Genomic DNA, 57,671 nt, shown 5'->3' on the forward strand with positions numbered 1-57,671 from the left:
GCCGCGCACCGGCGCCGGGGCACCGGTCGGCACCGGAGCGCCTGTGTGCCTCGTGGCGGGCGCCCGCTCGAGCGAGGCTGATCCTGGTTCGGATGAGCCCCGCTCGTCGTCACGCACGCCCTCAGAGCCGCCTGAGGGCCCTTCGTCCGCCGCCCGTCCGGGCCGGCGGCGCTTCCAAGGTGAGGTCGAGCCAGTCACGGCCGACCCTGCCTCAGTCGCAGTCGCGGCAGATCGGCTGACCGTTCTTCTCGCGGGCCAGCTGGCTGCGGTGGTGCACCAGGAAGCAGCTCATGCAGGTGAACTCGTCCTGCTGCTTGGGCAGCACCCGGACGGCCAGCTCCTCGTTCGAGAGGTCTGCGCCGGGCAGCTCAAGGCCTTCCGCGGCCTCGAACTCGTCCACGTCAACGGCCGACGTCGACTTGTCGTTCCGGCGAGCCTTCAGTTCTTCAAGGCTGTCCGAGTCGACGTCGTCGTCGGTCTTGCGTGGGGTGTCGTAATCCGTTGCCATGTCGCTCTCCCCCTCTGGGTGTCTGCGGTGTCTCCAGCGCACGTAACGCGTGAGAGGCCGGACTTGTGCCCGACCCGAGGCGGAGATTTTGCCTCACATCAAGGTCTGTTACTCAATCGACACCCAACCGGACTCCTCAAGAGTGATCGGCTTGGATGGCGATGCGGACCGTACACGGTCTCAAGGCCGCACTTCAAAGGCGTCTCACCGTGTACTTCCCGTGATCTGGACCCCCGAAAACCCGGATTTTCCCGGCTTTCCGACAGCCTGCATGATCACGGAGCGTAGATGGCCTGAAAATCGCGCTTGTGATCGATCACACATGGACCTCCCGGATGGGCGACCCGAAAATTCCGCGCAAAGCGAACATCGCCGCTTGTCGGCGACATGGTCTCAGATGGGAAGGGTGACGCGCATCACGAGCCCACCTCCCTCGCGAGGCTCCGCGACGATGTGCCCGCCGTGGGCACGGGTCACGGACCGGACAATGGACAGGCCGAGGCCCACTCCCTTGTCACTGCCGGTGCGCTCGGTGCGCAGCCGCCGGAAGGGTTCGAAAAGATTGTCGATCTCGTACGCGGGAACGACCGGCCCGGTGTTCGACACCACCAGGACCGCCTGCCCGTGCTGGGCCTCCGTGGTGACCTCGACCCAGCCCTCCTCCGGCACGTTGTACCGCACAGCGTTCTGGACGAGGTTCAGGGCGATCCGCTCCAGCAGCACACCGTTGCCCTGGACGACCACGGGAACGCGCTTCCCCCGGATCAGGACGCCCTTCGCCTCCGCCTCGGCGTGCACCTGGTCGACGGCCTGCGAGGCGACCTCGGCGAGGTCCACGGGCTTGCGCTCCACTATCTGGTTGTCACTGCGGGCGAGCAGCAGCAGCCCCTCGACGAGCTGCTCGCTGCGCTCGTTGGTGGCCAGCAGCGTCTTGCCGAGCTGCTGCAGCTCCATCGGCGCTCCCGGGTCGGACAGGTGCACCTCCAGGAGCGTGCGGTTGATCGCCAGGGGCGTTCGCAGTTCGTGCGAGGCGTTGCCGACGAACCGCTGCTGAGCCGTGAAGGCCCGCTGCAGCCGCTCCAGCATCTCGTCGAAGGTGTCCGCCAGCTCCTTCAACTCGTCGTCCGGACCGTCCAGTTCGATACGGCGGGACAGGTCCGAGCCGGCCACCGCGCGCGCGGTGCGGGTGATCCGGCCGAGCGGCGAGAGCACCCGGCCCGCCATCGCGTAGCCGAAGGCGAACGCGATCACGGCGAGGCCGAGGAGCGCGAGAAGCGAGCGGCTGAGCAGGTTGTCCAGGGCGTCCCGGCGCTGCTGGTCGGTGCACGCGCTGATCGCGTCGTTGAACGTGGAAAGCGGGATGTCGTTCGTCTTGACGCCGGGGCAGTTGTCGCTGGTGACCCTGATCGCCTGACCGCTCACGATCTTGAAGAGCGGTTCGTTGCCCGTGTTCAGGGCCTGCGCGGCGAGCAGATAGATGATCGACAGCAGCAGGATGCCCGCGATGAGGAACATGCCGCCGTAGAGCAGCGTGAGCCTTATGCGGATCGTCGGACGCAGCCAGGGAAACGGGGGCTCCTGCCGCCGGGGGTCCCACGTGGGTTTCGGAGGCGCCGTCGGCGGCGCGGGAGTCGTGGCCACGGCGTCAGATCCGGTAGCCGGAGCCGGGCACGGTGACAATGACCGGGGGCTCGCCGAGCTTGCGGCGCAACGTCATCACCGTCACGCGCACCACGTTCGTGAACGGGTCCGTGTTCTCGTCCCAGGCCTTCTCCAGGAGCTGCTCGGCGGAGACCACGGCACCCTCGCTGCGCAGCAGTACCTCCAGCACCGCGAACTCCTTGGGGGCGAGCTGGACCTCCTTGCCGTCACGGAAGACCTCACGGCGGTTGGGGTCGAGCTTGATCCCGGCGCGTTCCAGGACCGGCGGCAGCGGCAGACTCGTACGACGTCCGAGGGCTCGGACACGCGCGGTGAGCTCGCTGAACGCGAACGGCTTGGGGAGGTAGTCGTCGGCGCCGATCTCCAGGCCCTCGACACGGTCGCTGACGTCGCCGGAGGCCGTGAGCATCAGGACTCGGGTGGGCATGCCGAGCTCGACGATCTTGCGACAGACGTCATCGCCGTGGACGAGCGGGAGGTCGCGGTCGAGGACCACCACGTCGTAGTCGTTGACGCCGATGCGCTCCAGAGCGGCCGCACCGTCGTACACGACGTCGACGGCCATGGCCTCCCGGCGCAGTCCGGTGGCCACAGCATCGGCGAGCAGCTGCTCGTCCTCGACGACGAGTACGCGCACGTCGCTTGTCCTTCCTCTGTCCACTCGCGTAGCGCCTTCTCGGCGCACACGGGCAGGGTCTTTCGTGGGTGAGGGCTCCATCCTGCCCTTTTCGGCCGTAAACCGGCTGTAAGACGGGTGACGGGCCCGGGAATGCCAGATTTTCTCGCCGGGTTGAGGTTTCCGTGGAAGGGAGCGGGGGGAGGACGGCTTTACACCCCGCGATCACGCTCTGCATGCGGCACGCCACATGTTGCTTGTGGTGGGCCACGGTCCGCTTCCGCAGAGCGGGCGTGGGTGTCCGGCACCGTCGCCGCCCAGCAGGGCAGCGCTGGGCACCCCTTATGGAGACGTGATCGCCCCTTCCGAACGGCACACCCCCGTGCCATCGACCCACGACCCAGGACGAGGGGGCGCAGCATGGACGCTTTCACCGCAGGACTTCTGCAGCGCATAAGGGCGACCGAGTCCGACCTGACGCGGGCTCGCGAAACCGGCGACGACTTCCTCGCGGAGGTCGAGCAGGCCGAGCTCGACGACCTGCACCGCCTTGCCGCCGAGCACGGTGTGGAGGTCGGCACCGCGTCACGCGTCTGAAGCAGTTCGCACGACAGCGGGGCCCCGGCATCGATCCAGTGCCGGGGCTCCCCTTTTTTTGCTCTTTCGCCTGCGGGGCGCCTCAAGCCGGTGTGGAGAGCCCGATCGTGCTCAGCCCTCCTTCGTCGGGCCTCCGCGCGTTCGGGCTCTCGACACCGGCGCGCCCCTTCGGCTCTCTCGCGGCCGACGCGTGGGGGCAGTGCGTCTTGGAGGGCCCTGGCTGTTGGCTGGTCGGGAGGCGTTCCGCCGGCTCTGCCTGGAATGGTGGGGCCCGGCTAGGGGTGTTTTGAAAGTCCTGTGCGGTGCCCGCGGTGTTCGGTGCGTGCCCTCGGCGTGCCGGGCGCACCCCCTAGTCGTGCCAGGCGCCGAATTCCTCCAGGAGTCGCTGGAGGGGCTCGAAGACGCCTGGGGTGGCTGCCACCGCCAGATCGCCTGTGGGGCCCTCTCCGGGGCGCCCACCGGTCAGGGCGCCCGCCTCCCGGGCGATCAGGTCGCCTGCCGCGAGGTCCCAGGGGTTGAGCCCCCGCTCGTAGTAGCCGTCGAGACGGCCTGCCGCCACGTCGCACAGGTCGACCGCCGCCGAGCCGCCGCGCCGGATGTCGCGCAGCAGCGGGATCAGCCGCTGGGCGACGTCGGCCTGGTGGACGCGGACGTCGTGGACGTAGTTGAAGCCGGTCGAGACCAGCGCCTGGTCCAGGGGCGGTGCCGGGCGGCAGGCCAGCCGACGCTCCCCCTCCCAGGCCCCGGTGGCCCAGGCGCCGCCGCCCCGCACGGCGTGGAACGTCTCGCCGCGCATCGGCACCGCGACGACGCCGACGACCCTCTCGCCGTCCTGCTCGGCCGCGATGGAGACCGACCAGGTCGGCAGCCCGTACAGGTAGTTGACCGTGCCGTCGAGCGGATCGATGACCCAGCGGATGCCGCTGGTGCCCTCCGACACGGCGCCCTCCTCACCGAGGAAGCCGTCGTCGGGCCGGTGCTCGGAGACCAGGTCGGTGATCAGCTTCTCGGCGGCGATGTCCATCTCGGTCACGACGTCGATCGGGCTGGACTTGGTCGCGGCGACGGCGAGATCGGCCGGCCGCCCGTCCCGCAGCAGCGCACCGGCCCGGCGGGCGGCCTCATGGGCAAGCTGGAGCAGTTCGGCGTACAGGGGCTCGGTCACGGTTCTCCTCGGTCGTGCGGTGGGGAGGCGGCCTGTCCGGGGGCAGGCGGAGGGGCGGGTGCCGCACTGCGCGCGGTGGGCCCGCGCGCGTTACGCGTACGGACTGTCCGCTCCCGCTGCGGCCGGCTTCGGGGCGCGGGACGGGCAGCAGCCCACCGGGCAGAGATCGTGGCTCGGCCCCAGGGCGCCGAGCGCACAGGGGGACACCCGCTGCCCGCGCTCGCTCGCGGCGCGCTCCAGGACGAGGTCGCGGACGGCGGCCGCGAACCGCGGGTCGGCGCCCACGGTGGCCGAGCGGCGCACCGGCAGACCCAGCTCCGCCGCCTTGGCCTTCGCCTCCGTGTCGAGGTCGTACAGGACCTCCATGTGGTCCGAGACGAACCCGATGGGCGCCATCACGACGGCCGGCACCCCGGCGCCGTGCAGCTCCTCCAGGTGGTCGCAGATGTCGGGCTCCAGCCAGGGGATGTGCGGAGCACCGGAGCGCGACTGGTAGACGAGCCGCCAGGGGTGGTCGATGCCGGTCTCCTCGCGGACGGCGTCGGCGATCAGCCGGGCGACGTCCAGGTGCTGCTCGACATACGCACCGCCTTCGCCGTGGTCCTCGACCGGCCCGGAGGTGTCGGCCGCCGCGTCGGGGATGGAGTGCGTCGTGAAGGCGAGGTGCGCGCCCTCCCGTACGTCCTCGGGGAGTTCGGCGAGGGACTTCAGGACACCCTCGGCCATGGGGCGCACGAAACCGGGGTGGTTGAAGTAGTGCCGCAGTTTGGCGACCTCCGGCAGCTCCAGTCCCTCCGCCTCCAGGGCGGCCAGTGACTCCGCGAGGTTCTCGCGGTACTGGCGGCATCCCGAGTACGAGGCGTACGCGCTGGTGGCGAGGACGAGGATGCGGCGGCGGCCGTCGGCGACCATCTCGCGCAGGGTGTCCGTCAGGTACGGCGCCCAGTTGCGGTTGCCCCAGTAGACGGGCAGGTCCAGGCCGTGGTCCGCGAAGTCCTTGCGGAGGGCGTCGAGCAGGGCGCGGTTCTGGTCGTTGATGGGGCTGACCCCGCCGAACAGGAAGTAGTGCTGCCCCACTTCCTTGAGCCGTTCCTTGGGGATGCCGCGCCCGCGCGTCACGTTCTCCAGGAACGGAACCACGTCGTCCGGGCCTTCGGGGCCGCCGAACGAGAGCAGGAGCAGGGCGTCGTAGGGGGTGGCATCGAGCGCATCTGGCATGCCTCCGATCCTGCCATCCGTGACCGACAGGCGGACAACGGCCACGTGACCAGAGGACACGAGGAGTGCATTAGGGTCACCTAACCCGTAAGCTGTATCAGCCGCCTTGACGCCTTACCGGAGCCCGTCCGCCCTGGCGACCGCGCGGGCGGACCGAGCCGACCGGAGACCCCGTGCCCAGCCCCTACCGCGCCCTGTTCGCCGCCCCCGGCTCCAAGGGCTTCTCCGCCGCGGGCTTCCTCGGCCGGATGCCGCTGTCGATGATGGGCATCGGCGTGGTCACGATGATCTCCCAGCTCACCGGGCGCTACGGCCTCGCGGGCGCGCTGTCCGCCACCATCGCGCTGGCCGCGGCGGCGCTCGGCCCGCAGATCTCGCGCCTGGTGGACCGGCACGGGCAGCGGCGGGTGCTGCGCCCCGCCACGCTCTTCGCGCTCGCCGCGGCGGCCGGGCTGCTGCTCGCCGCGCACTTCGAGTGGCCGGACTGGGTGCTGTTCGTGTGCGCCGCCGGCATCGGTTCCGTGCCGAGCCTGGGCGCGATGATCAGGGCTCGCTGGGCCGCCCTCTACCGCGACACCCCGCAACTGCACACCGCGTACTCCTTCGAGTCCGTGGTGGACGAGGTCTGCTTCATCTTCGGGCCGATCATCTCCATCGGTCTGTCCACGGCGTGGTTCCCCGAGGCGGGACCGCTGCTCGCCGCCTGCTTCCTCGCGGCCGGCGTCTTCTGGCTGACGGCCCAGCGCGCCACCGAACCCGAGCCGCATCCGCGCACGCACGACTCGGCCGGCTCGGCGCTGCGCTCGCCCGGACTTCAGGTCCTGGTGGCCACGTTCGTGGCGACCGGCACCATCTTCGGAGCGGTCGACGTGGTCACCGTGGCCTTCGCGGAGGAGCAGGGTCACAAGGGCGCCGCGAGCGTCGTCCTCGCGCTCTACGCCGCGGGCTCCTGCGCGGCGGGCGCCGTGTTCGGGCTGCTGCACCCCCAGGGGGCCGCCGAACGCCGGTGGCTGCTGGGCATATGCACAACGGCCGTGAGTATGATCCCCCTCCTACTGGTCGGAAACTTGCCGTTCCTGGCTGTGGCGCTGTTCGTGGCGGGCCTGTCCATCGCACCGACGATGATCACGACGATGTCCCTCATCGAGCAGCACGTACCCCGCGCGAAACTGACCGAGGGCATGACCTGGGTGAGCACCGGGCTCGCGGTCGGCGTAGCGCTCGGTTCCTCCGTGGCGGGCTGGGTGATCGACTCGGCCGGCGCGAAGGCCGGGTACACGGTTCCGGCGGTGTCCGGAGCCGTCGCGGTCGCGGTCGGTTTCCTGGGGTATCGCCGGCTGAACAGGCCGGTTCCGCAGCGGGGAGGGACCCATGAGCAGCACAGCGAGCGGGAAGAGCGGAACGTGGCGTAACTGGGCGGGGAACGTCACCTCCCGTCCGGTACGGGAGGTCACTCCCGCGTCCGTCGAGGAGCTCTCCGCGGCTGTACGGAAGGCGGCCGACGACGGCCTGAGAGTGAAGGCCGTGGGCACCGGGCACTCCTTCACGGCCGCCGCCGCGACCGACGGGGTGTTGATCCGCCCTCAACTGTTGACCGGCATCCGCGGGATCGACCGCGAGGCCGGCACGGTCACGGTCGAAGCGGGCACCCCGCTCAAGCGTCTCAACGTGGCGCTCGCGCGTGAGGGTCTGTCGCTCACGAACATGGGCGACATCATGGAGCAGACGGTGTCGGGCGCGACCAGCACCGGCACGCACGGCACCGGCCGTGACTCGGCCTCGATCGCCGCCCAGATCAAGGGCCTTGAGCTGGTCACCGCGGACGGCTCGGTCCTGCACTGCTCCGAGAAGGAGAACCCGGAGGTGTTCGCGGCGGCCCGGCTCGGCATCGGCGCGCTGGGCATCGTCACCGCGATCACCTTCTCCGTGGAGCCCCTTTTTCTGCTCACGGCCCGCGAGGAGCCGATGACCTTCGAGAAGGTCACCGCCGACTTCGACGAACTCTTCGCGGAGAACGAGCACTTCGAGTTCTACTGGTTCCCGCACACCGGCAACTGCAACACCAAGCGCAACAACCGCAGTGCGGGCCCCGAGAAGCCCGTGGGAGCGGTCAGCGGCTGGATCGAGGACGAGTTCCTCTCCAACGGCGTCTTCCAGGTGGCCAATCTGCTCGGCCGGGCGGCGCCCGCGACCATCCCGACGATCGCGAGGATCTCCAGTCGCGCGCTCTCCGCCCGCACCTACACCGACATTCCCTACAAGGTCTTCACCTCTCCGCGCCGGGTGCGCTTCATGGAGATGGAGTACGCCGTTCCGCGCGAGGCCCTGGTGGAGACGCTCCGCGAGCTGAAGACCATGGTCGATCGCTCCGCGCTGCGGGTGAGCTTCCCCGTCGAGGTGCGCACCGCCCCCGCGGACGACATCACGCTCTCCACGGCATCCGGCCGCGAGAGCGCCTACATCGCCGTCCACATGTTCCGCGGCACGCCGTACCAGGCGTACTTCACCGCCGCCGAGCGGATCCTCACCGCGCACGAAGGCCGGCCGCACTGGGGCAAGGTGCACACGCGCGACGCGGAGTACTTCTCGAAGGTCTATCCGCGTTTCGGGGAGTTCACCGCCCTGCGGGACCGGCTTGATCCGGATCGGCGCTTTGCGAACGACTACTTGCGTCGGGTGCTGGGGTCGTAGCCGTCGCACTGGGCGTCGGTGTCGGCGTCGTGGCACCGGAGTCGTCCTGGGCGGAGCCGGTGCCGCTGCCGCCGGAGGGCCCGGCGAGTCGGAGGAGCCCGCCGAAGGCGTGCCGCCCGGCTCGGACTTGGGGCCGGACCCGGACCCGGTTCCGGAGCCGCTGCCCTTCAGGGCGTCCCCGACGGTGGTGCTGGTGCTGTCGCCGCCGAAGCTCTGCCCCGACACCAGTTCGTACGGGGTGATTCCGGCCATGGTCACGCCGAAGACGAGTGCCGCGGCGACCACCGGCCGCTGCCGGCTCCTGACCCGGGCGCGATGGACGGCCCTTCGGTGAACTGCCCCTCGGCGGGCGCCTGTCGGGAGCGCGGCTTGGGCATCCCGGACCTTGCCTGCCTTTCCCGTGCTTGATCGACCAACCGCACGAGAGAGGGACGTACAGGCGAAACGATTAGTTCCGTTTCTGGCCATTACGTGAAGTGCGCCACGTTTCACAGTCACGAATACGACGCTTCGGACGGCCAACTACCACCCCCCACTAGAAGTTGGGCGGCGTGCCGATCCACGCACATGGCCCGAATGGAGTACTGTTGCGAGCCCTGGGTCCGGACTCCCGCCAGGGTGTCCGGGGCCTTGCAGGACCGCCGGGAGGGGGCTCGTTGCACAGGGTGATGGAGTTCGTCACTTAGCGTTGCGAATAGGTAACCGTGCCATAACGGCGAGTTCGGGCCCCTGCCCGACACGCCGGGCAACTCGGCAAGGTTGTGGCAGGCTGCACCCGGGCAGGCCACACTCGACTAGCGGAAGCAGCGACGCACGTGACGTCGGCAGGCACCACCCGGGAGGTCCCCATGCCCGAACTGCGTGTCGTGGCCGTCTCTAACGACGGCACACGGCTGGTGCTGAAGGCTGCGGACAGCACGGAGTACACGCTTCCGATTGACGAACGTCTCCGCGCCGCGGTACGCGGCGACCGTCCCCGCCTCGGCCAGATCGAGATCGAGGTGGAGAGCCATCTCCGCCCCCGCGACATCCAGGCACGTATACGTGCGGGTGCGTCCGCGGAGGAAGTCGCCCAGCTCGCCGGGATCCCCGTCGATCGCGTACGCCGCTTCGAGGGCCCCGTGCTGGCCGAGCGTGCCTTCATGGCCGAGCGGGCCCGCAAGACCCCGGTCCGCCGCCCCGGTGAGAACGCCGGACCCCAGCTCGGCGAGGCGGTGCAGGAGCGGCTGCTGCTGCGCGGCGCCGACAAGGAGACCGTCCAGTGGGACTCGTGGCGTCGTGACGACGGCACATGGGAAGTGCTGCTGGTCTACCGGGTCGCGAGCGAACCGCACTCGGCGAGCTGGACGTACGACCCGCCCCGGCGGCTCGTCCAGGCCGTCGACGAGGAGGCGCGCTCGCTGATCGGCGAGTCCGACGACCTCGCGGCAACGGCCGAGCCGAGCTTCCCGTTCGTACCGCGGATCGCGCGGCTGCCCCGGGACCGCCCGCTCGACCGTGCCCTGGACCGGCAGATGGAGCGGCCGAGCCCGCCGCCCCCGGAGCCGGTCGAGGAGAGCACGAACGACCGGGACTCGCTCACCAGTCTCCTGGAGGCGGTGCCCAGCTTCCGGGGCGACATGGTGGTGCCCGAGCGGCCCTCCACCACGGAGCGCCCCGCCGCGGAGGAGCCTCCCGCCGAGCCCGAGACGGAGGAGCCGCCCGCTCCCGCCGCCTCGGCCGGGGCCGGTTCCGCCTACGCGGACGTCCTCATGCCCCGTTCGGTCGGCGCCCATCGCGACCGTCTCGTCGGCGCGACCGACCGCCAGGCCGAGGCCGACGGGGTCCGCCCGGGCCGCCGCGCGGCCGTCCCCAGCTGGGACGAGATCGTGTTCGGCACGCGGCGCAAGAAGCAGGAGTAGCAGGGGTAGCAGGAACGTGTACGGCGGCGGGGCCCCACCGGTTCGGTGAGGGCCCCGTCCGCGTTCCGGGAGTCGAGGGCTACTGCGGGTCGGGGCCCACGGCGACCGGGCGGCTGCTGTCGCGTGACCACTCCGACCAGGAGCCGACGTACAGGGCGGCCGGGATGCCGGCGACGGCGAGGGCCAGGACCTCATGGGCGCCGGAGACACCCGAGCCGCAGTAGACGCCGACCTCTGAGGCGTCCGACGCGCCAAGGGACTTGAAGCGGTCGGCGAGTTCGGCGGCGGGCAGGAAGCGGCCGTCCGCGGCGACGTTCTCCGTGGTCGGCGCGGAGACCGCACCAGGGATGTGCCCGCCCACGGGATCGATCGGTTCGACGTCTCCCCGGTAGCGCTCACCGGCCCGGGCGTCCATCAGCAGCCCGGTGCGGGCGAGCGCCGCCGCTCCGTCCGCGTCGAGCAGCGGAAGGGCGCCGGGAGTGGGCGCGAAGGTTCCGGGGGTGGGCGCCGGGAGCTCCGCCGACAGCGGTCCGGTCCACGCCGCGAGGCCGCCGTCAAGCACGCGCACCTCCGGATGACCCGTCCAGCGCAACAGCCACCAGGTACGTGCGGCGGCCCATCCCTGGCCGCCGTCGTACACGACCACCGAACGGTCAGCCGAAACTCCAGCGGCCCGCATGGCCGCTCCGAAATGCTGGAGATCCGGCAGCGGATGCCTGCCGGACGCGCCGGCCGGGCCCGCCAGATCGGCATCCAGATCGACGAAAACCGCACCCGGGATGTGTCCGGCCGCGTACTCCGCCCGGCCGTCGAAGGGAGGGACGCCCGCCGCCTTGGCCGTGCTCAGCTGCCAGCGGACGTCCAGAAGCGTCGGCGGGGTGGGGCCTGCGAGTTCGCTCGCAAGTTCGAGTGCGGAGAGGATGGCGTTCATGCCCCCCATCCTTGCGCACGGGGTGGCCGCGTCGCCCAGGTCCCGCTACTCTGCCCGCCGGACAGGTCCGATCACGAGGCGTACGGGATCGGGCACATGCTGTACAGCTGATGGTCACGACACGGCAATGGCGCGGAAGCGGATGAGGAACGGCAAAGCGGGCATCCTCCGGCGGTGGGCCGCGCCACGCGACGCTGCCGGGACGCGCGCGTCCGGCGGTGGTGCGAGCATCGGCACGGGGCGTGCACGCGCGCGACAGCGGTATGCGTGTTCATAGGCGGAAGGTGAACGGCCACCGCAAGGGGCCGAGAAGAGAGTGACGATGACCGAGGCACGGGGGTCGGCCGGCCTGAACGGCACAACGCACGCTCGGCACACGCCCGGCACACCCTGCTGGGTGAGTCTGATGGTGCACGGGATGGCCGCGACCCAGGAGTTCTACCGAGAACTGTTCGGCTGGGAGTTCCAACCGGGCCCCCAGCAGCTCGGCCCGTACGTGCGGGCGCTGCTCGACGGTCAGGAGGTGGCGGGCATCGGACAGATGCCGCCGGACCGGCATCTGCAGGTCGCCTGGACGCCCTACCTCGCCTCGGACGACGTGGACCACACCGCCGAGACGGTACGCGCCTGCGGCGGCACCGTGGGCGTCGGCCCCCTGGACGCCGCTGACGCCGGGCGCCTGGTGATCGCCTCCGACCCCTACGGAGCCGTCTTCGGCATCTGGCAGGCGGCCGCTCACCTCGGCACCGGCATCACCGGCGTGCCCGGCACCCCCGCCTGGAACGAACTGTTGACCCGCGACTCCGCGAGCGTCGCCAAGTTCTACCAGGCGGTCTTCGGATACGAGGAGAAGGCTGTCGTCTCCGCCGACTTCGACTACGTGACCCTCCTTGTCGAGGGCCGCCCGGTCGGCGGCATCCACGGCCTCGGCCGCGGCCTGCCCCGCGACCGCGGCGCCCACTGGATGACGTACTTCGAGGTCGCCGACGTCGACGAGGCCGTCACCCACGTCACCGACCTGGGCGGCCACCTCCTCAGAGCCCCCCACGACACCCCCCACGGCCGCGTGGCCACGGTGGCGGACCCGGAGGGAGCAACGTTCTCGGTGACCCACAGCACGGAGTGAAACCCGGCGTGCCCGGGAATCACACCTCCACGGAGACATGCGCCGGCGTCAGGCCGAGCCGATCGGCAGCACGTCCGGGGACAGGGCGCCGGCGCGGGCCGTGGCTGCGGTGGCGCGGCGGATGTGGTGGCGGCGGCAGAGCACTTCGTAGCCGATGTCCTCGGGCTGGTTGACGTCGCCGACGACCACCTGGGCGCCCTCGACGACCATCTCGCCGCCTATCGTGCGGGCGTTGTGCGTGGCGCGGGCGCCACACCAGCACAGGGCCTCGACCTGGAGGACCTCGACGCGGTCGGCGAGTTCGACGAGGCGCTGGGAGCCGGGGAAGAGCTTGGAGCGGAAGTCGGTGGTGATGCCGAAGGCGAAGACGTCCATGCTCAGGTCGTCCACCACGCGGGCCAGCTGCTCGATCTGCTCGGGCGCCAGGAACTGGGCCTCGTCCGCGATCACATAGTCCGCGCGGCCGCCCTGCGAGAGGTGCTCGACCACGTACGCGTACAGATCCTGGTCGTCCTCGACCTCCACCGCGTCCGTGACCAGGCCGAGCCGCGAGGAGAGCTTGCCCTCGCCCGCGCGGTCGTCCCGCGTGAAGATCATCCCCTGGAGGCCGCGCGCCGAGCGGTTGTGCTCGATCTGGAGGGCCAGCGTCGACTTCCCGCAGTCCATCGTTCCGGAGAAGAACACCAGCTCGGGCATGGGGAGTTGAGGACCTTTCGCAACAGACGTCAGGGAGTGTCGGGAGGGGGTCGGGAACAAGGCGGTCGGAACGAGGTGGGTCAGGAACGCACTTCGAGCAGGGGGACCAGCTGCTCCACCGGTGTCATCGAACCGTGGTTGCCGACCATCACCGACTCCTTCGGCTCCCGCTCGGAGGCGATGATCAGGACGTCGTCCCGGGCGGCCGCGACCACGTCGCCGATACGCCCGTACACCCGCTCGTCGACCTGCGGACCGAACCAGCCCGCCGCGATCGCCTCGTCCCGCGACGCCACCCAGAACTGCTCGCCGAGCACCTCGCGCCAGCAGGTCAGGACGTCCGCCTCGGCGCCCGGCACCGCGTAGACATGGCGCGCGCGGCCCTCGCCGCCGAGGAGGGCGACCCCGGCGCGCAGCTCCCAGTCCTCGTCGAAGTCGATGCGGTGCTGCTCGCCGAACGGGATGTCGATCATGCCGTGGTCGGCGGTGACATACAGGGCCGTGCGCTGCGGAAGCTGCTCCGCGAGGCGCTGGACCAGCCGGTCCACGTACATCAGCTGGCCGCGCCAGGGGTCGGAGTCGACGCCGAAGCGGTGGCCCTTGCCGTCCACCTCGGCGTAGTACGTGTAAACCAAGGAGCGGTCGCCCGCGGCCAGTTGCTCGGCGGCGAGGTCCATGCGCTCCTCGCCGCTCAGGCGCCCGTGGAACGTGCCGCCGCTCAGCGCGACCTGGGTGAGCGGGGTGTTCTGGAAGGTCGGGGAGGAGACCTGCGCGGTGTGCACACCGGCCGCGTCGGCCTGCTGGAAGACCGTGGGGTACGGCTGCCAGACGCGCGGCGACGTCCACGGATTCCAGCGGAGCTGGTTCATCAGCTCCGAGGTCGCCGGATTGCGCACGGTGTAGCCGGGCAGGCCATGGGCGCCGGGCGGCAGGCCCGTGCCGATGGAAGCGAGCGAGGTCGCGGTGGTCGCCGGGTAGCCCGCGGTGATCGGGCGGCCGGTGCCGCCGCGGGAGGTCCCGAGGAGCGAGGTCATGAACGGAGCCTCTTCGGGATGCGCCCTGAGCTGCTCCCAGCCGAGACCGTCGATCAGGAACACGCAGTTCCGGTCGGCCTCGGTCAGTTCCGGAATGGCGGCGGTCATCCCGGGGACCGCCATCCCCGCGGCGAGCGTGGGCAGCAGATCGGCGAGCGATCCGGCGCCGTACTCGGGTACGGGGGCGGAGTCGACGGCGAGCGGTTCCGGGTGGTCCCAGGCGGGCAGGACCATCAGCGCGCGACGTCCGCGGTCGCCTCGGAGAGGGACTGTGCGAACGCGAGAGCCTGGCGCACCGTCTCCGGGCCGTCCCCGGCCTCACTGACGCGCAGACTCAGGTCGTCCGCCGTGGAACTGCCCGTGTATCCGTGGTCCGCCTCGCAGTTGGGGTCGCCGCAGGCGGCGGGCTCCAGGTCGATGCGGGAGACCGCGCCCCAGCCGATGGTCAGGACGACCTCGCGGGGCAGCGTGCCCGGCGCGTACGACTCGGGGTTGGCGACGACCCTGCTGACCACGACCGACGAGATCCGGCCGATCTTCACCGACTCCGTCGACGTCGTGGCGTACGGCGTCGGTGAGGTGGTGTCCGCGTTCTGCTCATCGGTGTGGCTCACGATGAAACGGTTGCCCGTGAGCACCAGCACGGTCACGTGCCGGCGCACCTCGTTCGCGTCGAACGTCGTCTCCTGGTGGACCAGGTACGACCGGATGGGCTCGCCGCCGACCGCGGCCTCCACCGCCTCGGCCACGAGGGCCGGGTAGTAGCCGCTGCGCTCGATCGCCGCTCGCAGCCCCTGGGTCGTCGTACTGGTCTTGGCCATGACGTCCATCCTACGGGGGCGTACTGACTGCGAGGCACCGCTCGCGCTCTTGGGCGTGGACGGATCAGAAGGATCAGTAGGCCGGGAGCGTCCGCGGGCCGAGGTCGTCGCGGACGGGGGCGCGCGCCAGCCTGACGGTCGCGCCGAGGACGCTCAGGCCGTGCGGGGCGACGACGACGGGCTCCAGGGAGACGGCGACCACCTCGGGATGGTCGTCGACCAGCCGCGACACCCTCAGCATCAGCTCTTCGAGCGCGGCCGTGTCGACCGGCGCCGAGCCCCGCCAGCCGAAGAGGAGGGGCGCCGTCCGGATCGAACGGACGAGCGAGCTCGCGTCCCGGTCGGTGACCGGAACCAAGCGGTGCGCCGTGTCACCGAGCAGTTCGGAGGCGGCCCCGGCGAGTCCGAAGGAGAGCACCGCTCCGGCCGCCGGGTCGATCACCGCGCGCACGACCGTGTCGACACCGCGCGGCGCCATCGCCTGCACGACCGGGCGCAGCTCCTCGGGCTTGCCGAAGAGGTCGGTCAATTCGGCGTACGCGCGCCGCAGTTGCTCCTCGTCCGCCAGATCCAGACGTACGCCGCCCAGGTCGGCGCGGTGGCGCAGGTGCGGGGCGGTGGTCTTGAGGGCCACCGGGTAGCCGAGGGTGTGCGCGGCCGCGACGGCGTCGTCGGGGGTGGGTGCGGGCAGGGCACGGCGTACGTCGATGCCGTACCGCGCGAGCAGTTCGCCGGCGTCCTGCGGGCCGAGCGTCAGCCCCTGGCCGCGGGCGAGCAGCATGTCGATCTGCTCGGCGGTGCCCTTCTCGTCGATGTCCTCGAACTCGGGCACCTTGCCGGGCTCGGCGGCCTCGCGCCGCCACTGGGCGTACTTCACCGCTTCGGCGAGCGCGCGGACGGCACGCTCGGCGGCGGGGTAGGCGGGGATGAGGCGGGCTTCCTGCGGTGCGGCTTCCTCGGTGCGCAGGCGTTGCTCAAGGCGGAACGGGCGGGCACCGCTTGCGACGCCGGGTGCCGTTGCATCGGCCTGGGGTGCGGTGCTGGCGGCGGCGGAGAGTGCCTCCGCGAGTCCGCCGAGTTCCACGTGCACCACGAGCACGGGCTTCGCGGGGGCCGCGGCAGCGGCGGAACGGAGCGCTTCCGCGAGGGCCTCGTCGGCGACGGACGTCTCCCCCAGGGCGGGGATCGCGGTGACGACGACCGCGTCGCACGCGCCATCGGCCAGCGCCCGCGACACCGCCGTGTGGAAGTCCTCTGCCGAGGCCGCCGTCGTCAGGTCCAGCGGCGGCAGCGGCCGCAGCCCCTGGGCGAGGCACGCGTCGTAGGTGAGCAGGCCCAGTGACTCGGAGTTCCCCAGGATCGCCACGCGGGGCCCGGCGGGGAGCGGCTGGCGGGCCAGCAGCAGACCGGCGTCGACGAGTTCGGTGATGGTGTCCACCCGGATGACCCCGGCCTGCCGCAGCAGTGCCGAGACCGTCGCGTGCGGCAGGCGCGTGGCCCGTACGGCATGTCCCTGAGGGGCCGCTCCCCCGTGCCGTGCCCCCTGGACCACGACCAGCGGTTTCGCCGCCGCCGTCCGCCGGGCGAGGCGGGTGAACTTGCGCGGGTTGCCGATGGATTCGAGGTACATCAGTGCGACGTCGGTGTTCGGGTCGTCGTACCAGTACTGGACGACGTCGTTGCCCGACACGTCCGCCCGGTTCCCCGAGGAGACGAACGTCGACACACCGGTCACCCCGGTGACGCCGCCGCCGCGCCGGTGCAGCCGGGAGAGCAGTGCGATGCCGATCGCGCCGGACTGTGCGAAGAGGCCGATCCGTCCGGGGCGCGGCATCTCGGGCGCGAGGGAGGCGTTGAGCCGCACATCGGGGGAGGTGTTGATGACGCCGAAGGCGTTGGGGCCGATGATGCGCATGCCGTACGTACGGGCCTGGCGCACGAGTTCGCGCTGGCGTGCGAGCCCGGCGGGGCCGCTCTCGGCGTATCCGGCGGAGACGACCACGAGCCCCTGGACGCCGTGCTCACCGCACTCCGCGACGATCTCCGGCACGAACGGGGCGGGAACGGCGACGACGGCGAGGTCGACGGGCTCGGGGATGTCCCTGACGGTGCGGTACGCGGGGACGCCGTCGAGTTCCTTGTCCTGCAGGGCCTTGTTCACGGCGTACAGGCGGCCGGTGAAGCCGGCGTCCTTGAGGTTGCCGAGGACGCTGCGCCCCACCCCACCGGGCGTACGGCCCGCACCGATGACGGCGACCGAGCCGGGCGCGAGCAGCCGCTGCACGGACCGCGCCTCGGCACGCTGCTCCCGCGCGCGCTGCACGGCGAGCGACCGGTCGGTGGGCTCCAGGTCGAACTCCAGGCGGACGACGCCGTCCTCGAAGCTGCGCTTCTGCGTGTACCCGGCGTCCGTGAACACCTTGATCATCTTGTTGTTGGCGGGCAGCACCTCGGCGGCGAAGCGCCGGATCCCGCGTTCGCGCGCGACGGCCGCCACGTGTTCGAGCAGAGCCGAGGCGACACCGCGGCCCTGGTGCGCGTCCTGCACGAGGAAGGCGACCTCGGCCTCGTCGGCGGGCGAGGAGGCGGGCATGCCATCGGCGTCAATACGGTCGTAGCGTACGGTGGCGATGAACTCGCCGCCCACCGTGGCCGCGAGACCCACCCGGTCCACAAAGTCGTGGTGTGTGAAGCGGTGGACGTCCTTGGCGGACAGTCGTGGGTACGGCGCGAAGAAGCGGTAGTACTTCGACTCGTCGGACACCTGCTCGTAGAAGCTGACCAGGCGCTCGGCGTCGTCGACGGTGATGGGCCTGATGCGTGCGGTGCCGCCGTCGCGCAGCACCACGTCGGCCTCCCAGTGGGCGGGATACTCGTGCCGGTCCGACGAGGTCTGCATGGGCCCCAGAGTACGGCTCGCGTCCGACAACAGCGCGGGGCAGGCTATGGGGCAGCATGAGCGGCCGAAGGACGCAAGCCGGTCGGCGTCGGAATCCAGGGGCCGCTCCGGGCACGCTTCACCGTATGGGACAATGGTCTAGACAACCCTGAGACACCTGAAGGGCAGCATCACATGGCTGAGCGCCGCGTCAACGTCGGCTGGGCCGAGGGCCTCCATGCCCGCCCCGCCTCCATCTTCGTCCGGGCGACCACCGCTTCCGGGGTCCCCGTGACGATCGCCAAGGCCGACGGCAACCCCGTCAACGCGGCCTCCATGCTCGCGGTCCTCGGCCTGGGCGCCCAGGGCGGCGAGGAGATCGTCCTCGCGTCGGACGCCGAGGGCGCGGACGCCGCCCTCGACCGTCTGGCGAAGCTGGTCGCCGAGGGGCTCGAGGAGCTTCCCGAGACCGTCTGAGCGAATCGGACACCGTACGACGCGGCCGCGTCACCCCTTCCGGGTGGCGCGGCTTCGTCGTTTTTCAGGCACGGTGATACGCACGCACGACGGAATATCCGGCACCATCCCGCGCGCACATACCGCAGCACGGAAATAGCGCGCACGGAATTCCGGGCGCACTGGAATAAGGGCAGCGGAAATAGTGCACCGCCGAATATCCCTCTTTGTATACGGCGCTCCTGTTAATGACGCAGACCCGTCATGTTTACGGGAGGTTGCGAAGTCCTCACACGGTCCGGGCGATCTCCCGCACCGGGAAAGCGGAGCCGGTGCACGGCCGTGGCGCGTTCCGTGTGCAGCGCCGTGATCGTCCGGGCGCGCTCGCTGTCACCGCGCGCCACGGCGTCCACGATGGCGCCGTGCTCGGCCCAGGAGTCCGCGGGGGAGGCCTGCGCCTCGACCGCGTACATCCAGGCGATCTTGTGCCGCAGCTGGGCCAGCGTGGAGGTCAGCGCGGGGCTTCCGGAGGCCTGCGCGAGCGTCTCGTGGAACCAGCCGCCCAGGGAGCGCAGATCCTCGCTGTGCCCCCTCCTTGCCCGCTCCTGGCCCAGCCTGACCAGGCCTCGCAGCACCTTGAGGTGGGCCTCGGTGCGCCGCTGCGCGGCCCGGGCGGCACCGAGCGGCTCAAGGAGCATGCGCATCTCCAGCAGGTCGGAGGCCTCCTGCTCGGTGGGCTCCGCGACGCACGCGCCCGCGTGTCGGCGGGTGACGACGAACCCCTCGGCCTCCAGGGTGCGCAGGGCCTCGCGGACGGGAACGCGCGAGACTCCGTAGCGACGCGCGAGGAGTTCCTCGGTGAGCCGGCCGCCTCGCTCGTAGACACCCGCGACGATGTCGTCACGGATCGCCGTGCATACCGAGTGCGCCGGAATACGCATGACCGGACCTCCGCTTTAATCCCCGCGAAACGCCATCGATTGACGCTTGTTCAGTGACTCTATTGCAGACGGCGGGAATTTCCGACGGGAGCCCGGAATCCATGGATATTTTTTGGACAGACGGCCGTTCGAAGCGACGAAGCCCCGGCTCGGTGAGCCGGGGCTTCGGAAGCGGTGCGAAGTGCGGAGAAGCGGTGAAGCGGGTCGTCAGACGTTCACTCCGTGCGAGCGGAGGTAGGCGACGGGGTCGATGTCCGAGCCGTACTCCGGGGTCGTGCGGGCCTCGAAGTGGAGGTGCGGTCCGGTGGTGTTGCCGGTGGCACCCGAGAGGCCTATCTGCGCACCCGGGGTGACCGTCTGGCCCACGGAGACGCCGATGGACGACAGGTGGCCGTACTGGGTGTACGTGCCGTCGTTCATCTTGATGACCACGTTGTTGCCGTAGGCGCCGCCCCAGCCGGCCTCGACGACGGTGCCGGAGCCGACGGCGTGGACGGACGTGCCGGACGCGGCGTGGAAGTCGACGCCCGTGTGGCTGCCGGAGGACCACAGGCTGCCGCCGGTCTTGTAGCCGGTCGAGATGTACGAGCCGCCGATCGGCAGGACGAAGGTGTTCAGGCGCTTGCGCTCGGCGGCCCGGGCGGCGCGGGCCTTGGCCACGCGCTCCTCCTCGGCCTTCTCGGCGGCACGCTTCTTCGCGGCCTCCTGGGCCTTCTTCAGCGCGGCCGCCTCGTCGGCGGCGTGCTGCTGGGCCGCGGCCTGTGCGTCGATCTGGTCGGCGAGCGAGTCGCCGATGGTGATGGCCTTTGTCAGTCCGGTGTCCTCGACGGAGGTCTCCGCGGCGAAGGCAGGGGCGGCCAGGGTGCCGATGACACCGGTGGTGGTGAGTGCGGCGACGCCCACGGCATGCGTGGTCGTGCGCTTCACACGGCTCGGGCGACGGTGCTTCCCGGTGGCGCGGGTGAACGCCATGAAGTGGCTGGTCCTTTCCTTCCTTCTCGCCTACCGGGTTAGCTGACGGGTTCGGAGCAGGAAGGTCTCCTACGGACCCCCTTCGGGAAGGGCGTCCGATTCACCCCAGGGACTACGTATGGGTCCCCGGCTCCCCTGGCTCGCGCCGTACGGGGACTCGGCGATGACTGTCCGGTGCCGCGGACGCGGCGCACTGCCTGACGAACAGCCGGACCGACGCTAAAGGGGGCGTCTTTCAATCGACAAACGGATCACGCCTTTTGTAGCGCATGCCACAGGGCAGACAGGCAACCTCCCCATCAACTCCCCATCAATACGGACAATGGGGGCTCAGGCGACGCTTTCGCCGCCCGAGCCCCCAAAGGGTCACGCCGTTATGCCCGGTTCCCTCCCGCTTCCGACACTGCGGGATGCGGCCTCTACTCCGCGGGTACGACGCTCACTTCGCCGATGCCGAGGGCCTTGACGGGCTCCTTGATCTGCGCGGCGTCGCCGACCAGGACGGTCACCAGGCGGTCCACCGGGAAGGCGTTCACGGCGGCCGCGGTGGCCTCCACGGTGCCCGTCGCGGCGAGCTGCTGGTACAGCGTGGCCTGGAAGTCGTCCGGCAGGAACTGCTCGACCTGGTCGGCGAGCGTGCCCGCGACCGCCGCCGCGGTCTCGAACTTGAGGGGCGCGACGCCCACCAGGTTCTGTACGGCGACGTCCCGCTCGGCATCCGTCAGGCCTTCGGCCGCGAGGGTGCGCAGCACCTTCCAGAGGTCGTCGAGCGCGGGACCGGTGTTGGGCGTGTCGACGGAGCCACTGATGGCCAGCATCGCGGCGCCCGTGCCGTCGGCTGCGGAGCGCAGCACCTGACCGAACGCCCGTACACCGTAGGTGTATCCCTTTTCCTCCCGCAGGACGCGGTCCAGTCGGGAGGTGAGGGTGCCGCCGAGGCAGTACGTGCCGAGCACCTGGGCGGGCCAGACGCGATCGTGCCTGTCGGCGCCGATGCGGCCGATCAGCAGCTGCGTCTGGACGGCACCCGGGCGGTCCACGATGATCACGCGGCCGGTGTCGTCGGCGGTCACCGGCGGTACGGGACGCGGCTCGGCGGACGAGCCGGTCCAGGAGCCGAGGGTTTCCGCGAGCAGCGCGTCGAGGTCCGTGCCCGTGAGGTCGCCGACGACCACGGCGGTGGCCGTGGCGGGGCGTACGTGCCTCTCGTAGAAGGCGCGTACGGCCGCCGAGTCGATGCTCTGGACGGTCTCCTCGGTGCCCTGGCGCGGGCGCGACATGCGTGCGGTCGCCGGGAACAGCTCCTTGGAGAGTTCCCTGGCGGCGCGGCGGGCCGGGTTGGCGGTCTCGTGCGGGATCTCGTCGAGCCGGTTGCGCACCAGCCGCTCGATCTCGCTGTCGGCGAACGCCGGTGCCCTGAGGGCGTCGGCGACCAGCCCGAGGGCCTTCGGGAGGCGCGAGACGGGGACTTCGAGCGACAGACGTACGCCGGGGTGGTCCGCGTGCGCGTCGAGCGTGGCGCCGCAGCGCTCCAGCTCGGCGGCGAACTCCTCGGCGGAGTATTTGTCGGTGCCCTCGGAGAAGGCGCGCGCCATGATCGTGGCGACGCCGTCGAGGCCTTCGGGTTCGGCGTCCAGCGGCGCGTCGAGGATCACCTCGACGGCGACGACCTGCTGACCGGGGCGGTGGCAGCGCAGCACGGTCAGACCGTTGCCGAGCGTGCCGCGCTCGGGGGCGGGGAAGGCCCAGGGCTTGGGCTCGCCGGCCTGTGGCTGGGGGTGGAAGTCCATCGTGGCGAGCTCGGTCACTTCGCCGCCTCCTCGTCGGTGTCTTCAGCGGCGTCGGTGTCCTCGGCGACGAGCGGCTCGTAGACGAGCACCGCGCGGTTGTCCGGGCGCAGGCGCGCCTTGGCGGCCTCCTGGACCTCCTCGGCGGTGACGTCGAGAACGCGCTGTACGGCGGTCAGGGCGAGCTGCGGGTCGCCGAACAGGACGGCGTACCGGCACAGTTCGTCGGCGCGGCCCGCGACCGTACCGAGCCGGTCCAGCCACTCGCGCTCCAACTGGGCCTGAGCCCGCTCCATTTCCTCGGCCGTGGGGCCCTCCTCGGCGAACCGGGCGAGCTCCTCGTCGACGGCGGCCTCGATGACCGGGACCTCCACGTCGCCGGACGTCTTCACGTCGAGCCATCCCAGGGAGGGCGCTCCGGCCAGGCGCAGCAGCCCGAAACCGGCGGCGACGGCGGTGCGGTCACGGCGTACGAGCCGGTTGTACAGGCGGGAGGACTCGCCGCCGCCGAGCACGGTCAGCGCCAGGTCGGCCGCGTCGCACGCGCGCGTGCCGTCCTCCGGGAGCCGGTAGGCGGCCATCAGGGCGCGCGCCGGGACCTCTTCCACGACGACCTCGCGCAGCTGCTCGCCGATGGTGTCCGGCAGGGCTCCGGTGCGCGGGGCGGGCTTGCCGTCGTGCCCGGGGATCGAGCCGAAGTACCTCTCGACCCAGGCGAGCGTCTGCTCGGGGTCGATGTCGCCGACGACCGACAGCACGGCGTTGTTGGGCGCGTAGTAGGTGCGGAAGAAGGCGCGGGCGTCCTCCAGGGTGGCCGCGTCCAGGTCCGCCATCGACCCGATCGGGGTGTGGTGGTAGGGGTGGCCCTCCGGGTAGGCGAGCCCGGTCAGCTTCTCGAACGCCGTCCCGTAGGGGACGTTGTCGTAGCGCTGACGGCGCTCGTTCTTGACGACGTCCCGCTGGTTCTCCATGGACTCGTCGTCGAGCGCGGCGAGCAGCGAACCCATGCGGTCGGACTCCAGCCAGAGCGCGAGCTCCAGCTGGTGGGTGGGCATGGTCTCGAAGTAGTTCGTGCGCTCGAAGCTCGTCGTGCCGTTCAGCGAACCGCCCGCGCCCTGGACGAGTTCGAAGTGACCGTTGCCGTGCACCTGCTTCGAGCCCTGGAACATCAGGTGCTCGAAGAGGTGGGCCAGGCCGGTCAGGCCCTTGACCTCGTGACGGGAGCCGACGTCGTACCAGAGGCACACCGCAGCGACCGGGGTCAGGTGGTCCTCGGAGAGCACCACGCGCAGGCCATTGGCCAGACGGTGCTCGGTCGCTGTCAGGCCGCCGGAGCCTGCCTCAGCTGTGGCCGTGTGACCCATGGGCATGTACGTCCCTTCGATCGCGGAAAACTGCAGAATCCCTGCCGGTCCTGCCACTGTATGCAAGCGTGCGGACCCCTGGCGAAGTTCCCGCCCCGCGTACGCCCACAGCGAGACTCGCGTCCGGACGGAGCGGGTTCCCGTTCGCTCACGGCTTGGCTCGGAGCGAGCCGAAACGTGCTCCGCGGGGCCCGAACGGACGGGTCGCGGTCGGCGTTGTCAGTGGCGCGGTCCACAATGGTCCGCGTCAGATCCCGTTCATGCCCCGGCAGAGACTGTGAAGGAGCCGCAGCAGCGATGGCCCGCCGCAGCACGAAGACCCCGCCGCCCGACGACTCGTACGAGGAGAAGATCCTCGACATCGACGTCGTGGACGAGATGCAGGGCTCCTTCCTCGAATACGCGTACTCGGTCATCTACTCGCGAGCCCTGCCGGACGCCCGCGACGGGCTCAAGCCCGTCCACCGCCGCATCGTCTACCAGATGAACGAGATGGGCCTGCGCCCCGACCGCGGCTATGTGAAGTGCGCCCGCGTCGTCGGCGAGGTCATGGGTAAGCTCCACCCGCACGGCGACGCGTCGATCTACGACGCGCTGGTGCGCCTGGCCCAGCCCTTCTCGATGCGCCTGCCACTGGTCGACGGCCACGGCAACTTCGGCTCGCTCGGCAACGACGACCCGCCGGCCGCCATGCGGTACACCGAGGCCCGGATGGCCGACGCGACGTCCCTGATGACCGAGTCCATCGACGAGGACACGGTCGACTTCTCGCCCAACTACGACGGCCAGGAACAGGAGCCGGTGGCGCTGCCGGCCGCGTTCCCGAACCTCCTGGTGAACGGCTCGTCGGGCATCGCCGTCGGCATGGCCACGAACATGCCGCCGCACAACCTCGGCGAGGTCATCGCCGCCGCCCGGCACCTGATCCGCTACCCGAACGCGGACCTGGAAACGCTGATGCGGCACGTCCCGGGCCCCGACCTGCCCACGGGCGGCCGGATCGTCGGCCTCTCCGGAATCCGCGACGCGTACGAGACGGGCCGCGGCACCTTCAAGATCCGCGCCACCGTGTCGGTGGACAACGTGACGGCGCGCCGCAAGGGCCTGATCGTCACCGAACTGCCCTTCTCCGTCGGCCCGGAGAAGGTGATCGCCAAGATCAAGGACCTGGTCGGGGCGAAGAAGCTGCAGGGCATCGCCGACGTCAAGGACCTCACGGACCGCGAGCACGGCCTGCGCCTGGTCATCGAGATCAAGAACGGCTTCGTGCCGGAAGCAGTCCTGGAACAGCTCTACAAGCTGACGCCGATGGAGGAGTCCTTCGGCATCAACAACGTGGCGCTGGTCGACGGCCAGCCGCTCACGCTGGGCCTCAGGGAGCTCCTGGAGGTCTATCTCGACCACCGCTTCGAGGTCGTACGGCGGCGGTCGGAGTTCCGGCGCGGCAAGAAGCGCGACCGGCTGCACCTGGTCGAGGGCCTCCTGGTCGCCCTGCTGGACATCGACGAGGTCATCCGCCTCATCCGCTCCAGCGACAACTCGGCGCAGGCGAAGGAACGTCTGATCGAGCACTTCTCGCTGAGCGAGATCCAGACGCAGTACATCCTGGACACGCCGCTGCGCCGCCTGACCAGGTTCGACCGCATCGAGCTGGAGTCCGAGCGCGACCGGCTCAACGGCGAGATCGACGAGCTGACCGGCATCCTCGATTCCGACTCCGAGCTGCGCAAGCTGGTCTCCAACGAACTGGCCGCGGTCGCCAAGAAGTTCGGCACGGACCGACGCACGGTGCTCCTGGAGTCCGCGGGCACACCCGTGACGTCCGTTCCGCTTCAGGTGGCGGACGACCCGTGCCGGGTGCTCCTGTCGTCGACGGCGCTGCTGGCGCGTACAGCCAACGGCGACCCCTTCGGGGAGGACGAGGACGCCAAGCGCACCAAGCACGACCTGATCGTCTCCGCGGTGCCCGCGACGGCCCGCGGCGAGATCGGCGCCGTCACCTCCACGGGCCGGCTGCTGCGCCTCAACGTCATCGACCTGCCGCAGCTGCCGGAGACGGCCTCGGCGCCCAACCTCTCCGGGGGCGCGCCGATTTCGGAGTTCCTGTCCTCCTTGGAGGCGGACGAGACGGTGGTCTGTCTGACGACCCTCGACGAGTCCTCGCCGGGTCTGGCACTGGGCACCGAGCAGGGCGTCGTCAAGCGCGTGGTCCCCGACTACCCCTCGAACAGGGAGGAGTTGGAGGTCATCACCCTCAAGGACGGCGACAGAATCGTCGGCGCGGTCGAGCTGCGCACCGGCGAGGAGGATCTCGTCTTCATCACCGATGACGCCCAGCTGCTGCGCTACCAGGCCTCTCAGGTGCGCCCGCAGGGCCGCCCGGCCGGTGGCATGGCGGGCATCAAGCTCACCGACGGCGCCAAGGTGATCTCCTTCACGGCGGTCGACCCCGCGGTGGAGGCGGTGGTGTTCACGGTGGCGGGCTCGCGCGGCACGCTGGACGACTCGGTCCAGACGACGGCCAAGCTCACCCCGTTCGACCAGTACCCCCGCAAGGGCCGTGCCACCGGCGGTGTGCGCTGCCAGCGGTTCCTGAAGGGCGAGGACTGTCTGTCGCTAGGCTGGGCCGGTCCCGTGCCGGCGCGGGCCGCGCAGCGCAACGGCACACCGGCCGAGCTGCCCGAGATGGACCCGCGTCGCGACGGCTCGGGCGTGTCCCTGGCGAAGACGGTGGCGGTGGTGGCCGGGCCGCTGTAGCCCCGGCCGCCCGTCAGGCTTCCGGCTCGGGCTCCGCCGCGTGCTCCTGCACATAGCGCAGGACGCCCCACATGCTGTGCTCGTCGGCGTGTGGGGCGTCGTCCTTGCACGCCTCCAGCTCCTTGCCGAGAGCGGTGGTGTCGATGCCGGACCCGATGAGGACGAGCTGCGTGAGCCGCTCCTCGTCGGCGCCCCAGGGCTCCGGGTAGAAGCGCAGGAACCGCCCGACGGCATGCACGGCGTACCGGTTGCCGCGGTCGTGGGCGCCGAAGTCGACGTACCCCTTGATCCGGTAGAGCCCCTCCGGCCTGCTGTCGAGGAAGTCCATCAACCGCCGCGGGGCGAGGGGGGCTTCGGAGGTGAAGGAGAGGGATTCGTAGGCGGAGTGCAGGTGACCATGGTGGGCGCGGTGGCCCCGGTCATCGCTCGCCTCGTGCCGGTGCAGGTCGTCGAAGGACAACTGCCCGACGCGCTCCTCGCTCGGCCTGCAGTCGAACAGGAGCTCGGGGTCGATGCGGCCGTAGGCGGCGGGCACGACAGCGGCGCGGTCGACGAGATCGCGGACCACGCGAAGCACGCGCTCACCGTCGGCCGCCCGGTCGGCCTTGTTGACGACGACGAGGTCGGCCAGGCCCAGGTGCCGGTCGATCTCCGGATGCTTCTCACGCGTGGCGTCGAACTCGGCCGCGTCGACGACCTCGACGAGACCTCCGTACACGATCCGCGGGTTCTCACTGGCCAGCACCATGCACACCAGCTCCTGCGGCTCCGCCAGCCCGCTGGCCTCGATGACGATGACGTCCATGCCGGCGGAGGGGTGGGCCAGCCGCTCCAGATAGACGTCGAGCTCACTCGCGTCGACGGCGCAGCACAGGCATCCGTTGCCGAGCGAGACGGTGGAGTCCCCCAGCGCGCCCGCCACCGCCATGGCGTCGATCTCGATGGCCCCGAAGTCGTTGACGACGGCCCCGATCCTGCTGCCTCCGCTGCGGTGCAGCAGATGGTTGAGCAGGGTGGTCTTGCCGGAGCCCAGGAATCCGGCAAGGACGACGACCGGGATCTGCTGCGGACCGGACCGACCGGGCGCACCGGGCTGACTACTCAACGAGCGACCTCTTTCCCACCGACGCGTACACCGGCTCGTGACCGGCTCGTGCACGAGGGCGGCGCAGGGACCGGCGCTCGTACGAGGAATGAATGCCGACCCAGGATACGAGCGGAAACGAACGCAGCTAAGTGAACGATTGTTAGCGGCGCTCGCGGGGCACACGTACGGCATGGCGCCGGGAAACGCGACCCGCACTTCCCTCCGTGCGCCTCCTCTCCGCCTCCCTGCCGATCAGAGCCGCTCGGCAAGACTGGGAGGCGGCAAGCGCGCCGCCCACCGCTCGCCGGTCCGCTCCCTGTCGCCCCGCACCCGACGACCGGCGGACGGTCGCCTGATTCGGGGGTTGACATGGTCACACAGAACTTTGGAGTACGGGGGTGGGGTTCCGCGGCCACCGCGGGCCTCGCCTTCGCCGCGGGGGCGCTTGCGGCGCTGGCCGCCCAGCAACTCCGCTACGAGGAACGACGTCTGCGCGCCGAGCGGAGCGACAGCCGACAGGCGATGCTCACCGAGCAGCAACGCATGCAGTTCTACCTTCTGAGCAAGGCCATGGACGACCCCGACCTGGCCTCCGTCTACAGCACCGTTCAGGTCGAGTCCCCCACCCAGCGGCGGCAGTACCTGTTCGCGCACGCGATGTACACCAACGCGCTGCTCGCCTACCGCGTCGGGGTCGTCAACTGGGAGGAGCTGCACGGGCATCTCCGCGTCATCTGCCGCAACGACCTCTTTCGCGACTACTGGCACGCCCATCATGAGCATCGCGCCAGCCTGGAGGACGCCTCCCAAGAAGCTCGCGTCGGCCGAATGGTGGACGGACTCATCCACGACCTGGACGAGGCCGACACCGACGAATGGTGGGTGGTCGGTGAACCACCCACCGAGGAGGAGTAGTTGAGCCGACCGGGCCGTAGTTCCGGGCGGCCGACGACGGCGAGCCGTCCCAACCGTCGGCCTTTGCCCATTGCAACACCATGCGTAACAGCGAGCCTGTCACGATCGGTAACAGACTGCCGATAACCTGTCCCCTGCCCTCTCGGGCTCCACCTTTCTGACCCCGCCCTCGGTCTTTCGGACACGAGGACGCCGGGGTCTTCCACGTCTAGACACGAGGACAGGGAACTTGAAGATCGTGCGTCGCATCGGTGCGTCCCCACGTGAAAGAGGCAGTCTGTCCGGCGACACCTGCCCGGACATCTTCGAGCTCAGCGACGGCAACTTCGCCGTGATCGGCAGCGACGCAACAGCTGCGCTCGACAGCGAGCTTCCTGCCGATGCGGCGCGCGCAGACTATGAACGCATCGTCATCATCAGCCGCGAGACTCTCATCCGGGCCAAGGTCGATATCCCTGACGTCTGAGTGACACGTCGACCTCTGATCCGCCAGAACCGTAGACAAGCCGAGGGGCGATAGACCTCAGCGCCACGCGGCACAGCCTCCGGACCTCCACCAACCACAGGAGCCGGAGCCGACTCGACAGGTCGACCAGGCCGACACCGAGTGCACTTCCGGGTCCGACACCAGACCGGTGCCGGACCTCACGCATGTCAGGCCACCCGCGGCACCGCCACCGGCGGAACCGGTCCCACATACCGTGCCGCCGGGCGGATGATCTTCGAGTCCTCCGCCTGTTCCAGGATGTTGGCGCTCCAGCCGACGACGCGGGCGGCGGCGAAGGTGGGGGTGAACATCTCGCGGGGGAGGCCGCACAGCTCCATGACCACACCGGCGTAGAACTCCACGTTCGTGTGAAGCTCACGGCCGGGCTTGAGCTCGGCCAGGATGGCCTCGACCCGGCGCTCGACCTCGACGGCGAAGTCCACCAGGGGCCCGCCGAACTGCTGGGCGATACCGCGGAGCATGTGGGAGCGAGGGTCCTCGGTGCGGTAGACGGGGTGCCCGAAGCCCATGATGCGGTCACCGGCGAGGACGCGTTCGCGGATCCACGGGTCGATGCGGTCGGGGGTGCCGATCGCATCGAGCGTGTCCAGGGCCCGGCTCGGCGCGCCGCCATGGAGCGGGCCCGAGAGGGCCCCCACCGCTCCCACGAGACAGGCCGCCACATCCGCCCCCGTGGACGCGATCACCCGCGCCGTGAAGGTTGACGCATTGAATCCGTGGTCAATGGTTGAGATGAGGTACTGCTCGACAGCCCTCGCCCGATCAATGTCCGGCTCCGAACCCGTCAGCATGTAGAGGTAGTTCGCCGCGTACGAGAGGTCGTCACGCGGCTCGACCGGATCAAGACCCCGCCCGAGTCGGTACAGCGCGGTGAGCAGTGTAGGTACGGCCGCGGCCGCCGCGAGGGTGTCCGCGCGCCGCCGCTCGGCGTCGAGGTCGTACACCGGCCGGAACCCCAGGCATCCGCCGAGCAGCGACAACGCCGTGCGCAGACCGGCCAGTGGACCCGATTTCCCACTCGCCGCCGCGATCGCGGGCAGCGCGGCGGCCACCTCGTCGGGCAGCCGGCGCAGCGCCACGGTTTCCGCGACGAAGGCCGCACGCCCGGCCGCGTCCGGCAGTTCGCCGTGGATCATCAGGTGCCAGACGTCCTCGAACCCGCGGGTCTGCGCGAGTTCCACGGCCGAGTACTGGCGGTAGTGGTAGAAGCCCTCCAGTCCCCTGACGTCACCCAGTCGGGTGTCGGTGACGACGACGCCCGCGAGTCCTCGCGGCACGTCGACCGGAGTGAAAGGCGCTGCGGCTGCCCGGTTGATCGGCATGTTTCCTCCCTGGACTTGATTCGACTGTCCATGCTTGACTAAGTTTCTGTCAATATTGATTGAATCAATATATTGCTGGACCGACCGGACCGGCTGTGCAAACGGAATACGGTGACACCCATGAGGGATCAAGATCCGGCAGCAGCCCCGGGGCCCGAGGGCCGACGCCTGAGCACCAAGGAGACCGCCGACCTCCTCGGCGTGAAGCCCGAAACGGTGTACGCGTACGTGAGCCGCGGCCAGCTCGGCAGCCGACGCATGCCGGGCGGCCGCGGAAGCACCTTCGACGCCAAGGAGGTCGAGGCGCTCTCCCGCCGCAACCGGAGAGAGAGCAGCGGCACTTCGACCGGCGGCGGTGACCTTTCGGTCCGCACGCGCATCACCCTGATCGACAAGGACCGGTACTACTTCCGTGGCGTCGACGCGGCCGAGCTGGCGGCCCGTCACTCCTACGAAGAGGTCGCCGAGTGGCTGTGGACCGGTCGGCTGCGCCCCGGCGTCGCCTTCACCGCCCCGGAGGCCTCCGTCGCCGTCGCCCGCCGCGCGGTCGACTCGCTGCCCGAGCACAGCGGCCCGACGGACCGGCTGCGCGTCGCGGCCATCGCCGCCGCGGCCGCCGACCCGCTGCGCTTCGACCTCTCCGAGGACGCGGTCCTCGGCACCGCGCGCACGCTCATCCCCACCCTCGTCGCCGCGCTCCCCCCGCTGCGGCACGTAACGCACGACGAGGGTCCGCTGGCCAACCGCCTGTGGAGGCGGCTCAGCGGCCGGCCGGCCGACGAGGCGTCCCTGCGCGTACTGGACACGGCTCTCGCGCTGCTCGTCGACCACGACCTGGCCGCCTCGACCCTCGCGGTCCGGGTCGCGGCCTCGGCCCGGGCGCACCCCTACGCCGCCGTGTCGGCGGGCCTCGGCGTGCTCGAAGGCCCCCTGCACGGAGCGGCCAGCGGCCTCGCGCACCGGATGCTCCTCGACGTCCTGGACCAGGGCACGGCGGCCCCCGTCGTCGCGGACGAGCTGCGCGCCGGGCGCCGTATCCCCGGACTCGGCCACCGCCTCTACCCGGGCGAGGACCCCCGCGCGCGTGCCCTGTTCACCCTCCTGGAGGACATCCCGCACGCGGCGCCCGCCCTGGCCGCGGCCCGCGACATCGTGGCCACCACCGCCCGCCACACACCCCTGCATGCCAACGTCGACCTGGCCCTGGCCGTCCTCACGGCCTCCTCGGGCATGTCCGCCGCAGCGGGAGAGACGGTCTTCGCCATCGCCCGAACGGCGGGCTGGATCGCCCATACGCTGGAGGAATACGGGGAGCGCCCGCTGCGCATGCGCCCGAGTGGGCACTACGTGGGGGCGCGACCACCACAACCAATGCCCCGGTAAGCAATCCACGCCCCGGTCGCGCATCGAGTGCGCCCCTGTGCGCCCCCTCTGCGCGGCTGGAAGTCACCCCGACCCGAGTCAGGTTAGGCTCACCTGTGTGAGTACGTGCTCGACCGCGTCCCGGCATCTCGACGAGCCTCTTGCGGGGACGGCGGCCACCGCGAGGACATGGCTGCTGCTGGAGCAGCCCGGGCCCTGGGGTGCCAAGGCGCTCACTTCGAGCCACCTGGACCCCTCGGTCGGCCGCGCCCTCGAAGCGGCCGCCGAGGGCACCGGCGTACGGGTCGCGCTCATCCGCCGCCCCGGCCGGCATGCCGACTGCGGGACGCCCGAGGAGCGCCGGGTGTACCTGGCCCACACAAATCCCGGAAACGTGTGGCTGCACAGCGCCATGACCTGCGACCCGGAGCAACTGCGCGCTCTCGACTTCGCCGCGCTCGGCCAGGGCGATCCGCGCACCTTCGACACGGCGCTCGGGGGCGGGGCCCACACCGGCGACCCGCTCGCCCTCGTGTGCACCAACGGAAAACGCGACCGCTGCTGCGCGCTGCTCGGCCGGCCTCTCGCCGCCGAACTGGCCGCCTCCGGTGTGGAAGGCGTCTGGGAGGTCACCCATCTCGGCGGCCACCGCTTCTCGCCGACCGTGCTCGTCCTGCCGTACGGATACGCGTACGGCAGGGCGGAGGCCCACGCCGTCAAGGAGATCCTGCAGGGCGTCCGGGAGGGGCGTGTCGTGACCGAGGGCTGCCGCGGCGGGTCCGCCTGGGAGCGCCCCGGGCAGGCGGCCGAGCTGGCCGTGCGCAGGGCCTCGGGCGAGCACTCCGCGGATGTCCTGACCGTCGTCCGCACGGACGGCGCCGCGCCGCGCTGGGAGGTGACCGTCGCTCATGCCGACGGCCGCCTGTGGCGTGTGACCGTCGCGCAGGGCGCCTCACTGCCGCAGCGACCGGAGAGCTGCGGTTCCGTACTGGGTTCGCCCGCCCGCATGGACGTGGAGGCCCTGCGGGAGCTGCCTCGGGCGGAGATCCCTCTGCGCCGCTGAGCAGCGCGCCTGCATCCGGCGCCCGGGAGATCCACACCACACTTTCTTCGGCGTGGCCCGTCCGCACCCGTACCGTCATGGGTATGAGCCCCACTCCCCCCGCACGACGACTGCGCCTGGGTCTGCCGCGGCGGGTGTTCTCGCAGGTGCTGCTGATGCAGGTGGCGATCGCCGCCGGGGTCGCCGTACTCGCGACCGGGCTGTTCCTCGCGCCGCTGAGCAACCAGCTGGACGACCAGGCCATGCGCCGTGCGCTCGCGATCGCGCAGACCACCTCGGCCCAGCCGCAGATCGCCGAGGATCTGCTGACGACGCTGCCGTCCGCGAACGGCCCCGTGCAGGCCGAGGCGGAGGACATCCGCAAGGCCACCGACGCCGAGTACATCGTGGTGATGAACATGCACGGCGTGCGCTGGTCGCACACCGACCCCACGGAGATCGGCGGGATCGTCTCGACCAGCCCCGAGCGCGCCCTCGCCGGCAAGGAGGTCATGGAGATCGACACCGGCACCCTGGGGCGCTCGGCCCGCGGGAAGGTGCCGCTGCGGGACGCCCATGGCGACATCATCGGCGCGGTCTCGGTCGGCATCGAGTACAACAGCGTGCGGGCCCGGCTGCTGCACGCGATCCCCGGCCTGCTCGCGTACGCCGGCGCCGCCCTCGCGATCGGAGCGCTGGCCGCCTATGTCATCTCCCGGCGGGTGCAGCGGCAGACCCGTGACCTCGCCTTCTCGGACATCTCGGCCCTTCTCGCGGAGCGCGAGGCGATGCTGCACGGCATCCGGGAGGGCGTCGTCGCCCTGGACCGCGCGGGCCGTGTGCGGCTGCTCAACGACGAGGCGCAGCGGCTGCTCGGCCTCGGCGCCGAGGCCATCGGACAGCCGCTCGACGACGCCCTCGGAGCGGGTCGTACGACCGATGTGCTGGCCGGCCGCGTCACCGGCACCGATCTGCTCACGGTGCGCGGGCAGCGCGTCCTGGTCGCCAACCGGATGCCCACCGACGACGGCGGGGCGGTGGCCACCCTGCGCGACCGCACCGAGCTGGAGCAGCTCGGCCGCGAGCTGGACTCCACCCGCGGTCTGATCGACGCGCTGCGCGCCCAGGACCACGAGCACGCCAACCGGATGCACACGCTCCTGGGGTTCCTCGAACTGGAGATGTACGACGACGCCGTGGAGTTCGTCGGTGAAGTGGTGGGCGACCACAGGGCCACGGCGGAGCAGGTCACCGAGAAGATCCACGATCCCCTGCTCGCCGCCCTGCTGGTCGGGAAGGCCACCGTCGCGGCCGAGCGCGGCGTGGCGCTGTGGATCTCGGACACGACGCGGATGCCCGACCGGCTGATCGACCCGAGAGGCCTTGTCACCGTCGTCGGCAACCTGGTCGACAACGCGCTCGACGCCGTCGCAGGCACCCCCCACGCGCGCGTGGAGGTCGAGTTGCGCGCCGAGGGGCGTACCGCCGTGCTGCGGGTGCGGGACACCGGGCCCGGGGTTCCCGCGGAACAGCGGGAGTTGATCTTCACGGACGGCTGGTCCACCAAGAAGCCGCCGGCACACGGCAAGCGCGGTCTCGGGCTTCCCCTGGTGCGCCGGCTCGCCGAGCGGCAGGGCGGCAGCGCGCGGGTGGCCGAAGCGGTCGGCGGGGGCGCGGAGTTCACCGTCGTACTGCCGGAGGCGCTCACGGAGCCCGGCCTCGCGCCGGAGACGGGTGTGCCGGAGTCGAGGGTGCCGGAGGCGGGCACTGCCATGGAGAGCGCGGGTACGGCTGTCAACGAGGAGTCGCGATGATCGAGGTCCTGGTCGTGGACGACGACACCCGGGTCGCACGGGTCAACGCCGCCTACGTCGAGAAGGTGCCGGGCTTCCATGTCGCGGGCGAGGCACACACCGCAGCCGAGGCGTTGCGTCTGCTGGAGTCGCTGCCCCACGTGGATCTCGTCCTCATGGACCACTACCTGCCGGACGAAACGGGCCTCGCCGTCGTCCAGGAGATGCGCAGGCGCGGCCACCAGACCGACGTGATCATGGTGACCGCGGCCCGGGACATCTCGACCGTCCAGGCGGCGATGCGGCACGGCGCGCTGCAGTACCTGGTCAAGCCGTTCGCCTTCGCCGGCCTGCGCGCCAAGCTGGCGGCGTACGCGGATCTGCGCCGCACCCTCGACGGCGGCGGCGAGGCCGAACAGGCCGAGGTGGACCGCATCTTCGGCGCCCTGTCCGCGGGCGCGGAGCCGGACCTGCCCAAGGGGCACTCCCCCAGCACCGTGGAGCTCGTGCGCCGCGCCCTGGTGGACGCCCAGGGGGCGCTGTCCGCCCAGGAGGTCGCCGAGCAGACAGGACTGAGCCGGCAGACCGCCCAGCGCTATCTGAAGCTCCTGGAGCGCACGGGGCGAGCCAGGCTCACGCTCAAATACGGCGACGCGGGCCGCCCGGAGCACCGCTACGTCTGGGCGACCCGCGCCTGAGGGCGCGGCCGGAAGGGGAAGACGGCCGCGCCCCGACCGTCGTACGGCTGTCAGGGGAGTCCAGCCGTACGCGGTGTCGGTCGGCCCGTGCCGGGGCGCTGCGCTCAGCCGGTGGCGTTCTTCACGAACTCCGTGGTGTACGTCTTGCTGAGGTCGACATCGGCGTTCTTGATGTTGGGGTTGAACGCCTTGAGGACCTTCTCGACGGTCTCGGGGCCGTCCTTGGGCATGACGCCGTCCCTGGTGAACATCGGCAGGGTGCTCTTGATCGCACCGGCGTAGATGATCTTGTTGCCCTGCGAGTAGTCGGCGGGCATCTTGGCCGCTATCTCGTAAGCGCTGTGCGTGGACATCCACTTGAGGGTCTTCACGAAGGCGTTGGCCAACTTCTGGACCGTCTTCTTGTGGCCGTTCACCCAGTCCGTCTGCATGTAGAGGCTGGAGGAGGGGTACGGCCCGCCGAGCGCCGCCTGTGAGCCCTCCGGCGTCCGCATGTCGATGAGGACGTCACCCAGGCTCTTGTCCAGGACCGTGGCGACGGTCGGGTCCGTCGTCATGCCGCCGTCGATGGCGCCCTGCTGGAGGGCGGAGATGAACGTCGGCCCGGCGCCCACGGCGACCGGCGTGAACTCGCTGATCTTCACACCGTTCTTGACGGCGAGGTACTTGGTGAGGAAGTCGGTGGAGGAGCCGAGTCCGGTGATGCCCAGCTTCTTGCCCTTGAAGTCCTTGGGCGACTTGATGTCGTCCAGTCGCTTCTTGGAGATGACCTCGACCTCGCCGGGCGCATGCGAGAACTGCACGACGGACTCCACGTGCTTGCCCTTGGTCTGCAGGTCGAGCGTGTGGTCGTAGAAGCCGACCGCTCCTTGGACCTGGCCCGAGACGAGCGCGGTCTCGGCCTGCACTCCGGCCGGCTCGCTGAGCAGTTGGACATCCAAACCCTCGTCGTTGAAGTAGCCGAGGCGCTGGGTGAGCATCGCCGGGAGGTAGATGACCTTGTCCAGGCCGCCGACCATGATCTTGACGTGCTCGCCCTTGCCGCTTCCTCCGGAGTCGGCCGTGGAACCCGCGGCGTCGTTGGCACAGGCGGTGAGCGAGGAGAGGGCGAGCAGACCGGCGGCTGCCAGGGCTGAGTATCTGGCGGTCTTGCGCATGGCGGTTCACGTCCTTGTGAGAGGGCAGTGCGGGAAGCTGGCGGGCGCCTTCGAAGAGGGCGCTGCGGGAAAGGGCACTTCTGGGAGGTGTCTTGGAACCGGTTCCTGAAGCGCCTTGAAACCGGTTCCTCCGGAAGGCGTTCGGCGAATGGTGATCCCGGGGAGAGGGATCAGCGGTCCGAGTCCGACGTCTTCCACCGGAAGATGCGGCGCTCGAAGAAGGTGAGCAGTCCCTCCGCGAGCAGGGCGACAGCCGCGAGGATGACCATGGCGGCGTACACACCGGCCGCGTTGAAGGTGCCCTGCGACTGGGCGACGAGCAGGCCGATGCCCTTGGTGGCGCCGATGTACTCGCCGACGATGGCGCCGATCAGCGCGAACCCGAAGCTGACGTGGAGGCTGGTGAAGATCCACGAGGTCGCGGACGGAATGACGACCTGGAGCGTCACCCGGCGGTCGCTCGCCCCCAGAATCCGGGCGTTGGCGACCAGGTTGCGATCAACCTCCCGGGCGCCCTGGAACGCGTTGAAGAAGACCGGGAAGAACACCAGGACCACGGCCGACGCGACCTTGGAGGCCGGTCCGAGGCCGAACCAGATCACGAAGATCGGCGCGAGGACGATCCTGGGAATGGAGTTGAGCACCTTGATGTATGGACCAAGGACATCGGCGAGGAAGGCGATACGCCCCAGGGCGATACCGAAGACGACACCGGTCACCACCCCGATGATCCAGCCGAGCAGCGCCTCGTGAAGCGTGTACCAGATCTGCTCGCCGAGGGAGCCCAGCGCGGTGCCGTGCATCACCCACTGGTGGATCTGGTCCCAGATCTTCGAGGGCATCGAGAAGTTGAACGGGTCGATGACCTTCGTCCGCGCAAGGACTTCCCACAGTCCGAGCACGGCGACCAGGAGCACCACGCGGGCGGCCAGGACGACCGCCTTGCGTCTGCGGGCGGCACGGGCGCGCGAGTGTGCGCGGCCACCCTGCTTGTTCACCGGCTCGGTGGCGGTCGGCGCCGCGTCGGTCTTGGGCATGATGTCAGGCGACATGGGCCGCGCCCCTCTCACGGGTGATGCGGACCTCTTCGCCGAGGGACTCCCAGATCTCGCGGTAGATCTCGATGAACCTCGGTTCCAGGCGCACCGATTCGACCTTGCGCGGTCGCGGCAGATCGATGTCGAAGACGTGCTTGACGGTCGCGGGGCCCGCCGTCATCACGACGACCTTGTCGGCCAGCGCGATGGACTCCTCCAGGTCGTGGGTGACGAAGACGACCGAGGCACCGGTGCCCTCCCACAGCTCAAGGAGTTCGTCCGACATCAGGGCCCTGGTCTGTACGTCGAGCGCGGAGAAGGGCTCGTCCATCAGCAGGATCTCGGGGTCGTTGACGAAGGTCGCGGCGAGGGCGACGCGCTTGCGCTGGCCGCCGGAGAGCTGATGGGGGTAGCGGTCCTCGAAGGCCGAGAGCCCGACCCGGGCCAGCCACTCGCGCGCCTTCTGCTTCGCCTCGGCCTTGGGCACACCGCGGAAGCGGGGCCCCGCCATGACGTTGGACAGGACCGTGCGCCAGGGGAAGGTGGCGTCCTGCTGGAAGACGAAGCCGACCTTGTCACCGACGCCGGCGACCGGCGTTCCGGCCACCAGGACCTCGCCCTCGGTGGGCTCCTCCAGGCCACTGACAAGGGTCAGAGTGGTGGACTTGCCACAGCCGGTGGGGCCCACGACGGCCACGAACTCGCCTCGGCCGACGGTCAGGTCCAGCTCCCTGACGGCCGTGTGCAAACCCCCCGACGGGGTCTTGAAGATCTTGCTGGCGCCCCGCAGCTCGATGGCGGGGCTGATGTCTGCGCTCATGGCCCGGGACCGTAGATGTGGCGCGGGCCACAGCATCAGTCTTCTGGGCACATGGAGTTCTTTTGCTTGCAAGAGCCTGTTGTGCTCGTTTTGCTCGCGTTACAACTGCGGAGCCGAAACACGGGCTCACCGCTCGCCTGGCCTTGGGAGAGAGAGGCCCGATGATTGACGTCCTGGTCGTGGACGACGACTTCCGCGTTGCTGAGATCAACGCCAAGTACGTGGGAAAGGTTCCCGGATTCCGGGTGGCCGCCCGCGCACACAGCGCCGCCCAGGCCATGGCCGCCGTGGAGCGCGCGCCCATCGACCTGGTGCTGCTCGACCACTATCTGCCCGACCAGACCGGCCTCGAACTGGTCCACCGGATGCGGGAACGCGGCCACGGCACCGACGTCATCATGATCACGGCGGCCAGCGACGTGGTGACGGTACAGACCGCGATGCGCCTGGGCGCCCTGCACTACCTGGTCAAGCCGTTCACCTTCGCCGCACTGCGCACTCGTCTCGACTCCTACGCGGCCCTGCGCCGCACCGTCGACCGGGTGGGCGGCCGAGGCGTCGCGGGCCAGGAGCAGGTCGACCGGATCTTCGGCGCACTGCGCACGACCTCCGCGCCCTCGTCGCCCGGACTGCCGAGCGGCCACTCCGAGCCGACCACCGACCTGATCTGCGCGGTGCTGCACCACGCGGATCATCCGCTGTCGGCCCACGAGGTGGCCGCCGAGACGGGCCTGAGCCGGTCCACCGCCCAGCGCTACCTGCGCCACCTCGAACAGGCGGGACGCCTGCGCCTCTCCCTTCGCTACGGGGACACAGGGCGTCCGGAGCACCGGTATGCGTGGGTGGCGCCGTAGGACCGTACTCGTCTCGTCGGAGCGTGGTGTCCGGTCGCGCCCCCCACGCCCCTGAATACCTTCGTACGCCGGTGGAGGCGCCGTACGTCGGCGAAGGCGCGGTCAGACCGCCCCGGCCCCGGTGAGCGATCGCACCTCGGTCTCGGCGTGCTTCGCCTCGTCCGGCGGCTCCGCCGAGGTGACCGTGCCGAGCCAACCCGCCAGGAACCCGAGAGGGATCGAGACGAGGCCCGGGTTCTGCAGCGGGAAGTACTGGAAGTCCACGCCCGGGAAGAGCGAGGTGGGGCTTCCCGAGACCACCGGTGACAGCAGCACGAGCACGAGCGCGGGCACCAGGCCTCCGTACACGGCCCACACCGCGCCGCGGGTCGTGAAGCTCCGCCAGAACAACGAGTACAACAGCGCCGGCAGATTCGCTGAGGCCGCGACCGCGAAGGCGAGGCCCACCAGGAAGGCCACGTTGAGGTCTCGGGCGAGCAGTCCGAGCGCGATGGCGACGACGCCGATGCCCACCGCGGCCGTGCGCGCCACGGCGACCTCGCTGCGCGGCTTCGCATGCCGGCGTCGCAGCGACGCGTACAGGTCGTGTGCGACGGAGGCCGAGGAGGCGAGCGTGATCCCGGCGACGACCGCGAGGATCGTGGCGAAGGCGATGGCGGCGACGAAGGCGAACAGAACCGTTCCTCCGGTGGAATCCGCTCCGCCGCCCAGGTCGAGCGCCAGCAGCGGGACCGCGGTGTTCCCTGCGGCGTTCGACTTGCGGACCGCCTCCGGGCCGACGATCGCGGCCGCGCCGAAGCCCAGCACGATCGTCATCAGGTAGAAGCAGCCGATGAGCCCGATCGACCACACGGCCGAGCGGCGCGCGGCCCGGGCGGTCGGGACGGTGTAGAAGCGCGACAGGATGTGCGGCAGCCCTGCCGTGCCGAGCACCAGCGCGAGGCCCAGGCTGATGAAGTCGAAGCGAGCCGTCCAGTCAGCGCCGTACTTCAGTCCGGGCACGAGGAACGCGTCACCGTGCCCGCTGCGGTGCGCCGCCGCACGCAGCAACTGGTCGAAGTCCCCGTGGAAGCGCAGGAGGACGAGCACGGTCAAGACCATCGCGCCGCCCAGCAGGAGCACCGCCTTGACGATCTGAATCCACGTGGTGGCCCGCATCCCTCCCATCGACACATAGATCACCATGAGCGCGCCCACGCCGATCACCGCCCAGGTCCGCGCCGCTCCGCTCGCGCTCCCCACCAGCAGCGCGACCAGGCTGCCCGCGCCCACCATCTGCGCCACCAGATAGAGAACGGACACGGTGACCGAGGAGGTTCCCACCGCGATCCGCACCGGCCGCTCGCTCATCCGGGCCGCGACGACGTCGGCGAGCGTGAACCTCCCGCAGTTGCGCACCAGTTCGGCGACCAGGAACAGCACGACGAGCCAGGCGACAAGAAAGCCCACCACGTACAGCAGCCCGTCGTAACCGAAGAGAGCGATGAGGCCGGTGACTCCCAGGAAGGATGCGGCCGACATGTAGTCACCGGAGATGGCAAAACCATTCTCCATCGGCGAGAACAGCCGCCCGCCGGCGTAGAACTCCTCGGCCGAACCGTGCCGATTACGGCTCACCCACGTCGTGATTCCCAGCGTCACCGCCACGAACGCGCTGAACAGCAGCAGCGCCAGCGTCTGATGGCCGCCGGTCACCGCTCGCCACCCCGGACGCCGCGCGTCAACTCCTGGGTGTCCCAGCGCAGATCGAGCGCGGCCCGGTCCCTGCGCAGCCGAGCGTGCCGCGCGTACGCCCAGGTGAACAGGAAGGTGGTGAGGAACTGCCCCAGCCCCGCGAGCATCGCCACGTTCACTGCACCCGCGACCGGCTGGGCCATCAACGCGGGCGCTGTCGTCGCTGCCACGACATAGCCCACGTACCAGGTGAAGAAGACGGCGACGCCCGGGATCACGAACCTCCGGTACCGGCTGCGCACCTCCTGGAAGGCCGCGCTGCGCTGCACTTCCAGATAGATGTCGGCCGCGCCGACCGAACGGCCCTCGTGCTCCCGGCGCGCGGACGGCACCGCCGGAGCGGGTGCGCCCGTGCCGTCCATCTCACCCCAGCCGGAGGCGAGCGCGTCGTACCAGGGATCGTCGAACCGGACCTCCCCGGTATCGCGGCCGTCGTGCTTCTCCACCGAACTCTCCTTGTCCGCGGCCCGTTTCGGCCGCGTGCCCAAGGATGGGCAGATCAGGAAGATCCCGGACTCTTCTCCCCACCCACTTCACCCCATCAGGTGACTCAGCCCGCCGGTGGCCGTACAAGACCCTTCCCGAAGGCGTAACGGACCGCTTGAGCACGATCCTTGAGCCCCGTCTTGGCGAAGAGGTTGTTGATGTGGGTCTTCACGGTCGCGGTGGAGACATGCAGTTTGCGCGCGATCTCCTGGTTGCTGAAGCCTTCGGCGATCAGCAGGAGCACCTCGGTCTCGCGCGCGGTGAGCCCGTCCGGCGCCTCCGTGGGCGCGACCGGCTCCGGCTTCGGCTCCGACAGCCGCTCCAGCAGCCGCCGTTGGATGCTCGGTGAGAGCCCCGCTTCTCCGGACAGCACGCTCTCCACCGCCCGCACGATCTCGTCCCCACCCGCGTCCTTGGTGAGATACCCGCGGGCTCCCGCCCTGAGGGCCGGGAACAGCGACTCGTCGTCCGCGAACGTCGTGAGCACCACGACCTGGGTCCCCGGGTGGTCGGCCCGAATGCGCCTGGTCGCCTCGACGCCGTCGCATCGCGGCATGCGCAGGTCCATGAGCACGACGTCCGGAGCGAGTTCGGCGACCAACTGCACCGCTTCGTTTCCGTCGCCGGCAGCGCCCACAACCTCGATCCCGGGCAGCAGCCCCAGCAGCATCACGATGCCCTCGCGCACCACGGTCTGGTCGTCCGCCACGACAACCCGTGCCGGCTTCCTCTCCCCGGCCTCCGTCATACGGGCACCTTCAGCGTCACCACGAACCCCTCCTCGTCCGGCCCGGCCTGCAGCGAGCCGCCCAACAGTTCGGCACGCTCCCGCATGCCCAGCAGACCGTACCCGGCTCCGGAGCCGGTGAGCTCGCCCGGCGGCCCGCCCGAGTCCCGTACGTCCAGGGTCACTTCGTGCTCGCCGTAGTCCAGGCACATCCGGACCTTGGCGCCGGGTGCGTGCTTGCGAACGTTGGTCAGGGCCTCCTGCGCAACTCTGCGCACCGCCTGCGACGCCTCGGCCGGCACCGGTCTCCGTTCACCCGTCACGGTGACCGTGGCTTGCTCTGCCGTGGCGAGGAGTTCACTCAGGAAGTCCTCCAGCGGTGACATCTCACCCCGCAGCGCGGACAGCGCCTGCCGGGTCTCGGCGAGCCCTTCGCGGGCCATCCCCCGCGCGGCCACGACCCGTTCGAGGATCTGCTCCTGGTCCGCACCGCGCTCGATGAGCAGCCGGGCCGCCTCCAGATGCACGAGCTGCGCCGAGAGGCTGTGCGCCAGTACGTCGTGGATCTCCCGTGCGATCCGTGCACGCTCCGCGAGCGCCGCCGACTCCGCCTCGGCGGCACGCGCCGCACGCTCCTGCGCGAGCAGTCGCTGGGCGCTGCCACGCGCCTCCGCGTCGAGGCGCAGCGCATAACCGGCGAGCGCGAGTCCCGCGGTCGTGGCCGCGGTGGTCAGCCAGGCATCGTTGTTGACCACCGCGTACGCGCTCAGCGCCACGGACGTGGCCGGCAGCGCGGCCGCAAGAGGGAGCCGCTCGATGGCGCTGACGGCACATCCGCACCACAGGACGAGGGCCGGAACCCGGAGCCCTGCCCCCTCGGCCACCGTCGCCATGACGAACAGCAACGCGAGCAGCCCGAGCGAAGGCAGCAGCCGATGCTGCAATGTGGTCCGGAAGAACCCCCAGGCCACGAACCCGCCGAGCGCGACTCCCAGAAGGGCGCCCGCCCCTCTCCAGCCGTTGAGATGGCCGCTCGTGAACAGCGTGCCCAGCAGGACAGCGAGGGCGAAGAGGCGTGTGGTCCAGGCGAGCACGTGCCGCAGCTTGGGCACTCCTGCTCGGGAGAGTGCCTCGCGGGAAGGCCAGCGCGTCCACACGTTCTCCGTCACACGTGCTCCTTCCACGGGGCCCTGGGGACGCCGTCACCGTACGCCGTGGCTTGTCCGACCGCCGGGTGCAGCATCCCCGACCGCCAGACCAGGATTCCCGAGCGAACCAGAAGGGTGGCCGCGAGCGCGAGCAACAGGGCGGAGGAGTCTTGGTGCACGCCGATCAGCACACCGATCCCGAACAGGGCTGCCCGGAGTCCTACGCCGACGACCCAGACGATCGCGCTCGCCTTGGTGCTCCTGCTCCACACGGAGCCGTCCGCCTCCGCCCACATCCGCGTGGTCCACGCCCAGCCGGCCCCTGTGGCCAGGCCTATGAGCAGCTCGGCGCCGAGCAGGAGGATCGCCTCGGTGTGATGGTGGGGGTCGATCACCCCCGGCTCCCGAAACGCTATGACGGCCAGGACGACGGGCACCAGCCACCAGCGCCTGCCGGCGTCGACCCTGCTCGCGCGGAACTGGCGTACCAACACCAGCACCACGACTGCGAAGATCACCACGGTATTGACGAGCCCGGACATCACGGCCTCCGCGAGCGAGGAAGGGCGGGTGTCGACAGCGGTTGCTGCCAACGCCTTCGACGCTACGGAAAACGGCAGGTCAGCGAATCGGAGCCAGGGTGGATCGGGGGTGGATCCCCACGCTCCATACGTCTCCACCCACGGGTGGAGCCATCCCTCCGGCCTCCGCCAGATCGGCGGGCGAACCCGACCGCCCGCTGGTCCGCAGGTGAGCGACTTCTCCAGCGCCCGAGCCCTGCCCGGACCCGGGCAGGGCAGGGCAGGGCGGGGCAGGGCGGGGCAGGCCTACGAACCAGCCAGGGCACCGCCTACGCGTCGATGCGCGACCGATCCAACGTCGCGGCCGAGTTCGAGATGAACTCCTTCCGAGGAGCCACGTCGTTCCCCATCAGCAGATCAAACACCTGCTCGGACGCCTCCAGGTCGGAGATGTTGATCCGCCGCAGTGTGCGGTAGCGCGGGTCCATCGTGGTCTCGGCCAGTTGGTCCGCGTCCATCTCACCCAGACCCTTGTAGCGCTGGATCGAGTCCTTGTACCGCACGTTCTTGCGCTGCAGCTCCAGCAGCGTCTCCCGCAGCTCCCGGTCCGAGTACGTGTAGATGTACTTGTCCTGGCCCTTCTTGGGCTGACTCAGCTCGATCCGGTGCAGGGGCGGCACCGCCGCGAAGACCCGGCCCGCCTCGACCATCGGCCGCATGTAGCGCTGGAAGAGCGTCAGAAGCAGGATCCGGATGTGCGCGCCGTCGACATCGGCGTCGACGAGAAGAATGATCTTCCCGTAGCGCGCCGCGTCGATGTCGAAGGTCCGCCCCGACCCCGCTCCTATGACCTGGATGATCGCACCGCACTCGGCGTTCTTGAGCATGTCCGTCACGGACGCCTTCTGAACGTTGAGGATCTTGCCGCGGATCGGCAGCAGCGCCTGGAACTCGGAGTTCCGGGCGAGCTTGGCGGTACCGAGCGCGGAGTCCCCCTCCACGATGAACAGCTCGCTGCGCTCCACGTCGTCGCTGCGGCAGTCCGCGAGCTTGGCGGGCAGCGAGGAGGACTCCAGTGCCGTCTTCCGGCGCTGCGCGTCCTTGTGCTGCCGGGCCGCGATCCGCGTGCGGGCGGCGGAGACGGCCTTCTCCATCACGACCCGGGCCTGTGCGGCCGCGTCCCGCTTCGTCGTGGTCAGGAACGCCTTGAGCTCCTGGGAGACCACACTCGTCACGATGCGGCGGGCCGCCGAGGTGCCGAGCACCTCCTTGGTCTGGCCCTCGAACTGCGGCTCGGCGAGGCGCACGGTGACGACGGCGGTCAGACCCTCCATGGCGTCGTCCTTGAGGATGCCGTCCTCGGCCACGCGCAGCAGCTTCTTGGCTCGCAGCACCTCGTTCATCGTCTTGACGACTGCCTGCTCGAAGCCCGCGACATGGGTGCCGCCCTTGGGGGTGGCGATGATGTTCACGAACGACTTCAGGGTCGTGTCGTAACCGGTGCCCCAGCGCAGCGCCACGTCCACGCCCAGCTCGCGCGTGACCTCGGTCGGCGTCATCTGACCGTGGTCGTCCAGGACCGGAACGGTCTCCTTGAAAGTGCCCTGCCCGGAGAAGCGGAGGATGTCGCAGACGGGCTTGTCAGTGGCCAGGTACTCGCAGAACTCGCTGATTCCACCGTCGAAGCGGAATGATTCCTCGCCCTTGCTGCCGCCCTCACCGAGCCCGTACTCGTCCCGGACCACGATGGTCAGGCCCGGCACCAGGAACGCCGTCTGGCGGGCGCGCTGGTGCAGGTTCTCCAGGGAGAGCTTGGCTTCCTTGAGGAAGATCTGACGGTCGGCCCAGTAGCGCACGCGCGTGCCGGTGCGGGTCTTGGGGATCCGCTTGAGCTTGCGCAGACCACTCGCCGCGTCGAAGGCCGCGTCGGGGCCGGCGGCCTTGAACTCTCCGGGGGTGCCGCGACGGAAGCTGACGGCGTGCGTGTTGCCCGCGCGGTCGACCTCGACGTCCAAACGCGCGGAGAGCGCGTTCACCACGGAGGCGCCCACGCCGTGCAGACCGCCGGAGGCGGCGTACGAGCCGCCGCCGAACTTGCCACCGGCGTGCAGCTTGGTCATCACGACCTCGATGCCGGAAAGGCCGGTCTTGGGCTCGACATCGACAGGGATCCCTCGGCCGTTGTCCCGCACCTCCACCGAGGCGTCATCGTGCAGGATGACCTCGATGTGGTCGCAGTACCCCCCCAGGGCCTCGTCGACGGAGTTGTCGATGATCTCCCAGAGGCAGTGCATCAGGCCACGACTGTCGGTCGAGCCGATGTACATGCCCGGGCGCTTGCGTACGGCCTCGAGCCCCTCAAGGACGAGCAGGTGCCGCGCGGTGTAGTTGGAACCGTCCCGGTCTGCTCCTGCCAGCAGCGCTGTGGACGGCACGGACGTCTCGGCGGTCACGCGGTTCGCTCCTCGCTGAATTTCAGGTGAGGCCCTTTTGGGTAAGGGCCGGCTTCGGATGCCGCTCAGAGGGTACCGAGGCCTGGTAGAGCCGTTGTAACGCCACCCTCGTCTGAACGCAGACTAGTCCAGAGTCGTATGGGTGTTCGATCCCTCGTTGGAGTGAAGTACATATCACGTTCCCTTCCAGGCATGAACCATTTAGGCTCCGGGCACGTCCTCATGAACAACCGGCAACCCAGCCGGGGGACCGACCCTGACAGACAGCGCGAACCCGTACAGACACAAAGACACGCAATACGGCACATTCGCCGCCAACCGGCAGCAGACAGCCGGCTCGGAAAGAAATTTTCGAGGAGAAGCCGCGAGCGGGAACGTTTTCGGCCTGGTTGGATGTTGACCCTGGTACGACAGCTCGTCGAGCTAGAGAAGAGGCGACGTGACTACTGTTCTGACCCCCGCGAGCCCGCTGACGGCCGCTGACCGCTGCGACCGTTGCGGCGCCCAGGCATATCTGCGCGTCGTCCTCCTGAGCGGCGGAGAACTGCTCTTCTGCGCCCACCACGGTCGCAAGTTCGAGCCGGAACTCAAGAAGATCGCCGCTGAGATACAGGACGAGACGGAGCGACTGACGTCCGTTCCGGAAAGCGTCAACGACGAAGAACGCTGACACTTCGCATCAACGACGAGCGAGTGCCGGCATCAGGCCGGTGAGCGGGCGGCCACCCCCTGGAGACAGGGAGTGGCCGCCCGTACTCGTACCGTTTTCGCGCTCCGCTTCAGCGGCTTCCGGCCAGCGTCCGGACGACGTCCGAGACCCGCGTGTAGACACCGGGGCTTCGGGCCAGCCCACAACCGCTGCCCCACGAGACGAGACCGATCAGCCGCCCCTGGGCGACCAGAGGCCCACCACTGTCGCCCTGACAGGCGTCCCGGCCACCTTCGAGCTCACCGGCACACAGCATGGAAGTGGGCTCGTACGTTCCGTCCGCACTGCCCGGGTAGGCCCGTTGGCACGCAGCATCGGCCAGCACCTGCACATGGGCGGCCCGCAGGCTTCGCGCGTAGGCGCCACTACCCGTCGTATCGCCCCAGCCGTAGACCATGGCATCCGTACCCGGCGTGTACGCGGGGTCCCCGGACGGTGCCATACGGATGACCGAGGCTCCCGGAAGCGGGGAGGCAAGGGTGAGTACGGCGAAGTCGCCTGCGTTGGTGTAGCGGTCATAGGACGGATTGACCCGGATGTCCCTCACCGGGATCTCCGCGCCTTCGCCCGAGAGCAGGTCGCCACGGCCTGCGATGACCTTCAGGTCCCGCGCCTGGCGCGGCGGCGTCCCCAGGACATCCTCGCCCACGCAGTGGGCCGCGGTCAGCACGGTCGCCCTGTCGATCGCCACGCCCCCGCAGAACTGCCCCGCGCGCGTACCCCCGAACCGGTCACGGCTGGACAGCGCCACCGTCCACGGACTCTGGGAGATCTCGACCGGATGGCCGCCGATGACGATGCTGTCGGCCGCCGCACGGCCGGGGGACGCCAGCGGTATCGCTGCCGCCGCGGCCGCAAGGGCCAGCGCTGAGGCGAAAGGACGGCGCATGCGCGCTCCTCACTCTGGGATGGTCATGGAACACCCAGAGTGATCCAGTGCCCGTGAGCCCGCACGCCGCGCACGCGACGAGGCCCGACCCCCATGCGGGAGTCGGGCCTTCGTCGACGTACGGCCGAGGCCTAGTCGAGGTAGTCGCGCAGCACCTGCGACCGCGACGGGTGGCGCAGCTTCGACATCGTCTTGGACTCGATCTGACGGATCCGCTCGCGCGTGACGCCGTAGACCTTGCCGATCTCGTCGAGGGTCTTCGGCTGACCGTCGGTGAGACCGAAGCGCATCGAGACGACTCCCGCCTCACGCTCCGACAGGGTGTCCAGGACGGAGTGCAGCTGCTCCTGCAGGAGCGTGAAGCTGACCGCGTCGGCCGGGACGACGGCCTCGGAGTCCTCGATGAGGTCACCGAACTCGCTGTCGCCGTCCTCACCCAGGGGGGTGTGCAGCGAGATGGGCTCGCGACCGTACTTCTGGACCTCGATGACCTTCTCCGGGGTCATGTCGAGTTCCTTGGCCAGTTCCTCCGGGGTGGGCTCGCGGCCCAGGTCCTGGAGCATCTGGCGCTGCACGCGCGCGAGCTTGTTGATGACCTCGACCATGTGCACCGGGATACGGATGGTGCGGGCCTGGTCGGCCATGGCGCGGGTGATCGCCTGACGGATCCACCAGGTGGCGTACGTGGAGAACTTGTAGCCCTTGGTGTAGTCGAACTTCTCGACCGCGCGGATCAGACCGAGGTTGCCCTCCTGGATGAGGTCCAGGAAGAGCATGCCGCGGCCGGTGTAACGCTTGGCCAGGGAGACCACCAGACGGAGGTTGGCCTCCAGCAGGTGGTTCTTGGCGCGGCGGCCGTCCTCGGCGATGATCTCCAGCTCGCGCTTGAGCTTCGGCGCGAGCTTGTCGGCGTTGGCCAGCTTGTCCTCGGCGAACAGACCGGCCTCGATGCGCTTGGCGAGCTCGACCTCCTGCTCGGCGTTGAGCAGCGGGACCTTGCCGATCTGCTTGAGGTAGTCCTTGACCGGGTCGGCGGTGGCACCGGCGACGGCGACCTGCTGGGCCGGCGCGTCGTCCTCGTCGTCGTCGGAGAGGACGAAGCCCTTGTTCTCGGCTCCCTCCTCTTCCTCTTCGCCGGGCTTGCCGGCGGCCGCGCCTTCCTCGCCCGCCTCGTCGTCGACGAGCTCGGCGTCGTCCTTCTTGGCGGTGGTCTTCTTGGCCGCCGTCTTCTTGGCGACCGTCTTCTTTGCGACTGCCTTCTTGGCGGTCGTCTTCTTGGCAGCGGCCTTCGGCGCGGACGCGTCCTCGGTGGACTCATCGGAAGCAGGCATGACAGGGGCGGCGGCGGTGGCCTTCTTGGCGGTCACCGTCTTGGCGGCGACCGTCTTGGTGGCGGTGCGCTTGACCGGACTCTTCGCTGCGACGCTCTTTCGGGTGCGCTTGGGCTCCGCGGCACTGACCATCAGCGTCACACCCTCTTCCTCGAGGATCTGGTTGAGGCTGCGCAGTACGTTCTTCCACTGAGTGGCCGGAATCTGGTCAGCTTCGAAGGCCCGACGCACGTCATCGCCGGCGATCTGCCCCTCAGCCTTTCCCCGCTCGATGAGCGCCATGACAGAGACGGACTCGGCGATCTCAGGCGGGAGCGTACGGGATGTGCTGGCCGACACGAACAACCTCTCGGAACGTTGGGAAACGGCTTCCGGCCCCATCCATTGCGGACAGGAACCGACGACCGCCGACTTGGGGATGGGTCGACGGCGCGGGCGGGGGCCGGGAAGATGCACAGCGCCATGAATGGCGTCCGTATTCCCTCCGCGGCTGTCACCTCTTAAGTCATCGCGCTGTTCCGAGGAGCGTTACGCCCAATCTGCGTGGCCCGAGTCACACCCCGTAAGCACACAAAAGCGTGCAGATATGGTCAGACAAGGTCACCGATGGGATCACCTCCCATCACGCCGCCCGGACCTCGCCGGGTCCCAGGAGGATCCGGCGGGTCCGACAGCGGATGGTTCACCGGCCGAGCGATGCCACGAGCGGGCATACGACCCCGACCGCGCCGCCCTCGGTACGCGGTCAGTGCTCGCGCGGCGCGGGCACCACGCGCTCCACCTCGGGGTGGACCATGAGCAGTTGCCGCATGGCCGCCTCGGCCGCCGCACCGTCGGCCGCCGCGAGCGCGTCCGCGATCCGGCCGTGATGCGCGAGAGAGGCCTCGGTCGGCCGGTCACAGCCGGTGACGGGGCCGCCGGAGACCTGGAGAGCGGCCGAGACGATCCCGGAGAGGTGCTCCAGCATGCGGTTGCCCGCGAGCTGGATGAGGAGCGAGTGGAACTCCGCGTCGGCCCGCGAGAAGGTCAGCGCGTCGCCCTGCGCCATGGCGTGGCCCATGATCTCGACCATGTCGCCGAGTCGCTGTTGGACCTCCTCGCGACCGTGCCCGGCGGCGAGGCGGGCGGCGAGCGGCTCGATCGTCCAGCGCAGCTCGCTCAGCTCGCGCCGCTGGTCGTCGCGCTGCGGACCGTAGGCCCGCCACTCGATGATGTCCGGGTCGAGGAGGTTCCAGTCGCTGACGGGGCGTACGCGCGTGCCGACGTTGGGGCGGGCACTGACCAGACCCTTGGCTTCCAGGACGCGGAGCGACTCGCGGACGACGGTGCGGGAGACCTCGAAACGCTGACCGATCTCCTCGGGTACGAGCGGGCGGTCGGCGCCCAGGTCGCCGGAGACGATCATCTGGCCCAGTTGCTGGACGAGTTGGCCGTGCAGCCCGCGTCCACGGCTGCCCGCGGTACGCCGGCCCATGCGGCCCAGCTCCGGGTCCGCGCTCTCCCACACGGGGGCGCCGACGCGGTCGGCACCAGGGGCCTCTGCATAGGGGTAGCGGTCGAGTTCGCCCGGGCCGGCCAGGCCGGAGTCTGCGGAGCGGGCGGCGGTCATCATGGTGTGCGCAAGGGTACTCACGGATCCTTTGTCGGCGCCGCCTCCAACTCCCTTGAGGTCTTTGGTGAAAAGCACACGAAAGGGTGATCGCTCACACCGTCGCAATTGACGCCTTATCGGAAAGAAATGGGCGTTCTCCGGGGAGTTGTGAGCACGACAGGAACGGAAGGGCGCGGGCGGTCGTCATCGGACCCTGCCGCGCAGGGTCGTGAGCAGATATGCGCAGAGCAGGCCGGTCAGCGACAACATCAGCGCACCGCCCACGGGTTGGGCGACCACCCGCGCTCCGGCCGCCAGATACCGCTCTCCTCCGAACGGCCACTGCATCAGCACGAGCTCGCGCAGCCGCTCCGGAAACCCGGCCGCCGTCCGCACGGACGGCCTCTCCAAGGCTTTTTGTACGAGCGGTACGACGAGAATCGGCACGGCGAGTACCGCCGCGAGTCCGGCGGTCGTGGACCGGAACAGGCCCGCGGCCAGCACGCCCGCCCAGGCGCAGCCCACCATGAGCCCGATCCAACCGGCACTCAGGGAGAGCCAGTCCGCGGGAACTCCGGCGAGCTCCCGTCCGTAGACGAGATAGAGCACTTCGAGGTCGCAGCCCACGGCGAGGAAGGCCAGTAGCAGCGCGGTGACCCCGGAGACGAGCAGTTTCGCGGCGAGCAGCCCCAGGCGGCGGGGGACGGTGCCGCGGTCCGCGGCCAGGGCGGGGTGGCGGAACTCCTCGCCGAAGGCGATCGCCCCCAGCAGCCCCGCACCGAGCGCCGCGGGCGGCAGAGGGAAGTCCTGCGGCCACGCCGCCAGGAGGTACGACTGGGGCGTGTGCCCGATTCTGGCGAGGAGCACGGACAGGAGCGCGGAGGTGACGAGTACGGCGGCTGCCGTGAGGTAGCCGGTGCCGACCCCGGCGGCGCGGCGCAGCTCGTAGCGCAGCGGTCGCAGCGGGCTGGGAGCCTGCCGTACGGCGATGGGGGGCGGGAGGGGCGACAGCGCGTCGCCCGTCGGCTTCTCTGCCGGATCGGGCGTGGCGAGCTCGCCCGCCCCGTCCTCGGCGGGTTGCGTGGCGCCTGGACCCATGTCACCGATCTCGTCGGCGAGTTGGTGTACGAGGATGCCGTGCCGGAAGGCGGTCTCGCCCACGTCGGCGCATGTGCTGCCGTACACCGAGAGGCGGTTGCCGTCCTCGCGTACGACTTCCACGGAGCGCTGTGCGGCCCGGGCCTCCTTGGCGAGCAGCGCACCGAGGCGGGCTGCGTGCGGGCTGCGGACGGCGACACGTGGGCGCAACCGTGTGCGAGCGAAGTCCGCGGCCTCCTGGTCGGCGGCGAGCCTCCCCTCCTCCAGAGTGACGACCCGGTCGGCGGATCGCGCAGCCTCCTTGGGATCGCCCGTGGTGAACAGCACGGTGCCGCCCTGGGCGGCGTGCGCGCGCAGGATGTCGTGCAGCCAGCGGGCCTCACGGGTGGCGAGCCCGTCGGCAGGGTCGTCGAGCACGAGGGTGTGCGGGTCGGCCAGCAGTGCGCAGGCCAGTCCCAGGCGCCGGTCCATCCCGCGCGAGAGGGTGCCCAGACGTTCGTCGCGCAGGCTGACGAGGCCCACCACTTCGAGGACTTCGTCGGCGCGCCGCACGGGTACCCCCGCGGCGGCGCAGAGCATGCGGAGTTGACCGCGGACGGTGCGTGCCGGATGGCCGGCGATCTCGCCCATCAGCACCCCGACCTCGCGCGACGGATGGGCGATCCGGTGCAGCGGACGGCCTCTGAAGTAGGTGATGCCGCGGCCCTGTTGGAGTTCGAGCATGAGCTTGAGCACCGTCGTCCCACCGGCGCCCGGGGCTCCGAGCAGCGCGGTGACACGGCCCGCCTGCGCCTCGAAGGACACGTCGTCGACAGCGGGCGGAAGCTCCTTGCGGGGGTTGCTGGTCAGTCCGATGGCCTGGATCACCCAAAGCAAGATAGCGCGACATTTCCGGTTTTCCGGGCACCTTGGAAGTCGCCCCGGGCAGGCCGGGCGACTCGCGCAGGCTCGCTCCCGCTCAGGCCTTCCGCACCGTGCCCGCCGTCAGACCTCGGGGCGCAGCATCGGCGGATTGAGCAGCGTGGCGCCTCCCGCGCGAAAGAGCTGGGCGGGGCGGCCTCCCTGGCGCGTGGTCGTACCGCCCGTGGGCACGAGGAAGCCCGGTGTGCCCGTCACCTTGCGGTGGAAGTTGCGCGGGTCCAGCGCTACGCCCCACACCGCCTCGTACACGCGGCGCAGCTCTCCGACGGTGAACTCGGTCGGGCAGAAAGCGGTGGCCAGCGACGAGTACTCGATCTTGGAGCGGGCGCGTTCCACACCGTCCGAGAGGATCTGCGCGTGGTCGAAGGCGAGCGGTGCCGCCTGCTCGCCGTCGCGGCCGTATCCGCCCTGCTGGAGCAGTTCCTCGACGGGCGCCCAGCGCGCGCTGTTGGCGTCGCCGCCCGCCCGGGGCGCGGGCAGGTCGGGGGCCAGCGCGAGATGGGCGACGCTGACGACTCGCATCCGGGGATCGCGCTTGGGGTCACCGTAGGTCGCGAGCTGTTCCAGGTGCGCACCGTTGTCCTGAGCGGGAGCGGACGGATCGTGGGCGCACAGACCTGTCTCCTCGACCAGCTCGCGCGCGGCCGCCTGCCCCAGGTCCTCGTCCGGCCGTACGAAGCCGCCAGGTAGCGCCCAGCGGCCCTGGAAGGGCTGCTCGCCCCTCCGTACCGCCAACGCGCACAGGGCGTGGCGGCGCACGGTCAGCACGACCAGGTCCACGGTGACAGCGAAGGGCGGAAAGGCTGACGGGTCGTAGGGCATGCCGCGATCATAGTCGTCTGCCTGACGATAAACAGTCCCTTCGTCGGCCGCATCCACGGCTGATCCTTTTCCGTCCCGTATGGGCATCACGGCTGCCGCCGATGACCGCTCCAGGTCGCATCCTGCAAGGTCACGCTCCCAACTGAAGCCCGTCGGCCGCCTCCTCCACCATGGCGAGGCCGAGCCTGCTGACCCGTACGGAGAAGGGCTCGCCGGCGATCCGCAGCCCCGTCAGCCCGATCTCGCCCAGCGGTGCGCTGTGCACGGGGCGCAGTGTGACTGTTCCGGCCGGGGCGTCGGGGCGGATCCCTGCGAGGGTGGTGAGGAGCAGTACTCCCGCGGCCGCGGCGGTGGCCGCGGGGCGGCAGGCGGCGGGATGGGGCACGGGAGCGCTCCCTTCGGTGCGCTGCTCCCCCGCGTACATCTCGGGGAGCCGGTATCCGAAGGCCTCGGCCGCTGCCAGCACACCCCGCAGCAGCGATCCGGCCTCCTTCTCGTAGCCCGCCGCGGCCAGCCCGGCGACGGCAACCGCCGTCTCCTGCACCCGCACGGCGCCGGAGCGATGACCGAACGGGTTGTACGCCGCCTCCTTCGCGCCCAGGCTGCGCAGCCCCCATCCCGAGTCCATGGCCGGACTGCCGAGCAGCCGTGCCAACTGCTCCGTGCGCACTCTGTCCAGCAGTCCGGGGGCCCGCTCGCCCGCACCGAGCAGACCGGTGTCGAGGAGGTGAACGGTGCCCGCCCCGAGGTGGGAGACGGACCACCCGTCCGCGGATCGGGCGGCTGCCGGTCTGCCGCCTCCCCGGTCTTCGACCCAGAAGTCCTCACGGAACGCGGCCCGCAGCTCCTCGGCCCACTGGCGCAGCCCGACAGCTCCCGGCCGGCCGTACGCGTCGAGCAGGTCGGCACCCAGCAGCGCCGCCCGGTGGGCGTGAGCCTGTGTCTCGCAACGCAACGGTCCGCCGGGATGCGGGTCGGGCAGATAGACGCCGTCGCCGGCGGTGGCCCGCAGCCAGCTCAGGCACCGCTCCGCAGCGGGCAGCAGTTCCTGGGTCTCCTGCTCCGCGAGCCCCCACCTTCGGGCCTCCGCGAGAAGCACCGGGAACAGCAGGGTCGCCTCGGTGCCCGTGCAGCCGGGTGGCAGGTGGGGACCCGCGTCCCGTCTCGGGCCGGGGATCAGGCCCGCCCGGGGTCCCGGACCCGTGAGTTGGGTGCGCGCCAGGGTCCGCAGCGTTCCTGCGGCCAGCCGGGTGCCGAGTGGCAGAGCCATGCGCGCCGCGATGAGTGCCTCGGCCGGAGCGAGGCCGCAGCGCCATGGTGCCCCGGCCGCGAGGTGCATGTCGGACGGGTTCCCGGGATCGCGCAGCAGCAGGGCCTGCAGGTCCTCGACGCACGTCCGCAGCAGTGCCTGGACTCCGCGGTCGTCACCCGCGGCCCGAGCCGGTGCGAGGGGGCTCGTCACCTCCCGTCCCGCCACCCTGATGGGTCCCGCGCCGTCCAGCCGTACGCGCAGGTCCACGCTTCGGGTGCCTCCCGGTGGCAGTTCCAGCTCCCAGCGCAGCAGTCCCGCGGAGGCCAACGCGTCGGTGGGGGGAGGATCCGCGGTCACGGCCGCGTGTCCGGCGGCACAGGACCAGCGCAGGCCGGAGTCGTGGACGCTCGCGGGCAGTTCGGGTCCGGCACGACCCGAGGCGACCGAGCCCAGATCCGCAAGGTCCGTGCCCAGGGCCACCTCGACGGGCACCCGAAGGGTGCGCAGGGCGGCGCTGCGCAGGGTGATCCGTTCCGTGCCGTCCGCGTGCCGTGTCCGTTCGACCACGAGGTCCGGGTCCGGGCCGCCGGCGGTGGACGCGCGCAGCGTCCCCACGAAGCGGGCCCGGTCGGCCGCGATCATCCGGGCCTGCACGGCGAGCGGTTCCCGGCCGGCCACGCGTACCTGGCAGCGGGAGAGCACCCGCCGCCCGGCGCGGTAGAACCCCTCCAGCCCCTGACCGGTCAGCTGTCCCTGCTCCGTGGAGATCGCCAGAGCCGGCAGGGCCACGCAGATCAACGTGGTGTGAGCGGGTGGCAGATCCGCGCTGCTTCGCGGTACGGGAAACACCCCGTGCGGGGCTGCGGGGCCACCCGTCCCGACAGGATTCCGCGCGGTGCCGGCCGCTGCAGCGCGCGGGACCGGCGGGCCGCTCCGAAACATGCGGGGCTGCCCGGTCGAGCGAACAGGAGTCAAGGGAACAGGACGAGAGTCGCCGTCGTCGGCGAAGGACGGGATCGGCAAGGGCATGGGGCGGTCTCCTCCGCGCTCGGTGCGCCTTGGGTGCGCTCGGCGCCGGGTGGGGGCTTCGGAGGGGCGAGGGCGACGGCATGACCCGGTCCCGGGCTCCGCCACTCAGGTGAACGGAACGGGCCTGTCCGGAGTCACGCCCGCACGCGGGGAAGCCGACCGAATGGCGGTGAGACGGCGACGTGCGGGGTGCGCGGTGACGGGCCGGGGTGCGGTCGGCGCGCCGGGGGGGACCGCCGGGCACAGCCAGGGCCACCCTGCGTCGACTCCCGGTGCGGTGAGGGTGCGGACGGGACACGGAAGCGCTCGGAGCAAGATCCGCCCGGCCCGCCTCGGGGCAGGGACGGGGTCCTGCCTTGGAGGTCGTACGGACTGGCGAACCGGACAGAGCACGACGGCTCGCTTGCGCGTCACCTCGGGCGGCCGTACCGCGCAAGCGCGTCCAGGCCGGTGGATGCCCAGCGTCCCTCGGCGCAGGTCCGCCTACGCCACGCCGGACGGGAGCCCGTACGCCTCCCAGGGCGTCACTCCGCTCCAGAGCCAGGCTCCCTGTCGTCCGGGCCACACCGCGCCTCCGCTCCCCGCCTCGACCCTCACCCGTCCTCCCCCACTCCCTGCTGGTCGCCGTCATGGAGTGCCTGTGTCCGTGTCCGACCGCTCGCACCCCCCGCCGTACGCCCTGGGCCTCCTCCGGCGGGCGAAGCCCCGTCAGCCGGTCGACGCCGACGGCTGCCTGCCGACCCCGAGGCACGCCTGGTCGGGCTCTCTCCGGTTTTCGCCGCCTGTCGTGCCCGGCGTCGTCGGCGCGCGACGGTCGCCCCAGGGTGGGCCGCATCCGGAGCCTCACCAGTGCCGTCGCCGGGCCCGACACCACCGTCCGGCACGGACGAGCGGGCATGCGCACACGCCTCTGTGGGTTCGGATTCCCTGTTCGCGGAGTCCGAACGGGCAGCGTGCGTGGGGGCGGCGTCCGAAGGGGCACGGTCCAAGGGATCGGAGTTCGCGGACCTGTCCGGTCCCGCCGCCGCTCGACCGGTGCGTTCCGTGCGCAGACAGCGGCGGACGGACTCCGGGTCCAGTCCCTCGTTGCAGGCCTGGTGCAGGAGGCGGGCGAAGAGGTAGTCGGAATCGGCGCCGAGGGCCATGGCCAAGGCTTCCCGGGCTTCCAGCTCGTCGCCGGTTGACCAGGCGACCCAGCCGGCGAGCGTGAGCGGTGGCGCGGCGTGCTCGTGGTACGGGCCGACACACCGGCGGGCCAGCGCTCGCCACAGCCGCAGGGCCGGACCCGCCTCGTCGCCCTCCATCCACTCGGCCGCGCGATCGCGGGTCGTGCGGTCCTGAAGGCCGAGGATCAAGGTGGCGGCCTCGTCGTCGTCGAGGAGTCCGTCGTCGCGGAGGTCAGCGGGCCGCGTGCCGGAGACGGCGGGAGCGTCGGCGAGCCGATCCATGATCCGGCGGGCCAGTTCGAGGGTCTCGTCAGCCACGCTCTGACGGCTCTCGGCGTCCAGAATCCTGGGAACGAGCGCCATGGAAGCCGTGTCGAGTGCGATCTCCTGCTCCAGTGCCCCGGTGATCTCCTGAGGAGTGAGCCTGGCCGTCAGCTCGCGCAGGGTGCCGCGAACCTGGAGACCGGCGTAGGTCGCGGCGGCGGCCAGTACGGAGGTGCCCGGCAGGCCCATCGGCTCGCCCCCTCCCGGGCAACAGCCCCGGCCCGGGCAGCAGTACGACCAGAAGCGGCCGTCGGAGATGCAGAGCGCCTCGACCACGGGGACGTCGAGGCGGCCGCAGGCCGTGCGCAGCAGCTGTGCCAGCGGGCGGAGTCGCTCCATCACGTCCTGACCCGACTCGCCGGCCCGCGGTTCCTGGCAGAGGTAGGCGACCATGCTCCCGGGTCGGGCGCCCCGACGCTCGCTTCCGGTCACCAGGCCTTGCGAGAGCTGCTGGGCCACGGACGGCCAGTCGCCCGCGGTCGCGGGGATGCCGAGCCGGGCCCGTCCGCCGAACCGGCCGCGTCGCTCCCCGTCGTGCAGGGCGACCAGGACGATGCTGTCCTCGGGCCGGTACCCGAGCAAGTACGGAAGGGCGTCTGCCAGTTCGGCCGGGGTACGCAGGGTGACCTGGTGCTCGGCGCAGAGCCCGGAGGCGGTGCCGTGGCCCGAGAGCGCCTCAGCGCCTTCGCGCCCTTCGCGCTTGTCGTGCCCGCCGATGTCGCTGTTGCCGGAAGAACCGGCCGCTTCGCTGTGA

At 70.6% G+C, this 57,671-nt stretch carries 48 protein-coding genes, 1 pseudogene and 1 riboswitch (1 of these 50 running past the window's edge); of the genes and pseudogenes, 16 read left to right on the top strand and 33 right to left on the bottom strand.

Annotated features, from left to right (window positions below; genetic code table 11):
- The 4 genes and pseudogenes from ABZS97_RS10745 to ABZS97_RS10760 form a co-directional block, all read right to left on the bottom strand.
- Positions 1 to 198, bottom strand: a pseudogene (locus tag ABZS97_RS10745) (hypothetical protein); the annotation flags it as partial.
- A gap of 13 nt (positions 199 to 211) precedes the next feature.
- Entirely contained in the window at positions 212 to 508 is a 297-nt protein-coding gene (locus tag ABZS97_RS10750) for a DUF4193 domain-containing protein (RefSeq protein ID WP_005481602.1), read from the bottom strand.
- A 393-nt stretch (positions 509 to 901) separates the two neighbouring features.
- On the bottom strand, positions 902 to 2,149 hold the full coding sequence (locus tag ABZS97_RS10755; protein WP_356135961.1) for a HAMP domain-containing sensor histidine kinase: 1,248 nt from the start codon (positions 2,147 to 2,149) through the stop codon (positions 902 to 904).
- A gap of 4 nt (positions 2,150 to 2,153) precedes the next feature.
- Positions 2,154 to 2,807, bottom strand: a complete 654-nt coding sequence (locus tag ABZS97_RS10760; protein WP_006380516.1) for a response regulator transcription factor — start codon at positions 2,805 to 2,807, stop codon at positions 2,154 to 2,156.
- A 399-nt stretch (positions 2,808 to 3,206) separates the two neighbouring features.
- Here ABZS97_RS10760 and ABZS97_RS10765 point away from each other — a divergent pair, with 399 nt between their 5' ends.
- Positions 3,207 to 3,383, top strand: coding sequence for a hypothetical protein (locus ABZS97_RS10765; protein WP_356135964.1), 177 nt, complete (start codon positions 3,207 to 3,209; stop codon positions 3,381 to 3,383).
- Between the two features lie 349 nt (positions 3,384 to 3,732).
- Here ABZS97_RS10765 and ABZS97_RS10770 read toward each other — a convergent pair whose 3' ends face one another.
- Both ABZS97_RS10770 and ABZS97_RS10775 read right to left on the bottom strand, forming a co-directional pair.
- Positions 3,733 to 4,548 carry an inositol monophosphatase family protein gene (locus ABZS97_RS10770; RefSeq protein ID WP_356135967.1) on the bottom strand — a complete coding sequence of 272 codons (816 nt, stop codon included), beginning with the start codon at positions 4,546 to 4,548 and terminating at the stop codon, positions 3,733 to 3,735.
- A 90-nt stretch (positions 4,549 to 4,638) separates the two neighbouring features.
- Positions 4,639 to 5,766, bottom strand: a complete 1,128-nt coding sequence (locus ABZS97_RS10775) for a ferrochelatase (RefSeq protein ID WP_356135970.1) — start codon at positions 5,764 to 5,766, stop codon at positions 4,639 to 4,641.
- Positions 5,767 to 5,939: 173 nt separating this feature from the next.
- Here ABZS97_RS10775 and ABZS97_RS10780 point away from each other — a divergent pair, with 173 nt between their 5' ends.
- From ABZS97_RS10780 to sepH, 4 genes are all read left to right on the top strand, one after another.
- Positions 5,940 to 7,178, top strand: coding sequence for an MFS transporter (locus ABZS97_RS10780; protein ID WP_356135974.1), 1,239 nt, complete (start codon positions 5,940 to 5,942; stop codon positions 7,176 to 7,178).
- Positions 7,138 to 8,457, top strand: a complete 1,320-nt coding sequence (locus ABZS97_RS10785) for a D-arabinono-1,4-lactone oxidase (protein ID WP_356135976.1) — start codon at positions 7,138 to 7,140, stop codon at positions 8,455 to 8,457. Before ABZS97_RS10780 ends, ABZS97_RS10785 begins: the two co-directional genes overlap by 41 nt.
- Positions 8,458 to 8,566: 109 nt before the next feature.
- Entirely contained in the window at positions 8,567 to 8,791 is a 225-nt protein-coding gene (locus ABZS97_RS10790; RefSeq protein WP_356135978.1) for a hypothetical protein, read from the top strand.
- 514 nt (positions 8,792 to 9,305) lie between these two features.
- On the top strand, positions 9,306 to 10,358 hold the full coding sequence (sepH, locus tag ABZS97_RS10795) for a septation protein SepH (RefSeq protein WP_356135981.1): 1,053 nt from the start codon (positions 9,306 to 9,308) through the stop codon (positions 10,356 to 10,358).
- 79 nt (positions 10,359 to 10,437) lie between these two features.
- Here sepH and ABZS97_RS10800 read toward each other — a convergent pair whose 3' ends face one another.
- Positions 10,438 to 11,289, bottom strand: coding sequence for a sulfurtransferase (locus ABZS97_RS10800; protein WP_356135983.1), 852 nt, complete (start codon positions 11,287 to 11,289; stop codon positions 10,438 to 10,440).
- A 322-nt stretch (positions 11,290 to 11,611) separates the two neighbouring features.
- Here ABZS97_RS10800 and ABZS97_RS10805 point away from each other — a divergent pair, with 322 nt between their 5' ends.
- Positions 11,612 to 12,415 carry a VOC family protein gene (locus ABZS97_RS10805; RefSeq protein WP_356135985.1) on the top strand — a complete coding sequence of 268 codons (804 nt, stop codon included), beginning with the start codon at positions 11,612 to 11,614 and terminating at the stop codon, positions 12,413 to 12,415.
- Positions 12,416 to 12,463: 48 nt separating this feature from the next.
- Here ABZS97_RS10805 and ABZS97_RS10810 read toward each other — a convergent pair whose 3' ends face one another.
- The 4 genes from ABZS97_RS10810 to ABZS97_RS10825 all read right to left on the bottom strand — a co-directional run bounded on the left by ABZS97_RS10810 (position 12,464) and on the right by ABZS97_RS10825 (position 17,865).
- The gene (locus tag ABZS97_RS10810; RefSeq protein WP_356135987.1) at positions 12,464 to 13,111 is read right to left on the bottom strand and encodes a thymidine kinase; all 648 of its coding nucleotides are present in this window, start codon (positions 13,109 to 13,111) and stop codon (positions 12,464 to 12,466) included.
- A gap of 80 nt (positions 13,112 to 13,191) precedes the next feature.
- A complete protein-coding gene (locus ABZS97_RS10815) occupies positions 13,192 to 14,379 on the bottom strand; it encodes a nucleotide pyrophosphatase/phosphodiesterase family protein (protein ID WP_356135989.1) in 1,188 nt (395 codons plus the stop codon).
- Entirely contained in the window at positions 14,379 to 14,966 is a 588-nt protein-coding gene (locus ABZS97_RS10820) for a DUF5998 family protein (protein ID WP_356135991.1), read from the bottom strand. The genes ABZS97_RS10815 and ABZS97_RS10820 overlap by 1 nt, the downstream gene beginning before the upstream one ends.
- 73 nt (positions 14,967 to 15,039) lie before the next feature.
- Positions 15,040 to 17,865, bottom strand: a complete 2,826-nt coding sequence (locus ABZS97_RS10825) for a GNAT family N-acetyltransferase (protein WP_356135993.1) — start codon at positions 17,863 to 17,865, stop codon at positions 15,040 to 15,042.
- Positions 17,866 to 18,039: 174 nt separating this feature from the next.
- Here ABZS97_RS10825 and ABZS97_RS10830 point away from each other — a divergent pair, with 174 nt between their 5' ends.
- Positions 18,040 to 18,321, top strand: coding sequence for an HPr family phosphocarrier protein (locus tag ABZS97_RS10830; protein ID WP_356135995.1), 282 nt, complete (start codon positions 18,040 to 18,042; stop codon positions 18,319 to 18,321).
- Positions 18,322 to 18,545: 224 nt separating this feature from the next.
- Here ABZS97_RS10830 and ABZS97_RS10835 read toward each other — a convergent pair whose 3' ends face one another.
- The 4 genes from ABZS97_RS10835 to ABZS97_RS10850 all read right to left on the bottom strand — a co-directional run bounded on the left by ABZS97_RS10835 (position 18,546) and on the right by ABZS97_RS10850 (position 23,364).
- Positions 18,546 to 19,241: a GntR family transcriptional regulator gene (locus ABZS97_RS10835; protein ID WP_356135996.1), complete on the bottom strand. Its 696-nt coding sequence runs from the start codon at positions 19,239 to 19,241 to the stop codon at positions 18,546 to 18,548.
- Between the two features lie 207 nt (positions 19,242 to 19,448).
- Complete coding sequence (locus ABZS97_RS10840) at positions 19,449 to 20,213, bottom strand: M23 family metallopeptidase (RefSeq protein WP_356135998.1); 765 nt, start codon at positions 20,211 to 20,213, stop codon at positions 19,449 to 19,451.
- Positions 20,214 to 20,225: 12 nt separating this feature from the next.
- Positions 20,226 to 20,386, bottom strand: a riboswitch (cyclic di-AMP (ydaO/yuaA leader).
- 246 nt (positions 20,387 to 20,632) lie between these two features.
- Positions 20,633 to 22,021 carry a pitrilysin family protein gene (locus tag ABZS97_RS10845; protein WP_356136000.1) on the bottom strand — a complete coding sequence of 463 codons (1,389 nt, stop codon included), beginning with the start codon at positions 22,019 to 22,021 and terminating at the stop codon, positions 20,633 to 20,635.
- Positions 22,018 to 23,364: a pitrilysin family protein gene (locus tag ABZS97_RS10850; protein ID WP_356136076.1), complete on the bottom strand. Its 1,347-nt coding sequence runs from the start codon at positions 23,362 to 23,364 to the stop codon at positions 22,018 to 22,020. The genes ABZS97_RS10845 and ABZS97_RS10850 overlap by 4 nt, the downstream gene beginning before the upstream one ends.
- Before the next feature lie 297 nt (positions 23,365 to 23,661).
- Between ABZS97_RS10850 and ABZS97_RS10855 the strand changes: the two genes are divergently transcribed.
- On the top strand, positions 23,662 to 26,121 hold the full coding sequence (locus tag ABZS97_RS10855; protein WP_356136002.1) for a DNA topoisomerase IV subunit A: 2,460 nt from the start codon (positions 23,662 to 23,664) through the stop codon (positions 26,119 to 26,121).
- Between the two features lie 13 nt (positions 26,122 to 26,134).
- On the opposite strand, the gene ABZS97_RS10860 is transcribed toward ABZS97_RS10855, so the two are convergent.
- Positions 26,135 to 27,226, bottom strand: coding sequence for a GTP-binding protein (locus tag ABZS97_RS10860; protein WP_356136004.1), 1,092 nt, complete (start codon positions 27,224 to 27,226; stop codon positions 26,135 to 26,137).
- A 351-nt stretch (positions 27,227 to 27,577) separates the two neighbouring features.
- Between ABZS97_RS10860 and ABZS97_RS10865 the strand changes: the two genes are divergently transcribed.
- Positions 27,578 to 28,123: a DUF6082 family protein gene (locus ABZS97_RS10865; protein ID WP_356136006.1), complete on the top strand. Its 546-nt coding sequence runs from the start codon at positions 27,578 to 27,580 to the stop codon at positions 28,121 to 28,123.
- 229 nt (positions 28,124 to 28,352) lie between these two features.
- Entirely contained in the window at positions 28,353 to 28,589 is a 237-nt protein-coding gene (locus ABZS97_RS10870) for a hypothetical protein (RefSeq protein ID WP_356136008.1), read from the top strand.
- A 188-nt stretch (positions 28,590 to 28,777) separates the two neighbouring features.
- Here the strand turns inward: ABZS97_RS10870 and ABZS97_RS10875 are convergent, their stop codons facing one another.
- The gene (locus ABZS97_RS10875) at positions 28,778 to 29,953 is read right to left on the bottom strand and encodes a citrate synthase/methylcitrate synthase (protein ID WP_356136010.1); all 1,176 of its coding nucleotides are present in this window, start codon (positions 29,951 to 29,953) and stop codon (positions 28,778 to 28,780) included.
- Between the two features lie 120 nt (positions 29,954 to 30,073).
- Between ABZS97_RS10875 and ABZS97_RS10880 the strand changes: the two genes are divergently transcribed.
- The 4 genes from ABZS97_RS10880 (at position 30,074) to ABZS97_RS10895 (ending at position 34,848) form a co-directional block, all read left to right on the top strand.
- A complete protein-coding gene (locus tag ABZS97_RS10880) occupies positions 30,074 to 31,336 on the top strand; it encodes a citrate synthase (protein WP_356136012.1) in 1,263 nt (420 codons plus the stop codon).
- A 97-nt stretch (positions 31,337 to 31,433) separates the two neighbouring features.
- Positions 31,434 to 32,378 (top strand): sucrase ferredoxin, encoded by a 945-nt coding sequence (locus ABZS97_RS10885; RefSeq protein WP_356136014.1) that lies wholly within the window; start codon positions 31,434 to 31,436, stop codon positions 32,376 to 32,378.
- Positions 32,379 to 32,461: 83 nt separating this feature from the next.
- A complete protein-coding gene (locus ABZS97_RS10890; protein ID WP_356136016.1) occupies positions 32,462 to 34,171 on the top strand; it encodes a sensor histidine kinase in 1,710 nt (569 codons plus the stop codon).
- Positions 34,168 to 34,848 carry a response regulator gene (locus tag ABZS97_RS10895; RefSeq protein ID WP_356136019.1) on the top strand — a complete coding sequence of 227 codons (681 nt, stop codon included), beginning with the start codon at positions 34,168 to 34,170 and terminating at the stop codon, positions 34,846 to 34,848. Before ABZS97_RS10890 ends, ABZS97_RS10895 begins: the two co-directional genes overlap by 4 nt.
- A 104-nt stretch (positions 34,849 to 34,952) precedes the next feature.
- Here the strand turns inward: ABZS97_RS10895 and ABZS97_RS10900 are convergent, their stop codons facing one another.
- The 3 genes from ABZS97_RS10900 to ABZS97_RS10910 all read right to left on the bottom strand — a co-directional run bounded on the left by ABZS97_RS10900 (position 34,953) and on the right by ABZS97_RS10910 (position 37,862).
- Complete coding sequence (locus tag ABZS97_RS10900; protein WP_356136021.1) at positions 34,953 to 36,005, bottom strand: ABC transporter substrate-binding protein; 1,053 nt, start codon at positions 36,003 to 36,005, stop codon at positions 34,953 to 34,955.
- A gap of 170 nt (positions 36,006 to 36,175) precedes the next feature.
- Complete coding sequence (locus ABZS97_RS10905; RefSeq protein WP_356136023.1) at positions 36,176 to 37,057, bottom strand: ABC transporter permease; 882 nt, start codon at positions 37,055 to 37,057, stop codon at positions 36,176 to 36,178.
- The gene (locus ABZS97_RS10910; protein ID WP_356136025.1) at positions 37,047 to 37,862 is read right to left on the bottom strand and encodes an ABC transporter ATP-binding protein; all 816 of its coding nucleotides are present in this window, start codon (positions 37,860 to 37,862) and stop codon (positions 37,047 to 37,049) included. The genes ABZS97_RS10905 and ABZS97_RS10910 overlap by 11 nt, the downstream gene beginning before the upstream one ends.
- Before the next feature lie 161 nt (positions 37,863 to 38,023).
- On the opposite strand from ABZS97_RS10910, the gene ABZS97_RS10915 reads away from it, so the two are divergent.
- Positions 38,024 to 38,716, top strand: a complete 693-nt coding sequence (locus ABZS97_RS10915) for a response regulator (protein WP_356136027.1) — start codon at positions 38,024 to 38,026, stop codon at positions 38,714 to 38,716.
- 102 nt (positions 38,717 to 38,818) lie between these two features.
- Here ABZS97_RS10915 and ABZS97_RS10920 read toward each other — a convergent pair whose 3' ends face one another.
- From ABZS97_RS10920 to ABZS97_RS10945, 6 genes are all read right to left on the bottom strand, one after another.
- On the bottom strand, positions 38,819 to 40,411 hold the full coding sequence (locus tag ABZS97_RS10920) for a cation acetate symporter (protein ID WP_356136029.1): 1,593 nt from the start codon (positions 40,409 to 40,411) through the stop codon (positions 38,819 to 38,821).
- Complete coding sequence (locus ABZS97_RS10925) at positions 40,408 to 40,812, bottom strand: DUF485 domain-containing protein (RefSeq protein ID WP_356136078.1); 405 nt, start codon at positions 40,810 to 40,812, stop codon at positions 40,408 to 40,410. Before ABZS97_RS10925 ends, ABZS97_RS10920 begins: the two co-directional genes overlap by 4 nt.
- A 188-nt stretch (positions 40,813 to 41,000) precedes the next feature.
- On the bottom strand, positions 41,001 to 41,684 hold the full coding sequence (locus ABZS97_RS10930) for a response regulator transcription factor (RefSeq protein WP_356136031.1): 684 nt from the start codon (positions 41,682 to 41,684) through the stop codon (positions 41,001 to 41,003).
- A complete protein-coding gene (locus tag ABZS97_RS10935) occupies positions 41,681 to 42,832 on the bottom strand; it encodes a histidine kinase (RefSeq protein WP_356136033.1) in 1,152 nt (383 codons plus the stop codon). The genes ABZS97_RS10930 and ABZS97_RS10935 overlap by 4 nt, the downstream gene beginning before the upstream one ends.
- Positions 42,829 to 43,353, bottom strand: a complete 525-nt coding sequence (locus ABZS97_RS10940; protein ID WP_356136080.1) for a DUF1453 domain-containing protein — start codon at positions 43,351 to 43,353, stop codon at positions 42,829 to 42,831. The genes ABZS97_RS10935 and ABZS97_RS10940 overlap by 4 nt, the downstream gene beginning before the upstream one ends.
- A 308-nt stretch (positions 43,354 to 43,661) precedes the next feature.
- Positions 43,662 to 45,785, bottom strand: a complete 2,124-nt coding sequence (locus ABZS97_RS10945; protein ID WP_356136035.1) for a DNA topoisomerase IV subunit B — start codon at positions 45,783 to 45,785, stop codon at positions 43,662 to 43,664.
- Between the two features lie 439 nt (positions 45,786 to 46,224).
- On the opposite strand from ABZS97_RS10945, the gene ABZS97_RS10950 reads away from it, so the two are divergent.
- Positions 46,225 to 46,455: a hypothetical protein gene (locus tag ABZS97_RS10950; protein WP_121406526.1), complete on the top strand. Its 231-nt coding sequence runs from the start codon at positions 46,225 to 46,227 to the stop codon at positions 46,453 to 46,455.
- A 109-nt stretch (positions 46,456 to 46,564) separates the two neighbouring features.
- On the opposite strand, the gene ABZS97_RS10955 is transcribed toward ABZS97_RS10950, so the two are convergent.
- The 7 genes from ABZS97_RS10955 to ABZS97_RS10985 all read right to left on the bottom strand — a co-directional run.
- On the bottom strand, positions 46,565 to 47,383 hold the full coding sequence (locus ABZS97_RS10955) for a serine protease (protein ID WP_356136038.1): 819 nt from the start codon (positions 47,381 to 47,383) through the stop codon (positions 46,565 to 46,567).
- 131 nt (positions 47,384 to 47,514) lie between these two features.
- Positions 47,515 to 49,053: an RNA polymerase sigma factor gene (locus ABZS97_RS10960; protein ID WP_356136040.1), complete on the bottom strand. Its 1,539-nt coding sequence runs from the start codon at positions 49,051 to 49,053 to the stop codon at positions 47,515 to 47,517.
- Positions 49,054 to 49,459: 406 nt separating this feature from the next.
- Positions 49,460 to 50,347, bottom strand: a complete 888-nt coding sequence (locus ABZS97_RS10965; protein WP_356136042.1) for an FCD domain-containing protein — start codon at positions 50,345 to 50,347, stop codon at positions 49,460 to 49,462.
- Positions 50,348 to 50,509: 162 nt separating this feature from the next.
- Positions 50,510 to 52,270 carry an ABC transporter ATP-binding protein gene (locus ABZS97_RS10970; protein ID WP_356136044.1) on the bottom strand — a complete coding sequence of 587 codons (1,761 nt, stop codon included), beginning with the start codon at positions 52,268 to 52,270 and terminating at the stop codon, positions 50,510 to 50,512.
- Positions 52,271 to 52,387: 117 nt separating this feature from the next.
- Positions 52,388 to 53,146 (bottom strand): NUDIX hydrolase, encoded by a 759-nt coding sequence (locus tag ABZS97_RS10975; RefSeq protein WP_327432220.1) that lies wholly within the window; start codon positions 53,144 to 53,146, stop codon positions 52,388 to 52,390.
- Between the two features lie 130 nt (positions 53,147 to 53,276).
- Entirely contained in the window at positions 53,277 to 55,187 is a 1,911-nt protein-coding gene (locus tag ABZS97_RS10980) for a glycogen debranching N-terminal domain-containing protein (RefSeq protein ID WP_356136046.1), read from the bottom strand.
- 833 nt (positions 55,188 to 56,020) lie between these two features.
- Positions 56,021 to 57,671, bottom strand: partial view of a DUF4192 domain-containing protein gene (locus ABZS97_RS10985; protein ID WP_356136048.1) — the 3' portion only. The gene runs 8 nt beyond the window's last position; only the last 1,651 of its 1,659 coding nucleotides appear in the window; the start codon falls outside the window, past its right edge; it ends in the stop codon at positions 56,021 to 56,023.

It is taken from the genome of Streptomyces sp. NPDC005485, from assembly GCF_040606085.1.
Classification (GTDB): Bacteria; Actinomycetota; Actinomycetes; order Streptomycetales; family Streptomycetaceae; genus Streptomyces.

Coding starts and splice junctions, on each gene's coding strand:
- ABZS97_RS10750 (WP_005481602.1), bottom strand. CDS start 508: ATGGCAACGGATTACGACACCCCACGCAAGACCGACGACGACGTCGAC.
- ABZS97_RS10765 (WP_356135964.1), top strand. CDS start 3,207: ATGGACGCTTTCACCGCAGGACTTCTGCAGCGCATAAGGGCGACCGAG.
- ABZS97_RS10775 (WP_356135970.1), bottom strand. CDS start 5,766: ATGCCAGATGCGCTCGATGCCACCCCCTACGACGCCCTGCTCCTGCTC.
- ABZS97_RS10785 (WP_356135976.1), top strand. CDS start 7,138: ATGAGCAGCACAGCGAGCGGGAAGAGCGGAACGTGGCGTAACTGGGCG.
- sepH (WP_356135981.1), top strand. CDS start 9,306: ATGCCCGAACTGCGTGTCGTGGCCGTCTCTAACGACGGCACACGGCTG.
- ABZS97_RS10800 (WP_356135983.1), bottom strand. CDS start 11,289: ATGAACGCCATCCTCTCCGCACTCGAACTTGCGAGCGAACTCGCAGGC.
- ABZS97_RS10805 (WP_356135985.1), top strand. CDS start 11,612: ATGACCGAGGCACGGGGGTCGGCCGGCCTGAACGGCACAACGCACGCT.
- ABZS97_RS10810 (WP_356135987.1), bottom strand. CDS start 13,111: ATGCCCGAGCTGGTGTTCTTCTCCGGAACGATGGACTGCGGGAAGTCG.
- ABZS97_RS10815 (WP_356135989.1), bottom strand. CDS start 14,379: ATGGTCCTGCCCGCCTGGGACCACCCGGAACCGCTCGCCGTCGACTCC.
- ABZS97_RS10820 (WP_356135991.1), bottom strand. CDS start 14,966: ATGGCCAAGACCAGTACGACGACCCAGGGGCTGCGAGCGGCGATCGAG.
- ABZS97_RS10825 (WP_356135993.1), bottom strand. CDS start 17,865: ATGCAGACCTCGTCGGACCGGCACGAGTATCCCGCCCACTGGGAGGCC.
- ABZS97_RS10830 (WP_356135995.1), top strand. CDS start 18,040: ATGGCTGAGCGCCGCGTCAACGTCGGCTGGGCCGAGGGCCTCCATGCC.
- ABZS97_RS10835 (WP_356135996.1), bottom strand. CDS start 19,241: ATGCGTATTCCGGCGCACTCGGTATGCACGGCGATCCGTGACGACATC.
- ABZS97_RS10840 (WP_356135998.1), bottom strand. CDS start 20,213: ATGGCGTTCACCCGCGCCACCGGGAAGCACCGTCGCCCGAGCCGTGTG.
- ABZS97_RS10850 (WP_356136076.1), bottom strand. CDS start 23,364: ATGGGTCACACGGCCACAGCTGAGGCAGGCTCCGGCGGCCTGACAGCG.
- ABZS97_RS10855 (WP_356136002.1), top strand. CDS start 23,662: ATGGCCCGCCGCAGCACGAAGACCCCGCCGCCCGACGACTCGTACGAG.
- ABZS97_RS10865 (WP_356136006.1), top strand. CDS start 27,578: ATGGTCACACAGAACTTTGGAGTACGGGGGTGGGGTTCCGCGGCCACC.
- ABZS97_RS10875 (WP_356136010.1), bottom strand. CDS start 29,953: ATGCCGATCAACCGGGCAGCCGCAGCGCCTTTCACTCCGGTCGACGTG.
- ABZS97_RS10880 (WP_356136012.1), top strand. CDS start 30,074: ATGAGGGATCAAGATCCGGCAGCAGCCCCGGGGCCCGAGGGCCGACGC.
- ABZS97_RS10890 (WP_356136016.1), top strand. CDS start 32,462: ATGAGCCCCACTCCCCCCGCACGACGACTGCGCCTGGGTCTGCCGCGG.
- ABZS97_RS10895 (WP_356136019.1), top strand. CDS start 34,168: ATGATCGAGGTCCTGGTCGTGGACGACGACACCCGGGTCGCACGGGTC.
- ABZS97_RS10900 (WP_356136021.1), bottom strand. CDS start 36,005: ATGCGCAAGACCGCCAGATACTCAGCCCTGGCAGCCGCCGGTCTGCTC.
- ABZS97_RS10905 (WP_356136023.1), bottom strand. CDS start 37,057: ATGTCGCCTGACATCATGCCCAAGACCGACGCGGCGCCGACCGCCACC.
- ABZS97_RS10910 (WP_356136025.1), bottom strand. CDS start 37,862: ATGAGCGCAGACATCAGCCCCGCCATCGAGCTGCGGGGCGCCAGCAAG.
- ABZS97_RS10915 (WP_356136027.1), top strand. CDS start 38,024: ATGATTGACGTCCTGGTCGTGGACGACGACTTCCGCGTTGCTGAGATC.
- ABZS97_RS10925 (WP_356136078.1), bottom strand. CDS start 40,812: ATGGACGGCACGGGCGCACCCGCTCCGGCGGTGCCGTCCGCGCGCCGG.
- ABZS97_RS10930 (WP_356136031.1), bottom strand. CDS start 41,684: ATGACGGAGGCCGGGGAGAGGAAGCCGGCACGGGTTGTCGTGGCGGAC.
- ABZS97_RS10940 (WP_356136080.1), bottom strand. CDS start 43,353: ATGTCCGGGCTCGTCAATACCGTGGTGATCTTCGCAGTCGTGGTGCTG.
- ABZS97_RS10955 (WP_356136038.1), bottom strand. CDS start 47,383: ATGCGCCGTCCTTTCGCCTCAGCGCTGGCCCTTGCGGCCGCGGCGGCA.
- ABZS97_RS10975 (WP_327432220.1), bottom strand. CDS start 53,146: ATGCCCTACGACCCGTCAGCCTTTCCGCCCTTCGCTGTCACCGTGGAC.